Source organism: Nostoc sp. DedVER02 (assembly GCF_034530675.2).
GTDB lineage: Bacteria > Cyanobacteriota > Cyanobacteriia > Cyanobacteriales > Nostocaceae > Nostoc.
Genome location: NZ_JAVRCP020000013.1, coordinates 115343 through 171577, shown reverse-complemented (window position 1 = coordinate 171577; position 56235 = coordinate 115343). Strand labels below are relative to the sequence as shown.

Here is a 56235-nt window from a genome sequence, read left to right as displayed (position 1 = left end):
TTGACGACGATGTTTGTATCTGTCCCCACAGGAATTAAGGTATTTGCTTGGGTGGCAACTATTTGGGGCGGTAAACTGCGGCTAAATACCGCTATGCTGTTTGCCTTGGGCGGATTAATCATGTTTGTCTTCGCCGGCATCACAGGCATCATGCTTTCCTCCGTGCCGGTTGATGTTCACGTTAACAATACCTACTTTGTGGTGGGACACTTCCATTACGTCCTCTACGGCACTGTGACGATGGGCTTATATGCTGCCATCTATCATTGGTTCCCCAAAATGACCGGGCGGATGTACTCTGAAAGCTGGGGTAAAATCCACTTCTGGTTAGCCTTCATCGGTACTAACCTCAACTTTTTACCCATGCACCCCTTGGGATTGCAAGGGATGTTACGCCGAGTTGCTTCCTACGCCCCAGAGTACACATTCTGGAATATCATCGCTAGCCTGGGCGGATTTCTCTTAGGAATGTCTACCTTACCTTTCATCTTCAACATGGTAATTTCTTGGATGCAAGGCGAGAAAGCACCCAATAATCCTTGGCGGGCAATTGGCCTAGAGTGGATGGTTTCTTCTCCACCTCCAGTAGAAAACTTTGAAGAGATTCCCATCATCATCTCTGAACCCTACGGTTACGGCAAATCAGAACCCTTGACAGCTAATCTTTCAGAATAACCCAGGCTATCCTACCGTATACACACAAATCTTTTAGGTTACTCCGTAACTTAGAGTAAGTTAATTTTTGCAAGTCGATGCAACAAACTTGCAGGTCGATGCAACAAACTTGCAAGTCGATGCAACAAACTTGCAGGTCGATGCAACAAACTTGCAGGTCGATGCAACAAACTTGCAGGTCAATGCAACAAACTTGCAGGTCAATGCAATAAAGGTAAAGTCAAAAGATTTGTGTGTACACCGTAGCACAACTAGCTACGTCTCCTTTGCGTTCTAAATTCAACCCTCAAGCTAAAAGCAAAACTCCACCAATGGACAGTTATATCAATTCAGATGAATTGCATCACAAAGGTGCAGAACATACCCACGACGAAGAAGGCAACAAGATGTTTGGCTTCATTGTCTTCCTTCTGTCTGAAAGTGTCATTTTCTTGAGTTTTTTCGCCGGATATGCCATCTACAAAACAACAACTCCTAACTGGCTACCGGCTGGTGTTTCGGGGCTAGAAGTAAAAGAACCGACAATCAACACGATAATTCTTGTCGCCAGTAGCTTTGTGATTTACTTAGCCGAACGCGCCCTGCAACGCCATGATTTAGTAAAATTTCGCCTGTTTCTCTTGACAACAATGGCGATGGGTACTTACTTTTTGGTTGGGCAAGCGATTGAATGGAACGGCCTCGATTTTGGCTTCACCACAGGGGTATTTGGCGGGACATTTTACTTGCTAACAGGTTTCCACGGTTTGCACGTTTTCACCGGTATTCTGTTGCAGTTGATTATTTTGGTACGTTCTTTCATTCCTGGCAACTACGACACAGGCCACTTTGGTGTGAATGCAACCTCACTGTTTTGGCACTTCGTCGATGTTATCTGGATTATTTTGTTTATCCTCATCTACGTTTGGCAGTAAATGAGAATGAGGGAGAAATTACTCCCTCAGCTTGTTTCTCTTTATACTAATTCAATTAATGATTGCAACACATTCTTGGGTAAAGACGCGATTAATGGCGGGGTAAAGACGCGATTCATCGCGTCTCTACAAATGGTCTATTTGTCGCATTCTTTTTTCAAATTGGTATTAGACTAAATAACTCGTATTTGGCACGATCGCAAAAAAGGCATACTCATACCAAGCAGTCCAAATAAAACTGCGAATCCATCGCTGACGTTTTTCGGGACTCAATTCATATTCAAACGCGCCACGAGATACATCAATGGAAGATAGGTGAGAGTTACAACCGCAGCCGTGTTGATAAGTAAAACCGTATTTAGAAGCAATACTTTGCACCTTCATCTGAATCGCAAACACCTTACCTGCATGGAGTATGGCATCCCAAGAACGTTTGTGTTCGATATCGCGGGGGTCAAATCTTAGGGCACGTTCTTCAAAAATATAATCGCGGTAAATTGGTGCTAGATGCACATGATAGAAGCTGGCAGGTAGTTCATAACCAAATTCGTTGAATAAATCTATGCCAATGTGAGCCACTTTTACTTCATCAGCGAACTCTGTCCCTTTTGACTCTAAATCACGAAGAATTTTTTCAAAGTTCGGATAGCTGTGTTTGAGAAAGTCTTGCCCAAAAAACTCTAGGGTTTCCCATGCTAGTTGTGCAAATAGCTGAGAGAATGAGGGTATTAAGTGAGCTAGTTGGGGGCGATCGCTAAATAAGTCAACGTCACCATGCTGTAATTTGTATAGGAACAATTGCGCCATCTCAACATAGCTTTGGGGATGGGAAAGTCCGACACTCGTGGTTCCTCTAGCAATCTCTTGCCATATCGAAGGTAGTTGAGAAACGTGTACCGCATTTTCTCCAGCAATGACTGCAACAGGAGGACATTCGAGAAGTTGCATCGACAATCTCCTTTAAGACTTCAATGTGTAATTTACCTTAAGCAACCCCTAAGTGTATCTTATGAACACAATTAAAAATGTTTTACAGACTGTCTTTTGACAAAATTGCAACTTTATCGAACAGAATTCAGGAGCCAGGAGTCAGAAAACAGACATGAATTCTGTATGACTGGGGGATGAATAATCGGAGTTTTTGCAGCACCAAATTTTCAATTTGGTGCTGCAACAATTCAGTCGGGGATTCAGACCCGCGACTGATTTATTCTGACTCCTGTTAGCGGTAGCTGGGCGTTTAGCCCATTCTGACTCCTGAATTCTTCTTCAATTTAAAATCGAAAATTATCTTAATTCATCTAGCGGTTCAGCCCAAATTTTAAGCACCAGCTATTTTCTTATATAGTTTCTCCCCTCTGACAATCTCTTCATAGTGCTGTTCATGAGAGGTAAACCTGATGGATTCTTGTTTTCCTAAACCCAAAATACCAAAGGTGCAGAGGCTATTATAAAATAGTTCATGTACCCGATTTTGAAGCACCTGATTGAAATATATCAAGACATTACGGCAAAGGATGACATTAAACTCATTAAAAGAACTGTCAGTTGCTAAATTATGCTGGGCAAATACAACATTTTCTCTTAGAGATGCTCGGAAAATAGCATTATCATAAGCTGCTGTATAATATTCTGAAAATGATTTTTTGCCGCCTGCTTTTAGGTAAAGATGAGTATACTCCTGCATCAGTTTCAGGGAAAAAATACCACTTTTAGCACTTTGTAATACCTTCTCATTCGTATCAGTTGCATATATCCGACAACGGTGATAAAGTCCTTCTTCTTGTAATAGAATTGCCAAAGAGTAGACTTCCTCACCAGTAGAACATCCAGCGTGCCAGATACGAATAAACGGATAGGTTTGCAAGAAGGGAACAACTTGATTTCTGAAGGTATTATAAAAGCTCGGATCGCGGAACATTGATGTTACATTCACCGTCAGAGCCAGCAAAAATCTGTCCAAATAAGCACGGTTGTGCAGTAACCGCTCTTGCAAGGCAGAAATATTAGCGAACCCCTCCAATTGCATGAAGCCTTGAATGCGGCGCTTGAGTGAGGAAAGAGCATAATCTCGGAAGTCATAACCATAATACTGATACACGCCTTCCAAGAGCAGATGTATTTCTATATCCTCCAGAGTAGGTTTGGGCAAAGTCATAGTACGAATTAGCATATATGCTGAACCAGCTATTTAACAGTGCTATCAATACAACGAGTTAAGTTGCTTAGAGTTAACCAAACAACTGTTTCCCAAAACGCCTTATGGAGCAGAAATTATTTACATTCTAATCTGCTAAGGTTTTTCTAACCCAAGTGCATCTTACGCTGAAAATAGCTTGATCGATCTATTAAATTTGATAACGGTGCTACTTATGGGTTTCAGTTTAACCTAATTGCTGTTACTCCTAAAATAGCGATCGCTATTATTGAAATCCCAGCTAGCCATCTAACCTGGGAACGCAAATTTTTAATCTCTTGGTAAGGATTTTCCGTCCCTGGTATAGGATATGGTTGAAGTTCTGCAACTTCGACAGCTATTTCTTGAGGTACATTTTGAATCCTTTCAAAAGTTACCTGGGTATGTAACCAATTAGTAATCAGTTGGGGACAGTTTTTCTTAAACCAATTTAAAGCCAAAGTTCTAAAAACTGGTTTAGACATTCGGGCAATTAATTTCATTACCCTATTTAAAGGCTTCACGCGAAGCTTTTGGTTGATAATATTGACTGAACCAACATCATAGAGACAATCCAGAATTAGTTTTACAGTGGCTTCTTCACTGTTAATCAGGTTTTGCAGCAAAATTAGAACGTCGTGCATCCGCTCTACTTCAATGCGCTTTTCTGCTAATGTTTCTGGAGTGTTTACTGAAGGATTTACGGTTGTATTTAAGGCGTTTTGTCTTACTATCGTCATATTGGTAACATAGCAGTCATGATAATCTCAGTACACCTATCTGCCGAGAGAAAGATTTTTTATCTAGAGAGAGAACGTAAAAGCCAAAATTTGTTTGTGAGAGATATCACTATATAGTCTCTGGAAAAAAGCTATTTGTCTAGCTCTTATGAATCTTTTATCGACTTATTTTTAGAACAAACCACAGATACAAGGCAGCGCGGTCTTGGGGGTTTCCCCCATGAGCGACTGCCGCGCAGAGAACGCAGAGCAAGAGAAGGGAAAAGAAGAGAATCTCAGTCTAAAATTGGAATATTTATCAAGCTTGCTATGACATTATCATGACCAGCGAAAAAATAACGGTGCAAGCCAAGATTAAAGAATACATTAGTAATGATGTTCAATTAGAATGGTTAATTGATAGTATAAATCAGCAAGCTTTCGTTTATCGTCTGGATGGTTCAATTACTCAATATCCAGCTACAGCAATATTAAGTGGTAAAAATGTTGTGCCTGGTTTCACATTTTTTTTAACAAGACTATTGTGAGGAAAACTTATACTAATTAAATCTAAAGATGCGCTAACCAAAAAGTCGCTTTAAAACTACTATAAATTATGCAATTCTACTTTTAGACAGATAATATTTAAATTTATATTCCATCGCCAGACAGATAAAATTATAATGTTAATTTATTAAATTAATTCCAGGTTATGCTATTTAGCTATTTATAGGAGTTAGTTTAATAATGCCAGACAATTCTGGATTAGGAGAGCAGGCGCTGAATAAAGCCGCAGAAATAGGATTATCTAGCCAGTTAGATGAAGTTGAAAATTTAGATGTCGATATCAAAACAGACCCGCTTAAGCTAGTTCAGGGACAGGTGGATTCAGTCAGCGTTGAAGGCGAAGGTTTAGTGATCCAAAAAGACCTCCGCATGGAAGAATTAAAAATGCAAATGACTGATGTTGCTATAAATCCTTTGAGTGTGGCTTTTGGCAAAATTGAACTTACTCAACCTACTGAAGCTAATGCCCAGGTTATATTAACCGAAGCTGATATTAATCGCGCCTTCAACTCAGAATATGTGCGATCGCAATTGCAAAGTCAAAAAATCCACGTTAACGGGCAACTGACGGCTATTGAGCCACAAAATGTAGACTTTCGACTACCTGGCGATGGGAAAATAGCAATAAATGCCAGCATAAAATTAGTAGAAACAGGTGAAAATCACCAAGTTGCCTTTTCCGCAGTCCCCCAGATTAGCCCTAATGGAAAAACTGTTTCTCTAGAAAATGTTGAGTATGGTCAAAGTGAAGAAATCTCGCCAGAGTTGACAAAAGCTTTGGTAGATGAAACTAGCGAGATTTTGAATTTGAGTAACTTTGATATACAGGGAATGAATCTGCAAGTTAAGCAACTAAGAGCAGAAGTAGGCAAACTAACACTACAAGCTGAAGCTTATATTCAACAAATTCCTGCTGCTTAAAAACTAATTAATTGAGGATATAAAATAATGGAAAGTACAGAAACAACGCAAACAAGTTCAACACCTTTTCCAAATATTCCCCCAGTTATTGAAAGTAACGACAGTGAGTATCGGGATACTGGCGTACCTAGCACAGTTGCGATCGCAGGACATCCCCTACATCCCCTGAGTGTGATCTTCCCCATCGCTTTTTTAGCCGCCGCCTTGGGAAGTGACATCGGCTACTGGTTGACTCGTGACTTCTTTTGGGCTAGGGCTTCGCTATGGTTAATCGGACTCGGATTAGCTGGAGGTTTACTCGCAGCTGCGATCGGTCTGAGTGACTTTTTGAAAATTGAACGAGTTCGCAAGCGCACCGCCGGTTGGGTGCATTTGATCCTTAACGTTTCTATCCTAGTTTTATCACTCATCAACTTCCTTCTACGTTGGGGCGACGCTGAATCCCGAATAGTACCTTGGGGACTGTTAATCTCGCTCGTTGTTGGTACACTAACCAGCGCTTCCGGCTGGTTCGGTGCTGAACTCTCATATCGCCACAAAATCGGCGTAGTGGGCGCTGGTAGTAGAAGATATCCATAACAGGACTAACGCAAACAATAGCCGATAAATAAAGATTTTTAGGTAGGGGTAATTCATGAATTGCCCCTACATTGTGTAGTTTTGTATAAGTATTTTTAATAAAATATAAATTTACGAATTCTTAAAAAAGAGTAGTGCAAAGGCTAAGATTATTCGTTATTCTTTAGCCTTGACAAAATGCTTCAACATCGTAATCAAACACTATTTATTATTATTTCTATACTCATCGTTGTACCGATGGGTCTTTTGTCTAAGTTTTACAGTGGGCTTGCCCATCAATGGTTTAATGACTACGGTGGAGATATACTTTACGAAATATTTTGGTGTCTGTTTGCATTTTGCTTTTTCAGAAGTCGAACGGCAATAATTCAAATTCCTATATGGGTTTTTGTCATCACCTGTATACTAGAATTCTTGCAACTTTGGCATCCACCACTACTAAATGAGATCCGCGCTACTTTGATAGGTAAATTATTACTTGGTACTACCTTTGTCTGGTGGGATTTTCCTCATTATTTATTGGGTTGTGTTTTAGGGTGGTTATGGCTGCGACAATTACAGAAAATAGGTAATGCAAAAAAAAGTCAAGGTTAAACCCAATTCAAAACAGCAAAAAATTGAAGAACAACCTGATGGCAGCTTGACTGTATATTTAAAATCGCCCCCAGTTGATGGTAAGGCTAATGAAGAGTTGATTAAACTCCTAGCCAAAAAATTTGATGTAACCAAATCTGATATCAGAATTAAGTCGGGTTTGTCATCTCGGCAAAAGCTGATAGAAATTGATATAGATATTTAGTTGTAGTAATATATTCTGGAAAAATACCTCATTCTAAAACACCCTTTAGCAGAGTCAATAAACAAAAGATACATTAACTTATAAAATCGACTTTTTATGAAGAAAATTTAGGCTCAAAACCTCGCCACTTGTGGGCGAAAGAATCCTTGTATCCCAAGGTAGGTAGAAATTCTACCCGCAAGTGGCTGTATTTAATTTTGAATTTTGTTAGCGCAGCGTAAAGCCTACGGCATGGCTTCTCTGCGAGACGCTACGCGAACGCTTAGAGCGAGTCCGCGTTCGCGCAGCGTCTCGTAGAGAGCGTCATTTTGAATTTTTAATTGATTCATGCTTGTGTAATACTGATATATCCTGGTTGAGCTTTAACTTTTTCTATCCAAGCTTGGATAGCAGGAAATTGTGTTAAATCGAACCCACCTTCATCAGCTACATGAGTATAAGCAAATAAGGCAATATCAGCAATTGTGTAACGCTCTCCTACAAAAAAAGTATGAGAGGTTAAATGTTTTTCCATCAAGCTAAGTGCTGCATAACCTGGTTCGCGTTTTTCCTTAATAGCCTCACTATATTCTTCAGCTTTACCTAGAATAGAAATCCAAAATCTTGATGTAGCAATAAAAGGTTCATGGCTATACTGTTCAAAAAATAACCATTGCAGAACTTGCGATCGCAAAAAGCGGTCATAAGGTAAAAATTCTGTCCCTTCACTGAGATATACCAATATGGCATTTGATTCAGCCAAATATTTCCCTGGCTCAATTTCCAGAATAGGTATTTTTCCGTTAGGATTTTTACTTAAAAATTCTGGTGTTCGAGTCTCGCCTTTCAAAATATTAAGCTCTACCCTCTCAAAAGGCATACCTAGTTGTGTGAATAAAAGACGTATCTTATAACCATTACCGGAAGGTAAAAAATCGTACAAACGCAGTAGTTCCATGCTAAAATGCAGTTAACAATATGTTGATAAGTAAAGGTTCAAAATACAATATTTTACCAAAATATTTTCCCTAAACCGGATAATTTATTTTAAAATCGAGCTTTTGAGTACTAAAGAAAATTATCTGAAAAAATAAAAAAATTATTGATTTTTAAATTGAGATATTTAATTTAGTTAGTGGTTGGGAATAAAAGTATGTGTGGAAGATTTACTCTAAACCAGTCAGCAGAAGCTTTAGCTCAAGTTTTTCATGTCGAGCCATCTCTAGATTTAGCAGCCGAATTTAACATTGCACCTACGCAAATGGTGGCAACAGTGTTACAAAACCCCGAAAGCGAAAAGCGTGAATTTAAGCAGTTATATTGGGGATTAATTCCCTCATGGGCAAAAGATCCAGCAATGGGAGCAAAGCTGATTAACGCTAGGGCAGAAACTGTTGCCGAAAAACCTTCTTTTCGCTCGGCTTTTAAGCATCGACGCTGTTTGGTGTTAGCTGATGGCTTTTATGAGTGGCAACGCCAACAAGGTAAAAAGCAGCCGTTTTATTTTCGCCTTCAAGATGGGCAACCTTTCGCATTCGCCGGTTTGTGGGAAAAATGGCGATGCCTACGGCAACCCGTTCGCGCAGCGTCTCCGACAGGAGAAGCGGGAACGCCTGCTCCTGCTAACGAGGAAATAATCTCTTGTACAATTTTGACAACGGCAGCCAACGAATTACTTCAATTTATCCACGAGCGGATGCCAGTGATTCTAGAGCCAAAAGATTACGATTTGTGGCTAGATTCCCAAGTCCAAACACCCCAAACCCTCCAGCAGCTATTGCGTCCCTATCCAGCGCTAGCAATGACTTCATATCCAGTTAGCACCTTGGTAAACAACTCTCGGCACAATAGCCCACAGTGCATCATCCCACTCAGTGATGAGAATGCCCCCGCAAATCAGTTAAATTAACTATTGAGTGTGCCAGGGGATTGGAGAGATGAGAAAGCAGGGGAAGCAGGGAGCAGGGAGCAGGGAGCAGGGGTAAAATTCCTCTCCTCTGCACCCTGTGCCCCTCTGCCTCTTCCCAATGCCCCATGCCCCATGCCCCATACCCAGAGACAAATATGCCAAGAACACAAAAGAACGATAATTTTGTTGACAAATCCTTTACAGTGATGGCGGATATTATCTTGAAGATCCTGCCAACCAACAAAAAAGCTAAAGAAGCGTTTGTTTATTATCGAGATGGCATGTCAGCCCAAGCAGAAGGGGAATATGCTGAAGCATTGGAATATTATGAAGAAGCTCTAACACTAGAGGAAGATACCAGCGATCGCGGTTATATTCTCTACAATATGGGGCTAATCTATGCCAGCAACGGCGACCACAATAAAGCTTTAGAACTGTATCACCAGGCAATTGAGTTAAACCCACGTATGCCCCAAGCCTTGAACAACATTGCCGTGATTTATCACTACCAAGGCGAAAAGGAAAAAGAAGCTGGAGATAACGAAGCTGGCGAAGCACTGTTTGACCAAGCCGCAGACTATTGGATTCGAGCTATTCGCATGGCTCCCAATAACTACATCGAAGCCCAAAACTGGCTAAAAACTACCGGGCGATCGCAAATTGACGTATTCTTTTAGTCATTAGTCATTAGTTCTTTGTCATTTGCTAAGGACTAATGACCAATGACCAATGACCAATGACTAATAACAATTTATGATTGACCAAGAACAAGTTCATAAAGTAGCAAATCTTGCTCGTTTAGAATTGACTCCAGACGAAGAAGAACAATTTACTACCCAGTTGGGAAGTATTCTGGATTATATCCAACAGTTAGATGAACTTGATGTCAGTAATGTGCCCCCAACAACACGGGCAATTGATGTCAGCAACATCACACGAGAGGATCAATTGCAACCCTATCCTGACCGAGAAAGTATTCTTAACAGCGCGCCTGAACAAGAAGGCGAATTTTTTAAAGTTCCCAAAATTCTCAATAGCAATCAGTAAGTAACAAGACTGAAGGTGCGAGAAAACTATTGTAAACAGATTCAAGATTAGTTCAAAAATCACTATGAGTAAGTATTCGTATATGCCGAGTATCAAGTATCTATTCGTTTCAATCAGATAGATTGAGTTGCAATCAATCCAGAACTGAAAACATTTCCAGGATTGAGGTGTAAAACTTGGTTAAGTGGTGTAAATACAAATACTGTTGGTGGTTTTGATGAATTTGATTCTGTAGAGAATGCACAAAATTATATTGATAGCTTATTGATTCCATTTACAAATCAGGTAAATGGAAATCTTACTGTTAAGTTTTTTGATGGTAATGCAACTAAAGAAGCCAGTATAGGTATGAGTTCTCCTTTTTATGTGGCAGATTCTCCATTGCGTGGATTCATCGTACCTTTATTTAGTGGTTTTGGAAAATAATCCAGAGGTGGACTCGGTTTCTTGTGTTGCTATCACTAAGAGATTTCAACTTGTTGTTTTCTTGTTGACCAATACAATTTTATTATCATTACAATTGCTGCCACTCTTTCAGGACTTTTGACAAATACACTTTAAGTAAAAATTTGCGTAGCCTCTTGTAGAGAAGCGGCTACTCTAGAAGTTCTCCAACGAAGTACCCGCAGAATATTGCCCCTACGACAGATATAGATAGTTTTTCAAATCATACGTATTTAGCCTTTCATGTCAATGCGTAAGTACTAAAGTAATTAATACAAGCGGATATAACATTACCTTCGCCTAAAGCGCCCAACATTAAAGCACCATGAAAGCTCTCCTTACTCACACGGATGTAACCCCGTAAAGACAGCCGAAAAGGAGCCGTTGAATTATTAACTTGTGAGAAAAATCTTCGTGAGTTTTTACGGTTATAACAGAAGCCGACATTAGGATACACTGGCTTTTAAATACACTGGAAGTTCGCCAGCGACTTAGTTTTGTTGTTTCTGGTGACTTCCTGCCTGGTATACTATCGCTTTTTGCTATATGAAACTTACTCCAATCTATAGGAAGTCTACCTCAAGAAGGTTTCTTAGCACCAAAAAGGACTCCCACTGTTTTGAGGCTATAGCTTTAGAATATTTACAAGCTTTACTTACCAATTAGCTCTCCCTAGAAAAAGTACCGTTTTTGCTGTCTAAGCCAAGATTCTACTTGTTTCTATGCGGATTTGTATAGCTTAACAAATCAGCAGATTCATTAATATTAAGCCTGTTTTACTATTTAGTTTCTTACCCTGACCTATTAGACAGCTAGAGTGTTCATTTCAATTTGTTCAATAGCTTTTAGCCCTTATCGCTCCCATGCTGACCCATCACCGCAAGCCCGTGTGCTTATCACTTATTTCCACTGACCTACCAATCTGGTCTGTTGTCGAAACTGCCGCGACATTGTATCAAAAAGATACTGATAGATTCCATTTGCTGTTAACTGCACCGCCCCTAATTAGCTGCGAGGTAGAAAGTGTAGTCAGTCCAGAGGACAAGCTTCCTCAAAGTAAGAGTAAAGCTTACGCCCCTAGCAGTCCTAGAATTTTGTGGCTAGAGATTTCTCCTTATCGAGTCATCATGACTATGCAAGGTAATGGTCAAGTAAGTTACCGCCACTTTTGGGAGCAGGGCGTTTACGGCATTAGTCGCTATTGGTTGCCAACTGAGTCATTACGACCTAACGATCCTATTCGTTTACGAAATTTTACTAATAGCCTAACTCTTAACGGACATCCCTTGCCAGAAAATTTGCGCCTGGAATATGAATTGTGGGCAGAAAAAGTCCAATTAGGATGCTACATACTGAATTTGGAAATTAAGCACTGATATCAGGGATTGGGGACTGGGGACTGGGGATTGGGAAAGATGAGGAGTCATTCTTAACTCCTAACTCCTAACTCAGCACTCCCAATACCCCATCCCTTTCAACCAAAATAACTGGGCTGGTTTCCAGGTTTCCATTTAATATTGCAACCGACACTTGGCTTTTGCTCACTTGTAACAGGTTTATCCGCCAGCACTGCTTCAATGGCTGCGCGTAAATCTGCACCAGTTACGGGTTTACCATTACTGGGGCGGCTATCATCTAATTGTCCGCGATAAACAAGTTTGCGTTGATCGTCAAATACAAAAAAATCCGGTGTACAAGCTGCTGTATAAGCCTTTGCCGTTTCCTGGCTCTCGTCGTAGCATAAGGTAAAATTAAATCCTTGTTCTGTGGCAAATGCTTGTAACGATTCTGGTGCGTCATCTGGATAATTGTTTGCATCATTAGCACTGATGGCAACGATCGCTAAATCACTTGTAAAATAATCTTTGCCTAACTGCACTAATTCTTTTTGGATGTGCTTCACAAACGGGCAATGCCGACAAATAAACATTACCAACAGTGCTTTTTTATCCGCAAAGGTAGCAAGTGAAGTTGCCTTTCCAGATACCACTTCCGGTAGATCAAAATCTGGTGCTTTTGTGCCTAGAGGCAACATCGTTGAAGCAGTTAAAGCCATAATTTACCTAATAACTTTACGCTGATAACTAACGACTTTTACTCTAGCACTAAGTTTTCCATATAAATAAGAGACGGTAAATTTACCGTCTCTTATTTTTGTTGATAATTAAGTTTAAAAAATTAGTTTTTACAGACTTGCCAAAACACCAACTATACCGTGTCCTGTGAATACTTCTAATGCTATTAGAGAAACAAAGCCAATCATTGCCAAACGACCATTGAGCATTTCTGCATAAGGAGTGAAGCCAGTGCGATCGCCTTGCTCATCTATATAAACTTTTGGCTCGATCGCAAAGTTGTTCAGTTTGCCTTGTTCGTCAATTATAGCAGTGCTTGTACGCATGGATTTTTCCCTGTTTTCTCTTTATGTAAATAACTGTAACAAATTTATTAATATTTGTAAAGTATATTAATCTGCTCAAGTAGAAGTCCAAGGCAGAGATATGATAATGGATTGAGTTCAAATCTCTGTCTAACCAACAGGCTCCACGCCTTGTCTGTAAGCACTTTCAGTAACAAATTCGTTTCCCAAAAACTAATGCATCGATTCCGAGTAGAAGTTATTGCCAAAACGCCAAACCCGCAGCAGGTGATTTACGCCGCGATGCACCAAGACTATACCGATGGGTTCGTATTTGATGAGCGCGACTCTTGGCCCTCAGAGTCACAAAGCGGCGAAGTTATTGTTAAGCGACTTTTAGCAGGTGAGAGGGGACACTATGGGCCTTTAGAGCATCCGCAGATTGTTTTCAACTGTGGCTACTTTCCGCACAATGTCATGCAGCAAGCCCGTACCCATCGTGTAGGAGTATCATTTGATGTACAATCTTTTAGATACACAGGCAACCAATTTATTGATGTAGTAGAAGGTAAGAAAGACATAGAAGATGTTTTTTACCTCCGTCCCGTTGGTTATTACACTGATAGACAAGGCAAAAAGTACTACTATTCATCAGAGCAACGAGCAGTAGATTTGCAGTGGTGTTTAGAAGCAGCTAAACGATATAAAGCTGATTTTGAGGCTGGAATGTCTGAAGAACATGCAAGAGGTAAAGTGCCTTTTGATTATCGTCAGCATTTTGTAGTTAGTTTCAATTTAAGGTCTTTCTTGCATTTTTGTGACCTGAGAAATAAGAAAGATGCTCAACTTGAAATTCAAAAGTTGTGTGAAATGATGTGGCCTCACTTTGAAGATTGGGCACCTGCGATCGCACAATGGTACGAAAAGCAGCGTCTAGGTAAGGCAAGATTAGCACCATAATCATATTTTGGCGCAATTAATTAATTCATACTGAATTCTGACCGGAGGCGGAGCGTCTCCGGCTCCGCTTCTGAGTTCTGAATTCTTCTTATAAAAAATTAGTAAAATGTTTTCATGCGTCGAGACTCAATATTTTACAAACTCTTTCAACAGTCTCCAACTTTGCTATTTGAACTGTTGACAAATCCTCCAACTAATGCAGATAGTTATCGTTTTGATTCAGTCGCTGTTAAAGAACCGAAATTTGAAATTGATGGGGTATTTCTACCACCTGAAAGCGATGGTGCTGGAGTTGTATATTTTTGCGAGGTACAGTTCCAGAAAGATGAACAGCTTTATGAAAGAGTATGGGCTGAATCTTCGTTATATTTCTACCGCAACCGTACCAGATTTAGCGACTGGCAAGCAGTAATAATTTACCCGTCGCGCAGTATTGAACAAAGTGATATTCATCCTCATCGCTCATTACTAAACGGTGAACAAATACATCGGGTGTATTTAGATGAATTAGGGGATATTCGTCAATTACCTATATGGGTAGCGCTGATGGTATTAACTACAGTGGATGAAGAACAAGCACCAGAAGAAGCAAGGTATTTGTTAACAAGAACCGCTCAAGAAGTGCTATTACCATCAAGTCGCGCCATAATTGAATTAATAACGACGATCATGGTGTATAGGTTTGAACAATTAACTCAAGCGGAGGTAGAGTCTATGCTAGGAATCACGCTTAAGGAAACGCGAGTTTACCGAGAAATTAAGGAAGAAGGACGCGAAGAGGGACGTGAGGAAGGACGTGAGGAAGCAACAGCTAATCTTATTCTCCGGCAATTGACTAAGAGATTTGGGGAACTTTCTGATGAAACACGCTCTTCAATTTCTGGTTTACCTTTGCCTGTTTTGGAAAATTTAAGTGAAGCACTCTTAGATTTTACTAGTTTGGCTGATTTACAGGTTTGGCTAGAAGCGCGATGAAGGTTTAGACTGTCTCATTTAGACTTAAAATTTTAAGGAATGTCTGCAAGAGATATTTTCCATAATTTAGTTAGATTGGCTTTGCAAAAAGATGGCTGGACAATTACACACGATCCACTGTCTATTGATTTAGCAGATGGACAATTGCAAATTGATCTGGGTGCAGAACGGTTAATTGCTGCCCAAAAGCAAGACGAACAAATTGCTGTAGAAATCAAAAGTTTTGTTGCTCCCTCTGCAATTTCTGAGTTTCATACAGCTTTGGCACAATGTTTAAATTATCGAGTAGCACTAAAACTGAAGGAACCAGAAAGAATTCTCTATTTAGCAGTTCCACTAGCAACTTATGAAGATTTTTTCTCACGGCAATTGCCACAACTGAGTATTCACGAATATCACTTGAAACTGCTAGTATTTGACCCGGAAAATGAGGTAATTGTAAAATGGATAAACTAGCGAAGTATAGACAAATCATCCAGCAAGTTATGATAAGTCACGCTCAGATTAAACCTGCCTATGGTGAAATAGAACGACAAACTATCTTTGATATGCAGCAGGATCATTATCAAGTTGTGAATACGGGTTGGGAAAATCGCCGTCGAGTTTATGGCTGTTTAATTCATCTAGACATTCGAGATCATAAGATTTGGATTCAGTATGATGGGACTGAGGTTGGCGTGGCTAATGAATTAATAGAGTATGGTATTCCTAAGCAGGATATCGTGCTGGCTTATCAGCCTCCTTATATGCGGAAGCTGACAGAATTTGCGGTGGGATAAAGTGATTTATCATAGGGTTAGATTTAGAGCGATCGCAAAATAGCATTTAAAGCATCAAAACTTAGACTTTAGCCAAGGTAACAATTTCTAACTGATCTTGATATTTTCCCTGACGAGCTTCATAACTAATAGCGCAGGGTTCACCTTCTAAAAAGAGTAATTGCACCACGCCTTCGTTAGCGTAGATGCGACAGTCTGCACTAGAGGAATTAGAAAATTCTAAAGTTAAATGACCTCGCCATGCAGCCTCAGCAGGTGTCAAGTTTGCAATTATTCCACATCTTGCATAAGTAGATTTACCTATGCAAATTACAGTAATATTCTCAGGAACCTCCAGCTTTTCTAGAGCAACCCCAAGTCCATAAGAGTGTGCAGGTAAAATAAAGTAACTGCCACTGATATCTGTGTGCAATGCTGTTGGCTCTAAATTGTGGGGATTAAAGTTTTTGGGATCAACTACAGTTCCGGGAATGTGGCGAAAAATGCGGAACTCAGCCGAGGAAAGGCGTATATCGTACCCATAAGAAGACAAACCATAGCTAATGACAGGCACAAGCGCTACAGAATCGTCTTTTTGCACTTTTCGGATTAGGCTTGGCTCAAAGGGCGAAATCAAACCCTGTTGAGCCATTTCAGTAATCCAGATATCGTTCTTAATCACAAGTTCGTTGCTAATGTTAATTCAAACAGACTTGATATACTAGCACGAACTGAATATTTTGTTTAGGGTCGATAACTCCGGCGGATTTCTGTAATTTGATCTGCTACATCTAAGAGAGATTTCGGCATCTCTGGCCCTGTGAGAATTATATCGACGTGAGGAGGGCGTTTTGCCAAAAACGCTAAAACTTCTGTTTCAGGAATTAAACCAAAGTTAATCGCTAAACTTAACTCATCTAAGACTACGAGAGAATACTTACTCTCGCATACTACCTGCTGTGTATACTGCCATAGCTTTTGTAAAGCTTGGTTTTCCGTATCGTCTAAATGTGGTGTATCGATACAACGAGGCAAATCACAGCGAATCCAATCTAAATTTTGCCCTAATTGTATGGGTCGATCGTGTCCTTGACGAATGCCCCCTTTGAGGAACTGTACGATTAATACTGATGTTCCTTGTCCAGCTATTCTTAGTGATTGAGCGATAACGCTCGTAAAAAAATTACGATGGGAGCTAGTGAAAACTTGCACTAGCCCTTCAACTGGATATGCCAAGGTAATGCTTGAATTGATACTTTGAGTTTCTAGCTGGGCAACCATAAAGTTAAGTTCAAAAAGATACAATAATTAAGTTTTCTTGCTGTCAGTAATTAGCACAATTCTACTTGTATAATCAATCTGTTTTTCACAGTTGTGGTGGATTTAGCAAATTGCATTCTTAGTCAAACACTAGGTTTGTGTTGAAGTCAAGAGTTGTTTTGATTGTAATTGTCGTTTTTTCCCTGAAATAGCTTGTAAAAATTAAAACATAAAAGTTACAGTTCCAATTATTTAAAAAAGCTGTGTATAACGTCTGAAAATCCCTAAATGTTACATTTTCCGATTGTTTGGGCAAAACAGACTTAGCAAGTAATGAATTTGACAGCATGAGGAGTGAATTGTTGTGAGATTGGTGATTCTGGGAGGTTCAGGATCGGGGAAAAGCACTCAAGCACAAAGGCTTGGCAGATACTTTGATATTCCTCTGATTTCCACAGGTGAGATTTTACGGGAAGCAATATCTGGCGATCGCCCACTGCCGGAATTTCGATGGTCGGAAGCCGATCCCCGGACTTCTCTTTCGGTTTACGCTAGTCTGAGTGAACTAGGTTATCATGCCTGGCCCTATATGCAAAAAGGAGAGTTAGTTCCAGACGAAATGATTATTGATTTGATCCGAATTCGCCTCAGACAACCAGATATTAACTGCGATTGGGTCTTGGAGGGCTATCCTCGTACTGCCTTCCAAGCTGAAGAATTAGATTTTTTATTGGAGGATTTAGGACAAAAGCTAGATTGGGCAATTTATCTTCAAGTTCCAGAAGCAGTGATGGTTAGCCGATCCTTGGGGCGATCGCTACCAGATGACCAACCCGAAATCGTGCAGCGCCGTGTAGAAATATTCTACGATCGCACCATTCCCATCCTAGAATATTACGACCGTCGTCGCTGCCTATTGATCATCAACGGCGACCAATCACCAGATATGGTGCAGCAAAATATTTTGACTCTGCTTTCAATTCCTTAGAAGAATAAGGAGACGCGATAAATCGCGTCTGTACAAGAATTGGAAGAATTCTTTTCAATGCCCAATGCCCAATTCCCACTTACAACACTAAGGTAATCTTAAGGCAGTATTCTAGATAGAAATCTTGAGGTAATTCCAATGGCTTGGCAGCGTCCAGACGGCCGTCTTCCTTACGAACTACGTCCGATCAGCTTTTACCCCAATTTCACCCGTTTCGCCCCTGGTTCTGTTCTCGCAAGATGCGGTGATACTCAGGTGCTTTGTACTGTTAGCGTTAATAAGGGAGTCCCAAAGTTTCTCGAAGGAACTGGTAAAGGTTGGTTAACTGCTGAGTACCGAATGTTACCATCTGCTACCCAAAAACGCCAAGAAAGGGAATTATTGAAATTATCTGGACGGACGCAAGAAATTCAACGCTTAATTGGTCGTAGCTTACGCGCAGCAGTAGATTTTGAGGCACTGGGAGAACGCACGCTGACTGTAGATGCTGATGTTTTGCAAGCAGACGCTGGAACTCGGACAACTGCGATTACAGGCTCGTTTGTAGCGTTGGCTCATGCGATTTCTAAATTGTTGCAAGAGGGCGTGTTAGAGCGATCGCCTCTGTGTGGACAAGTAGCAGCAGTTTCCGTAGGATTACTGGAGGGAGAGCCATTTTTGGATTTGGATTATATCGAAGATGTGGCTGCAACAGTAGATTTTAATGTGGTGATGAATCAACATCTGGGCATCATTGAAGTCCAAGGAACTGCCGAAGAAGGTAGCTTTAGCCGTACTCAGTTGGATCAACTGCTAGATGTCGCCCAAAAAGGAATTCAGGAATTGTTAATCGCCCAACGCGAAGCGATCGCTGATTGGGAAACATTGTTTATGATTAATTAGTTTTATTAATTTTTAATAAGAATTAATAAATGTATCCTTTGTGGCGTTAATCAACAAAGTATCAAGTAACTGGGTGTAAATAAAAATGATCATTGGAGGAGTTAGTAGTTAGTATGACTGACTACTGACAACTTTCCTTTGAAAGTGATAATGAGCATCTACATTTTTTAGTCTACTTAATCCACGATGTTAAATGTTTCAAAAGTTAAAAAGGGGGATTGTAATAAGTTCGGTATGGTATTGCTGGAAGCCAGCAATATGATGAAGCCATGAACAAAACCGTTGAAGTTCTACCAGATCAGCCAGCGCTGGTTGCACGAGCGCTAGAATTAATTCTGTCCAAGTTAGAAACTGCCATTGAGCAGCGAGGGCAGTTTACCATCGCCTTATCTGGTGGCAGTACACCGAAACCGTTATACGAAGCGATCGCTACTCAAAAACTGCCTTGGGATAAAATTCATATATTTTGGGGCGATGAGCGTTACGTACCACCAGATCACCCCGATAGCAATGAACTGATGACACGTCGTGCATGGCTAGATCGTGTTGACATCCCAGCAGCTAACATTCGCCCCGTACCAACTTTAGAAGCAAATCCAGAACTCGCGGCTGCTAAGTATGAACAACATCTCAAAGAATTTTTTAATTCTTCTGGGGTCGAGTTTCCCGCGTTGGATGTAGTATTACTAGGAATGGGTGATGATGCACATACAGCATCTTTGTTTCCCCACACAGAGGCTCTCAAAGTACGCGATCGCCTGGTGACTGTAGGTAACAAAGACGGAAACCCCCGGATAAGTTTTACATACCCCTTCATCAACTCTGCTCTCAGTGTGATTTTTCTGGTTGCTGGTGCTAATAAAAGACCAGCTTTAGCGCAAGTTTTTGCACCTGTAGCCGATGACTTCACTTACCCATCGCGCTTAATTCGCCCCAAAGGTGAACTATGGTGGCTATTAGATGCAGCAGCAGGTTTAGAACTCCAATCTTAAAAAATTGGGAATTGGGAATTGGGAATGGGGAATTGGGCATTGGGAATTGAGTATAGTTATTCTCCCTGCCCCCAGCCCCCAGTCCCCAGTCCCCAGTCCCCAGTCCCCAGTCCAAAATTCATCGTTCCATCAACAGTAATTGCTAAAATCTAAAGCTAGGCCCGCCCTCTGCTTGCCAGTCTTATCTAATTTTATGATGATCTTGAACAAAGGCTAAATATCGATGATCGTCTGCCCTAATTGCAATCATCCCAACCCTGATGGCGCTGTCCAATGTGAAGCTTGCTATACACCGTTACCTGCGACTACTAACTGTCCTAGTTGTGGAGCAACTGTGCAAGCAGATGCAGCATTCTGCGGTCAGTGTGGCTATAATCTTCACTCCGCAGGAGTTCCACACGTTCATCCTGCTGTAGCTACAACAGTTACTCCCAATGCCCCTGTGGAAGTCCCGCCGTTAGTTCCACCCGATCCCCTGTTAGAACTTTTACAACCAGATGCTTTGGGAATGAACAGTTCTACTAACTCTCATCCTCCCACCTCATCTTTACCAGCAACAGAAGTAGCAGTTCCCCCAGAACCAGCTTTTGAAGCTCAACCTGTAGTCTCTGGGCAAAGTATTCCTACTCCACCGCCGTTGGAACCACCGCCACCCTCTGAAGTACCCGTAGTATCTGGACAAAGTATTCCTACTCCACCACCGTTAGAACCACCGCCGCCAGCAGCACCAGCACCAATTCCAACTGTTGCTAGAACGCAATTGCAGCAGGTGATAGCGCGGTTAATCCACGTTCAAACCGATCGCCTAATTGAATTACCGCAAAATCTCTCTGTGATTCATATCGGCAAGCCCAATGACCGAATTCCCCCAGATATAGACGTTTCAGGATTTCCCAATTCAGAAGTTGTCTCGCGGATTCATGCAGATATTCGGGTTGAGGGAGATGCTCACTATGTAGAAGATGTGGGAAGTTCTAATGGCACTTACATCAATAACTTGCCCCTTTTACCGGGTAATCGTCATCGATTGCGACCAGGCGATCGCATCAGTTTGGGTAAAGGAGACTTAATGACATTCTTGTTTCAACTTGCTTAACTGATTTTCTATTAATTGTGACATCAGTCTGTAGCGGTTGCCATTTAGATGCGGTATAAAATTATATCGCAAGTTTCAGGGGCACGGCGTGCCGTGCCCCTACGAGTGTACTTAATTTTGTTATAGATTGGAGAGAGGCACGCCGCTTCAAAAACTGACCAACAGACTGAGATGGTTGTTATGAAGAGCAAAAATCAAGCTATTTTCGCTTTAATTGTAAAAAACACTATTGTCTTTTTACCCTTACTGTTATCCGTTGGAATTGCTAGTGGACAATCTGCACTATCACCGTCCCCAGCACTAACACCTACTCCGGTTTTATCAAATCAGGAACGGGAAGAATTAGCGCGACTACGAGCAGAAAAGGGAATTCAACAGCAAGTCCAATCTGATTTTAAGAGCGCTTTTAGCCGCACAACAATCTTAGTTAATATCTGGCTAGTTATATTAAGTCTATTTCCAGTCACTATCATTGCTTTATTTTGGCTATTACGACGGGTGATAATCCGGGAAATTGTTGATAGAGCGATGCAACAATTACAGGGGATGGAAAAATTACAAAATCAACTAACTACTGTTAAAGAAGAAGCTGAAAATGTTATTCAAGAAGTTAAAAAAATAAATTCTGAATTAGAACGGGAAACCACTGCTTTACAGCAAAAAATTAAAGCCCAACAAGAAAGTGTATCTATCTTGACATCTGAGTTAGATTTAGTTAAAACGCAGGTATTAAATAGATTAGAAACTGAGCTTAAAAAATCTCAAGAGAATATAGCAAATTTAGAGTCTAATTTTGCTTCTGGAATATCTAAGTTAGAGTTTGATGCTCAACAGCAAAGAGATGTAGCACTAAAAAATATAGGATATTTAGAATCAATACTGGCAGAAGAATTGTCTAACTTAAAGTTAGGTATACAACAACAGCGAGAACTAACTATAGCTGACTTAGAAATATCAAAGTCTGAGTTCACATCTCAAATTTCTGGGTGGCAGGGTGAGGCTCAAAATCAAAAAGATATAGCTATTGAAAATTTAAAAAAATTGCAGTTAAAACTTGCTGACCAATTATTAAATTTACAGGTAGATGCTCAAAGACAAAAAGATATTACACTTGATAAATTAGGAGAATTAGATAATCAATTTAAATCTCAATTATCTGAATTGCAGACGGATGCTTATGAGCAAAAAAATAAAATTGTTGGGAGTTTATCAGCATTGCAGTCAGAGTTTGCAGAACAACTCTCTGAATTACAATTAGATGCTCAAAAGCGTAAAGAGTTAATCATTGAAAATCTAGAAAAATCTGGCTCTGAGTTTAGTTCGCAATTTTCAGAATTGCAATGGAATGCTCAACAACAAAAGATTTTGATTTTAGAGAAGTTAGAAAGACTAGAAAGTGAGTTTGTATCTCAACTTTCTGAATTACAATTAGATGCCCAAGAAAGAAAGGATCTGATTCTTCAAGAATTAACTGAAATCACACCTGAATCCATCCTAGAAGCGGTGAATCATGAAGAGGAAGAAATAGAGGAACCACAACAACCAGAATTCACTGCTGATGAGTATGTAGAACAGGGAGATGCGCTATTTTCTCAAAAACGCTATGAAGATGCGATCGCAGCTTACAACCAAGCGGTTAAAATTCAAGCTGATGAACCCGTTACTTGGTTAAAACGAGGTTTAACTCTCGGAAGGTTAAAACGCTACAAAGATGCGATCGCATCTTATGACCAAGCTATTAAACTTCAACCAGATTATCATCAAGCCTGGTGCGATCGCGGCGTTGCTTTGGGAAACTTAAAACAGCATCAGCAAGCTTTTGCTTCATTTGATAAAGCTACACAAATCAAGCCTGATGATGCAGTTGCTTGGTTGAATTGCGGTCTTTCCCTAGTAGCATTAGAACAATATGAAGAGGCAATAGTGTCTTTTGAGAAAGCGTTAGAATTCCAACCCAATTCTTCCAAAATCTGGGATAAACATGGTTATACCTTGGTAAGATTGGGACGCGATGATGAAGCGATCGCTAGTTTTGACAAAGCCTTAGAAATTAAGCCAGATTATGCCAGTGCTTATTATAACAAAGCAGCCTGTTACGCACTGCAAAGACAAGTTGAATTATCTCTGGCAACTCTACAACAAGCAATTGAACTTAATCCCAGGTATAAAGAAGACGCAGCAACTGACCTAGATTTTGATGATATTGCTGATGATGAGCGCTTTAAGCAGTTAGTTGCATAAAGAGTCATTTGTCATTGGTCATTTGTCATTCGTTATTGATTTTTCTCTTTACTACCCATGTCTGGCGGATTTTGTTCGCTAGACATAGCCTTGAGTTTAGATGTAAAAGACTCAGAGCGATCGCTTTTTTCTGGAGTAAATTGCCCGATAGGGGCATGAATAGCAGCAGGTGGGAGGAGTTTGGGCTGTCGTTGATGATGGCTTGATGATGGAGAAGGCAATGGAATTTCTTGTGAAGTTTGCCTTTGGCTGACAGCAGATAATCGCTGAAGGGTTGCCGAAGATGTTAACTTTCCGGTTAGGGGAGACTTCAAGACGGTTTTATTGTCTCTATCTTCCTGCTTCTCTTGTTCTTCAGTTAAAGATGTCTTTTGTTCAGAACTTTTCAGTTGGAGAGTAGCAGTATTGCTGTGTTGATAATAGCCGTTATGAATCTTCGCAGGTGGTAATTGAGGACTCGTGACTTTCTCTACGATGGGGTTTTTCTTGGGTAGCGGTAGGGCTGGTGCAGCAAATGAGGTTAAGCTTTGAGGAAATTTGCTACAAACCATCCGTTCAAATTCCATGTTGAAATGATATGTAGCCTGATCCCGGCGCTGCCAAAATACTAATATTTGCTGCACAGAAACCGCTTTATAACGACCTTGATATAGTGCCTCAATCACTGCCAGGTGTAGCCAATTCAGTGGGTATTGCGTTTGCCAACGCTCAACTAGCTCATTGGCACTATACCCACTGAGGTCAAAACTATAGTTAATTAATAAAGCGATCGCCAAATTAGCGGAAGTATCTGGAAGTGTTGTTAACATGGGGCTATTAGCTTTCGGCAATAGGTCTAAGATTTTTCACCCATCGCATATTAGCCTAACGTGCTTTTAACTACATGGTTTTTTTTCCAAGAGTCTCAAGCCGATAAGCAGTGTTTCCTATTTTACTTGTCAAGTTCTAGAATGCAACCCTACATAGACTGATTTAATCGCAGATGTTCGCCCAATGGCAACTAATGCTTGATAAACCATCGCTGCAACTTCGGCGCGTGTTGCCAAACGTAAAGGTGCAAGTAGTTTGGGATCTGGGTAATTAACGATGATTTTTTGTTGTGTAGCAGTGGCTACGGCTTTTCGGGCGTAGTCGGGAATGGTATGACGATCGCTATATAATTCTAAAACATCGCTATTAGCTGGCGGTAATCCCAATCCATTTACTAGAGAAACAATCACCTGTAGCCGTTGGACATATCGTTCGGGGCGAAAAGTTCGATCGCTAAATCCGCCAACAAAGCCGCCGCTAGCCGCGATTTGGATAGCGTTATAAGCCCAAAAATCGTTGGGTACGTCTGTAAAATCAGGTGCTGAGATTTTCGGAAATGGGTTAAAAGCGATCGCTACCAGAGATGCATATTGGGCGCGAGACATGGGCTTATCTGGTTGAAAAGAGGCAGGGGGCAGGGAGCAGGGGGCAGGGAGAATTCTTTCCCCCTGCCCCCCGCTCCCCTTGTCTCCCAGTCCCCAGTTCCCAGTCCCCAGTCCCCCTTCATAGCTACCATCAGCAAAACAATGAGTTAAATTCATACTCACTAATGCCTGGATAAATGGTTCTGCCCAATGTGCATCTAGTTGAACAGGTGCGGAGAGTTTTTGAGATAAGGATTCAATCGGAGCCTCAGATAAACTAGTGTTAACTGCTACTTCTTCGGCTGGGATCAATTCACAGGAACCTTTGACTAGAAGAGGATTTAACTCATTACCTACGCAAATTAGCTTTTTTTTAGTAGCATTATATAAATCAAATTCACTATTATCACGAAAAATATTATTAGCAGAATCTTGGGTATTACCTAAATCAGGAATTGCATTGCCATTAACTAATAGACCACCTTGAGTACTTCGAGCAATGAGATTTTGACGCAGTATCGGTTGGGCATTGCGAGAAAGTGCGATCGCGGTGCGATTTTCTGATAATTTGTTATTTGCGATCGTAGGTTTGGCAAAATCACTAAGTGCTATCCCTAAAGGGTTTCTTTCAAATAAATTCCGCAGTACTTCTCCCTGGCTATGACCTGCCATCACTAAGCCGCTAGCAGTATTTTGTACAAATATGTTATCTAAAATTGCGGGTTTGGCAGTACCAGTGGTGAACACACCTTCCCGCCCACAGTCCCTCAAAGTATTGTTAGCTAAAGTGGGTGCAGCCGATTCAATCCAGATGCCAGTACCTTTAGTTGAGGGATTGGTGACAGTTACACCTAAAAGGCTGGCATCATCTAGCAAAAGCAGTGCAATATTTTGTATACCAAAGCTGGGACTTTGATACTCGCCACTCCCAGAAATTACAATCCCTGCACCTTTGTTCGCTTCCTTACCCACCACTATTGCCTCTTTAGGGATAATCAGTGGGAACACCTCACCAGTAGCAGCACTGTAAGTCCCCGACTCAAGATGAATTATCGTCGGGATTTTGGTTACTTTTAAGGCACGGGTGAGGCTTTTAAACGGACTCAACCGTGAACCAGTATTGTTATCATTCCCTGTCATAGGGTTGATATAGAGTGTGACAACGACAGTAGAGTTCACCATTGATAGTTGAGAGTCAATTGTTTTAATTATGACAATCATAAATAACACTACTTGTAGCAAACTTTTTCAAAGTAATATCACTGCGTATAAAAAATATATCCACCTGACTTTTTCTGATAAGCAGATGTGTGTACACACAAGTTATAGACTTTCATGCAACATTCCAAGTTTTCATCTCAATGGCATTGTCAGTTAAAACAATGGCATTGTTAGTCAAAACAATAGCATCGTCAACCAAAACAATATCATTGCCAGTCGAAACAATGGCATTGTCAGTCGAAACAATGGCATTGTCAGTCGAAACAATATCATTGCCAGTTGAAACAATGGCATTGTCAGTCGAAACAATGGCATTGTTAGCCAAAACAATGCCATTGCTACTCTAATGTAAACTTTAGCGCCTGCGGGGAGGAGATTAAAAAGTGAGGTTATCCGCGTTTAATAAGTAATTAAGCAAACACATAGCGTATTTTAACTTAGTGAAGCACACAAGCTAAGTATCAAAGGCAAGTATCAAAGGCAAGTATAAAGCCTGTTTGACTTCTGACTTTTGACTCCTTAACTCTGAATTCTGCTGTCACATGAAGCTCAAGTTTCGAGTTTCGATCTCGACGTTCCGAGTTAGCCGATGCAATATTTTGGTTAATGTTGTATTGAGTTGGCAGCGCAGAACCCATGAAACTAGATTAAACTATTCTCATCCAGGATTGTTCCTTCTATATTCGCTCCTTCCAAATTTGCACCGTTCAAATTTGTCTGATTCAAATCTGCTTGAGTAAGATTTGCCTGAGATAAGTCGGCTACCGTTAAGTCTGCACCACTCAAATCGGCTCCATCTAAATTCGCTGCTATCAAATTTGCTTCCTGTAAATCTGCTTCACTCAAGTTAGTGTCAATCAATTTAGCAACCGTCAAATCAGCTTGGCTTAAATTAGCTCCTTCCATTGCGGCTCCATCCAAGATAGCTCCATCCAAAATAGCTCCGCTTAAGTTGCTCCCACTGAGGTTGGCATTGCTCAAATCTGCTCCATTTAAGTCAGCCTCTATCAAACTGGCTTGTGCTAAATTAGCATGACTCAGATTAGCTCCATCTAAAATTGCTCTATCTAAAATTACGCCACTGAGATTGGCTTCCCTTAAGTTTGCCTCGCTTAAGTTGACCCCAGTAAAGTCTCTGACACCTGCGGCATAGTTTTTCAGAAGTTGATCTGCTTTCATATCTGTCGCTGTGCTAAGGAACCTTTAATTTAGCCTATCCAACATTACCCAGGCAGGCAGTAAATACCCAGTACGCGCCACTGAGGATTTTAATATCAAATCACCTTAATTTAGATTAGTCATCTTCACCTCCTGGCGCTACTATCTAGAGTTGTGACTTGTTTTCATACCTGGGAGGGATGTTGAAGTATTTAAAATTTAGGTGCTGGTGTAAAGCGATTGTCAAAGTATTAGTCATTTGCAAATAACAAATAACAAATGACAAATGACAAATGACTAAGTTTCTCCACCAACCACTACATCTTGAATTCGCAGACTAGGGCCACCACAACCTACTGATAAACCATTTTGTCCTCCTTTACCACAACCGCCAGATTCATCCCAGTAAAAATCATCACCAATTGCCTCAATATCCGCTAAGGTTTGGAATACATTTCCCGAAAGCGTTACATCTCGCACAGGTTCAGCAATTTTGCCGTTCCTAATCATCCACGCTTCCCCAGCACTAAAGGTAAACATTTCCCCATTGGTCATTCCACCCAACCAATTGCGGGCATAAACTCCTTCTTTAATATCAGTGAATAAGTCTGCAACTGGCGTTTTACCTCGTTCAATCCAGGTATTTGTCATCCGCACGATGGGGTTAAAATGGTAATTGAGACATCGAGCGTTACCAGTAGGTGCTTCCTCTAATTTGCCAGCAGTTTCACGAGAATGTAAACGTCCAACTAAAACTCCATCTTTAATTAGTTGAGTAGTTGTAGCAGGCGTACCTTCATCGTCATAAAAATAGCTACCGCGATGTCCCTCTGGAGCCGCACCATCAAAAATTTGCAGTTCTTCTGGGCCAAATCGCCGTCCGATGGTCATAACTTCTAAGAGATCGGGGTTTTCGTAAGCCATATCGGCCTCAGAAAGATGTCCGAAGGCTTCGTGGACAAATAAACCCGTGAGAATTGGATCGATAACTACGGTGTAAGTATTACCTTTGACAGATGGCAGAGATAAAGCTGCGATCGCTCTTTGAGCCGCACCTTTTACTTGTCCATCCAAATCAGTTAAATCTTCGTAAGCTTTGCGAGAACCGGTAGTTTCCCGTCCAGTTTGTACGGTTTCACCATTTCTCGCGGTGGCGGCAAAGCGCATTTCCATATCTACCCAAGATTGCTCGATTAAAGCGCCTTCTGAGGTAGCGATGATTACTTTTTGGGCACTGTCGCCGTAACGCACCGAAGTAGTGGTAATTTGGGGATCAACGCTTTTGAGCAATTCAGTATAGCGATCGCACAATTGTTTTTTCTGCGAGAGTGGAACTTTCCGAGGGTCAGTTCCTTTTAGAGGGAGAATGCATACAGCTTGCACTGGGTCAATGGGTGCAAGTAAAGTTTCTTCATCACCAACCATCCGCGCCGCCGCGATCGCTTCTTCAATCCGATCCTCAATTTTCCCCAAGTGGTTAAAACAGCTTAACCCCCATCCACCTTTATAACAAGCGCGAATATGTCCACCAATGGAGATGCCAACACTTAGGGTTTCTACCTTGTCGCCACGCAACAAGATATCAGTCCCCTCTGCTTCTTCAAGGCGAATCATCAGATAATCTACACGCTTTGAGTAGCGAGCGATGAGGTCAGAAAGTAAATTTTGTGCGTCAGCAAGTATAGTCGGCATTTCCAGGTAGTTACAATGACTAACTGCATTTATTTTGCAATTATTTAGTCAATTTCTGCTACCCAATATTAAAGTTATCCATGAAGGCCACAGAGACAAGGGGAAATTATTTAACAAGTTTCTTCCCCAATTCCCAATGCCCCATACCCCATGCCCCGATTACAAATTCTCTGCAACTCTTTTGAGGCGACGGAGTTGGGCTTGCATATCTTCTTTTGTCCAAGATGCGGCGAAGGTGTTGAAACCCCAACTGACTAAGGGGTTAGGAATATCGAACTCAAAACGGTTCAGTAGGAGCGTTCCCTTTTCTGTGGGTTGACATTCCCAGCGATCGCGTCCTTGAAAAAATCCCTGAAATTCCCAAACTACCAAACCCGGTTGTCGCTCTACAACTACGCTATTCAAGGTGGGTTTCAGTAGAGGAATTTGAATGATAAAACGACTTTCACTGCCTACATTAGTACTCCAAGCTTCACCCACCGGTTCGCAACGGAGGGCAGGGTTGAGCCAACGGTGCATAAGAGCTAAATCGCTAATACAGCGCTCTACCACCGTAGCCGTAGCATTAATTTGAATCGATTGCTCCAAAACTTGAGACATTCTACATCTTTGGCGCTGTTGCTGCCATTAGAGTAACGCAAAATTAAGCGAAATAGGGAGATGAGGGGGTAGGGGGGCAGGGGGCAGGGGGGCAGGGGGACAAGGGGGAATTATTGAATAAGTCTCTCCCAAGTCTCCCTTGTCTCTTCTTCATGCCCAATTCCCAATTCCCCATTCCCCAATGCCCAATTCCCAATTCCCAATACCAGTAGATTAAATCAAAATATGTATGTGTTTACTGGTAAATTGATAGGCAAAACACTTACTCAGTGTTTGCGGCGAATACTTAAGCTTAATTCCCAAAAACCATGAACACGACTTGGCAAGGAATAACCCAGGTGATAGGAGTTGCTTTACCCATGAAGGTGCAATTTTTGGCACAATCGCCCAGCTTGCAACCGATACAACCAGCAGTGAATCAAGGAATTGCTGATGTGCAAGGTATTGTTCAACAGATAATTCTGTTTACGCCCCGTCTGTTGGGGGCAGTAGCAATTTTGTTAGTAGGTTGGCTAATTGCAGCGATCGCAGCAGCAGTGACGCAAGGAATTCTCAAGCGCACAAATATAGATAACCGGATTGCCGCAGGGGTAACTGGTCGTCAAGATGTTCCCCAAGTAGAGAAATTAATCTCCAGCTTAGTTTTTTGGAGCATTATCCTATTGACGGCGGTAGCTGTTTTACAGACGCTGGATCTGGAAGTAGCCTCTCGACCCCTCAATAATTTTCTCAATCAACTTATTGGCTTTTTGCCAAATTTAGTTGGTGCGGGAATTCTTTTAGGAACCGCCTGGTTTTTGGCAACCATTGTGAAGATTATCACTGTGCGCTCATTGCAGGCATTTAATCTGGATGAGCGTTTGAATCCAGAACCAGAAGACACCGTACCCAGCCTAAATCAGTTGTCTTTAAGTGAGACGATTGGCAATGCTCTGTATTGGTTTATCTTTTTACTGTTTCTCGCTCCAGTTTTAGATACTCTCGGACTAAGACAGGCTCTACAACCAGTACAAGCTCTAATTACACAAGTTCTGCTAGTTCTGCCAAACATTTTAGCGGCGGCGCTAATTGCTGTAGTTGGATGGTTTATAGCTAATGTGGTGCGGCGAATTGTAACGAACTTGTTGGCCACAACTGGGATCGACCATGTAGGTAGTCGTTTAGGATTATCTACGGCTGCGGGGGTGCAACCTTTATCGAGTATTCTTGGCACAATTGTCTATGTTTTGATTTTGATTCCTGTGGCGATCGCAGCGCTCAATGCTTTGCGAATTGATGCGATATCAGTCCCTGCGATCGCCATGCTGCAACAAATTCTTAACGCCCTACCTGCCATCTTTACAGCCGTGGCAATTTTAATTGTTGCCTATTTCGTCGGGCGGTTTATCGCCGATTTAGTTACAAGTATCCTCACCAATTTAGGGTTTAATAACATTTTCACTATTTTGGGTCTGACAACACCTACTAGACGCATCGAAATTTCAACTGAACCAACAACTGCCCGTATTCCCAGCCGCACTCCATCGGAAATTGCAGGTATTGTTGCCTTAGTGGGTATCATGCTATTTGCAACGGTGGCGGCGGTGAATATCCTGAATATTCCTGCCTTGACAGCATTAGTGTCTGGGATTGTAATCGTATTCGGGCGGATTTTGGCGGGATTGGTAATATTTGCCATAGGCTTATTCTTGGCAAATCTGGCTTTTAACATCATTACCAGTTCCGGCGATCGTCAGGCAGAGATTTTGGGACAAGTAGCGCGGATTGCCATTATTGCTTTAGTCTCTGCAATGGCACTGCAACAGATTGGAGTTGCCAGTGATATTGTGAATTTAGCCTTTGGACTTTTACTCGGTGCGATCGCAGTTGCTATTGCCCTAGCCTTTGGTCTTGGAGGGCGTGATATTGCCCGCGAGCAAGTTCAAGAATGGCTAAACTCTTTCAAAGGTAGAAACTAAAAGTTGATGAAGGCGCAATTTCTTCTGTATATAGCAATCCTAAATCATTCGTGAGAATTTGAAATTGTTGCTACCCTTCTTAGTCCCCCCGATGTCTTGGGGGGACGGCATTAGCTGGGGGAGAATTTTTTACAATTTATTTAGGATTCTTAAATATATGGCAGAATATGACAATCTTTGTAAAATACTCGCAGAAAAATATCCCCATGATTTTATCCGGTGGTTATTAAATCAAGAACCACGAACAATTGAAATATTAAAAACCGAATTGAGCATAGAACCTATACGTGCTGATTCGGTGACATTTCTGCAAACAGAAAATCGGATTTTACACCTAGAATTCCAAACCACAATTAAATCTCCAAAGCCAATTTCTCTGCGGATGCTAGATTACTATGTCCGATTGACAAGGAAATATCAAGTTCCGGTTACGCAGGTAGTAATTTTCTTGCAAGAGACAAGTAATGAAATCGCTTTTACCGAAGAATATGTTAGCGAAGTCACAACCCACCGTTATCGAGTTATCAGAATGTGGGAACAAGATTCAGCACTATTTCTTAACAATCTGGCGTTATTACCTTTAGCACCGTTAACGCAAACAGATTCAGCCCAAGTACTACTATCGCAGGTTGCCAAAAAAATTGCTAAAATTACAGATATTGAGACAAGACAAAATACTGCTGCTTACACTGAGATTTTAGCAGGGTTGAAGTTTGAGAAAGATTTTATTCATCAATTATTGCGGGAAGATATTATGCAAGAATCAGTGATTTATCAGGATATTTTGCAGAAGGGAGAAGAAAGAGGAGAGCAAAAAGAAGCTTTTCGCTTTTTAAAGCGTCAGTTAAATCGGCGATTTGGAGAAATAGATTCATCAATATTTGAGAGAATTCAAGTCTTATCTACTGAACAATTGGAACAATTAGGAGAAGAATTTTTAGATTTTTCAAACGTATCTGATTTAGTCGCTTGGCTTGAGCAAAATACAAGCATTTAAAATTTAAAATAAGTTTATACATCACTTTCTGAGTTTTACCTTCTGGAGTAATTCATCTTTAATCCGATTGAGAATTGAAGTTTCATCGAGGTTTGTCAAAATGCGATTAATTACTGCTTTCGGCCCATCAGGCCCCCAAGTCGCGCCGTTGGCTAAATAAACTTTGGTAACTTGTCCAATACCGTAAGAAGAAACACCAGCTACTCCCCCTTGCGTAAGTGCCACCGATATATAAGGGCCAAGGGCAATACCTGCTGTAGCTGTTGCAGAGATACCAAGTAAAGTTTTCAATCCACTCAAACCCAAATTTGCTAACAATTCACTAGCACCAATTCCGCCCATACTCAGGGCGATTTTTTGTAGCAGTTGTACGGCCCCGGCTTCAGTCATAGAGAAGCCATAGAGCTTAGATAAACCCAAAATCAGAGCAATATCAATAACCACACTACTCAGAATATCTACCACAGTTACAGGATTAAGTGCGATCGCTAATGCCTTAGTCATTACAGCCTTCCAAATCAACTGATTAGCATTCTGTTCCCGAATCATCAATTTTCGCTCGATTAACTGCTCATTCACAACGTCGGCATAAAGCATGGTATTAAGAGCAACTAAGGCTTTACCCTCACGGTGCAGAATCTCCAATATTTTCAGCTTCAGTTCGTCGATTTGGGCATTCCCTGTACGCAGTTGTATGCCCCTAGTACCATCAGGGCGACGAATCGCCGTCTTCACCAATGGCGATGCCGCAGCCATGACAATTTCTAAAGGTGTGAGTAATTCCCGCACCCTTTCATCCCGAATTTTGTGATAAATTGCCATCCGGTCTGCTTCTGGATACTGGTCTACTTTGTTAAACACCAAAATTATCGGTTTACCTGCTTCCCGCAATTGAGAAAGAGCGGCGTATTCTAGCTTTGTCATATCGCCAGAGATTACAAACAGAATCAAATCTGCTTGTTTCGCAATCTGTTCAGCTAATGCTGCACGGGTTGCACCATCTACTTCATCTAACCCAGGAGTGTCGATTAATTCCACCTGCGATTGACCTACACCGGGGAGAGTAACCCGCAAAGCCCGTTCAGTTTCTCCAATCGCTTCCTCGCTAATACTCCAATTAACTGTTTGTGCAGTCCGGGTGACACCGTGCAGCGGCCCAGTTTCAAATACTGTTTGTCCCACCAAAGAATTGAGTAGCGAAGACTTACCACGCCCTACCATGCCAAAAGCTGCAATCTGCACCACCATGCGGTCTAACTTCCCCAGCATGGTTTCCAAATCAGCAATTTCCGTTTCCAATCCGGTTTTTTCTTGGGGGGTGAGGTCGAGATTGGCTACCAAGTTTCGTAGCGCTGTTTGTGCTTGTTTATAGTTCAGTTCCGTCTGAATATCTTCAAAACTGAAAATAGCACTATCCAGTTCTTCCTCCCAACTAGGAGAATTTGCTTCAGTGTTAGCAGAATCGCTTTGATGAGGTTCAGGCACGGGTAATGGCGAAGTCATATCAATTTGAGATTTGGGATTTATTTGATTAGCCCCGTCTCTTATCCTAGTTATTTTTAGCAGGGGTTTGTGGCTCAAAGGAGAATAATCCTTATCAGTGGGGAGTGCTGAGTGCTGTTAGCGGTAGCGGGGCGTTTAGCCCGTGCTGAGTGAGGAGTGGGAAGTAAGAAGGAATAGACCAATGACCAATGACTAATGACTAATGACTAACAAAAAGTCATAAACTGAAAAATGCATCTAAATAGCACGTTAGAATCTTGACTAAATTACCTGTGCGGAAAATCGTTATTGCCGGCAACTGGAAAATGTTCAAAACCCAGGCAGAAACCCAGGAGTTTTTACAAGGATTTCTGCCCCACTTAGAGGAAACCCCCCAAGGGCGAGAAGTGATATTGTGCCCTCCATTCACTAATTTGAGTGTTTTGTCCAAAACTTTGCACGGTAGCCTCATCCAACTGGGGGCACAAAATATCCATTGGGAAGAATTTGGAGCCTATACAGGTGAGATTTCTGGCCCAATGCTGACAGAAAGTGGTGTGCGCTTTGTGATTGTCGGTCATAGCGAACGACGACAATATTTTGGTGAAACGGATGCAACCGTTAATCTGCGCCTCCGAACTGCTCAAAGGTTTGGTTTGACCCCTATTCTCTGTGTTGGTGAAACCAAACAACAACGAGATGCAGGAGAAACTGAATCGCTGATTGCTCTCCAACTCGATAAAGGTTTAGTAGATATCGATCAGAATAATTTGGTGATTGCTTATGAACCGATTTGGGCAATTGGCACTGGTGACACTTGTGAAGCAGTGGAAGCTAATCGAATAATTGACTTAATTCGGAGCCAGTTGAGTAATCCAAATGTATCAATTCAATATGGTGGCTCAGTTAAGCCAAATAATATTGATGAAATCATGGCTCAACCAGAAATCGATGGCGTTTTAGTGGGAGGAGCAAGTTTGGAACCTGAAAGTTTCGCTCGGATTGTGAATTTTCACTTAGTGTAATATGATTTCTTTTCGTTCCCATGCTCTGCATGGGAATGCCTAATGTAGATAAGAAGAATTCAGAACTCAGCAGTCAGAATGGGCTAAACCTTAGCTAATCGCTAACAGAATTGAATTTTGTACGACTGGGTAATGAATATTGCTTAAAAACATTGCTTTTTGTGGGCGAAAGAAAATTAAAATATTTTTCAAGAGTTGATACTCCATCCTTTCACGGGTGGAGTATTCTGAATTCTGACTCCTGAATTCTGACTCCTGAATTCTGACTCCTGAATTCTGACTCCTGAATTCTGACTCCTGAATTCTGACTCCTGAATTCTGACTCCTGTTTTATGCCAAGCAATTTGATAATTCGAGAACGCTGTTTTGAATGGGGACAGCGAACTTATTTAATGGGCATTTTGAATGTAACGCCTGATAGCTTTAGCGATGGGGGTGAGTTTAACACCACCTCTGCCGCTTTAATACAGGCGCAAGCACTAGTAGCGGCTGGTGCTGACATTATCGATGTGGGCGGTCAATCAACGCGGCCAGGGGCAAAGCAAATCACTCTGGCTGAGGAACTTGACCGGGTGTTATCGGTATTACAGGTACTAAGACCGAAAATTTCAATTCCGATTTCTGTAGATACAACCCGTGCGGCTGTAGCCAGGGCATCTGTAGAAGTTGGAGCGGATATTATTAATGATATTTCTGGCGGCACTTTTGACTCGGAAATGTTGCCGACACTGGCAGAGTTAAGTGTGCCGATTATTTTAATGCACATCCGTGGAACACCACAGACGATGCAACAACAGACTGATTATCAAGATTTACTCGGAGAAATTTATAGTTTTTTGGCTCGGCAAATTGAGGCAGCAACTACTGCGGGCATTGACCGGGAAAAAATTATCATCGATCCTGGTATTGGTTTTGCTAAGAACTATGAGCAAAATTTAGAAATTTTTCGTGGTTTGCGATCGCTAACAACACTCAACTGTCCTATCTTGGTAGGAGCATCCCGTAAAAGTTTCATTGGTCGGATTTTAAATCAACCAGATCCCAAAGCACGAGTTTGGGGAACCGCAGCAGCTTGTTGTGCTGCTATTTTTAATGGTGCTGATATCCTCCGAGTTCACGATGTTCAAGAAATGCACGATGTTTCACTAGTAGCCGATGCTCTATTCAGACAACCTATACAGCATGATTGCTAGATATTATCGTTCTTCGTTTTTTTTGCCATTACCTTCTTGAGTTACTGACTCGGCTATCAACTCCTGAAACATTTCACTTGAGTTAGCTGGGTCAACAAAAACAATTTTGGCATTACTGCTTTCACCAAGTTTTTGGCTAGCATCTACGTAATCTTGAGCCACAAGATACCGCAAAATGTCCCTACTATCTGGATTGGAACGGAGAGCTTGAGAAATGATTTGTACCGAAGCCATAGTTCCTTCTGCTTTTTTAATAGCAGCTTCTTTTTCCCCTTCTGCTTCGGTAATCAGCGCCCGTTTTTTAATTACGGCGGCTTGCTCTTCTTCCCTAGACTTCCGTACACTCTCAGGTAGGGTAATTCTCTGAAGGTCTAACCGGAGAATCTCAACTCCCCAATCTGCGGTTATATTATTTAACTCGAATAAGAGGGCTGAGTGCATCTCTAGTCTAGAGACATTGGTTTGCTCTAGGGTATTCTGAGCAATGATTTCCCGGAGTGTTGTTGTAGCCACCTGCGTCAGCGCCCCTTGCAGATCCTCAATAGCATAAAAGCTTTTCTCAATATCTTTAATACGCCAGTACACAATAGCGTCAACTTCCACAGAAATATTATCTTGGGTGATCACATTCTGAGGTTTGATGTCTAAAATTTGCTCTCGTGTAGTATCTTCCATCACAATCTGATCTACCAAGGGAACAATAAAGTTCAGCCCTGGCTTAAGTTTCCGATGATACCGCCCTAAGCGTTCCACGAGGGCTTCATTTCCTTGATTAATCAGTTTTGCAGAACCTAATGCATAACCTATAAGGGCTAAAACTATAGCAATAATTGGCTCCATGTATGCTCCTATTCAGCTTTGGGAGAATTTAGTGTCAAAGATATGCTACTAGCTTGTCATATCTTTAGAGTTTAATGTTTTGAGTCTGTAATTTTATGAACGCTAGCAGCGATGTCAAGTCACTTTGCGTCTTGTACATATTTTGTAAGCAAAACTATTTTGCAGAATGCGATCGCTATTAAAGCACCTCGATCGCACCCTGGCAAGGACTACTTCATGTAATCAATGTTACTTATACTTACATCTTCAGACAGGCTGCATTGACATTCAGTATATTCCCATAACTTTAATTAAGTTAAGGTAAAATTTAAAAAGTGGGTCAAATAAAATATAAAATCTCACCCTCAATCCCTTTCCTTACTAAGGAGAGGGATTGAGGGTGAGTCTTGATCTTATATTTAATTACGCCTACCTACTTAGTAATTTAAAAATTCCACTACAAATCGGGTTAAAATTGGCTTCAACCATTAAAAATGTAAAAATATTATGGGCAGATTGTTAATCAAACTTATAGGTTTAATTCTAATTTTCACAGGATTATACTTTTTTGGTCAAAACATTATATTTGTTAGCGGTTACTATTCATATTTTTAACGTAGCTTACCTGCTACAGCCTCAGTTTTGGCAACTATGGCGGGTATATTTGCATTAGTTTTTTTTCGTAGAGAAACTGGGAACTTGGGATGGGTTTTTCTAGGCATTGGCATAGTACTAGTTTTCTTAAGTGGTGGAGTTATTTTAAAGCCAACTAGCTTATGGAATTTCATAATTGCTTTTACAGCCTTGGCATCTGGATATAAATTAATAAATGAGGGTAGAATCAACTTTTAATATCTGTAAACATGGTCGATTTTTTTCATATTTGCTATAGTAATCCTATTTAATTAATAAAGTTTAAAAGCCAAATTACCTCCATTTCTTGAGAAATGGAGGTAATTTGGCTTTAAGAATAAATTAGGGTTGCTATAGTAGCTAAAATTACATTTATCGTCGGTTCGTATGACAGCCAAGAAAATTTGATATTACCATCTTTAAATCTGCTTGAGTATTGCTGAGAGCGCATTAGAGCGCTTAAAATAACTTTTAGCTAAGTACCGATTTAACCAGCTATAAGCAGGCATAAGCTGTATCAACTAGATGAATAGCCTCTTAATGATGACTTTAGCTCAGGGGGTTTTACTAAAGTTGAGACTCCTATTAAAATGGAAACTATTGATTATGAGGAATAGGCAAGAATGACCCAAGTGATTCTTGGAGAGAACGAAGCAATAGACTCGGCTTTGCGTCGGTTTAAACGTCAGGTTTCCAAAGCTGGGATATTAGCAGATGTGAAATATCATCGGCACTTTGAAACACCCATTGAAAAACGCAAACGTAAGGCAGTGGCAGCTAGACGCAAAAGAACTTTTAAATGAACCTATGAGCTTTGAAGGATGGCTTCTTTTGTCTTAGCATCACTAAAGAGAGAATAGCGATCGCGCACGCTCTGTTTCTTTAAGGATGTGTAGCGTAACACCGTCAGCCATTATTCTTAACTTACAAAAATTAAAAAAACTATGCCGCACCTCAATTAGGGTGTAGAGCGCGTTCAAGGCTTTATTGAGGTTGAATGGAGCAAGCTAAAATCGTTGTCCATCAACCAAAATAAGTGCCTTTACCAAACTTACCCCTAAGACTCAGAATTATTAATGGTGCGGCTATTACAAACATTCATCGCCTTTTCTACTCCCTGCTTGAGGCTTAATTCAATACACTCAACCACGAACTGAAGTACAAGAGACATCTGCTGATTTTCGGCAGAGGAAAATCGCCCCAAAACGTGGGAGACAGTATCAGAATCATCGTTATTAGCTGCACCTTTTGGTTTACCAATACCAATTCGCAAACGGGGAAAATTTTGGGTACTCAGATGTGCGATCGCACTTTTCATGCCGTTATGTCCCCCAGCGGAACCAGATAAACGCAGCCGAGTTTTTCCCAAGGGCAAGTCCATATCGTCATAAATTATCAGCACTGATTCAGGCGGCAATTTATACCAACTTGTCACCGCTTGAATTGACTGTCCTGATCGATTCATATAAGTTAACGGCTTTAGCAAGCGAATCTTACCTCCACCTGGGGCTATTCCCTCGCCATACTCACCCTGAAACTTGCGGTTTTCTGCCAAGGAAATGCGCCAAGAACGGCAGAGAGCTTCCACAGCAGCAAAGCCGATATTATGGCGTGTTTGGTCGTACTTGCTTTCTGGATTCCCCAACCCGACAATTAGCTGGGGAATCACCAAAGCTGGTTGCTTAACAGCTTCTGTCATTTTACCTACAGTCAATTGATATGCATCACTCTCCTAGTACAATGTCTAAGCTAGTTTTGAGGGTTTGTAGTAAGCACTTCAGTGCTTAAAATCCATCCAGGACTAAAGTCCTGACTACGAACTTGTTCACCCTTGGTAACTAATGAGACAAACTACTAGCTAGGTTGAGAAGAACTAGTGGTATCCTGCTCCGATTTAGCAGGGTAGATTTGCTTCGGTTCCAATTCAGCAGTAGTTTTAACAGCTTCTTCTAACTGTTCTGCTTCTTTTTGAAACTCGCTTTGAAACTCCTTAGAAGCTTCTTGAAAACTACGAATTGTTTTGCCCACACTCCGACCAATTTCTGGCAGTTTCTTTGGGCCAAAAATTAACAGCGCTACTACCATAATTACAGCCATTTCCGGCAGACCAATACCAAATATATTCATTTTTGTCTCCTGTAAACTATAAAACCACTACAGAAACCCACATATTATAAGAATACTCAATGGTTAGTGTGGACTGAGCATTGACAAAAAAACCCGGAAGAACCGGGTGTAACTTAACTTGTTATCCAAACTTGATAGCGGTGTATCTGTTAACGTCCTAAACTCCGCCAATCGACATTTACATCCTGAACCAACAATGTTCTATTGTAAAGTTGCAGAATAATCAACAAGAACACGAAAAATAGCCCAATAAAAACAGCCATTACAGGGGTAGTACCCCAACCTGGAGCTACTTTTCCATACTCAGAGTTAAGTGGTTTCAGGATATCTCCTAACCTAGTCCTTTGTGCCATAGTTCACCTAATATTACTTGCCAAAGCTTTTTTTAATCTTCTGTAATATTCTATAAGAATAGCACTCATCATCTATCTCTCAATTATGGAACCCGCAATAGTTCTTAGCATTTCTATGGCCGCCGTGGTAATTGCCATTACCGGACTGTCTATTTATACCTCCTTTGGCCCTCCTAGCAAGCAATTGAACGATCCGTTTGACGATCACGAAGATTAAAAATTGGTCATTGGTCAGTGGTTGTGGAAAACCAGTACTGGCCACTGACACAGCAATAGTGGCTTACTCCAGTCTGAGATTAATCGCTGGGATTACCTTGAAACTAGCGATTTTCCAAGGCTGGATTGTTAAGATTTGTTGCTGAGATGAGAATTCAGCAGTAGACGAACGCTCTAACAAATCTACTCTATCTCGTATGTTCAACCCTAAATTAGTTTGCAAAGATAACTCGGCTGTTTCTCCGTGGCATTCATAACATCGCAGAATTAATTGCTGTGGGTCGTCCTCGGATGGCTTTAACGCCATCAAAATTAAATTTTCAGCTGATAAATCTAGGAAACTCATCCCCAATCGAGCTTTACCAGCAGAGAGGGGAGGATTTTCAGGTGGGTTCTCATTAATAGGATTCAATATCACTTGCAACGGTATATTCAATTCATAGCCACGCCGTACCGTATGGGCTGATTGCCAGCTACCAGCATGAGGATAGAAGGTATATGTGAACTCGTGAAAACCTTTATCAGCTTTTGAGTCTGGCCAATTGGGACTGCGTAGGAGTGTCAAGCGGAGTTGATTTGGTTTGCTGTCGTAGCCATATTTACAATCATTCAACAAGCTAACACCGTAATTACCCTCTTGTGTTTCTGTTGTCAAATCAGCCCAACGCAAAGCAGGGACTTCCCATTTTGCTTGTTCTGCGGGGGTTTGCGGTTTAGTAGAACGGCGAATCGCACTACAGGGAATTTCATAAGTAGCAAAATCTGCTTCGATATGAAGAGGAAAAGCAGCTTTCACTAATACATGATTTTCTTGCCAATTGACAGTAGTAGCTATCTTCAGCAGAGGTGAACCAGCTTGCAGAATATAGTCTTGGCAAAATTCCGATTCACCTAACTGGCGCACCACGCGCACACGACTTTGCACTGGCCCTTGTTCTAACCACTGAATAGATTGAAGATTTGTTGAGGGTAAGGGATGTTGGGCATAGTTAGGATCTATATTCCAAGCATCCCAATATTGACCGCTATCTTTAAAAGCTTGTAGTTGATTCCCTGCACCACTTAAAAGTTCTCGTTGATAAGTTTTATCAAAAATGCTTGATAAATCTCCAGTATCAGGATCGATGACAACTTGCAATAATTCATTTTCTAAAATCCAGTCTGGGAGGAGTGAGGAAGATGACGGGGATGAAGGGGATGAAGAAGATGAGGGGGAAAGCCAAAATATGCGGTAGCCTACGGGTGGAATTTCGGTAGCGAGAAATAGTAAGGTTGATGGTTCAGATAGTTGGGAGACAAGCTGCTTGCCAGAAGTATCGTAAATCTGCCATTCTTCTGGTGTGGGTAAGGATATAGAGACTACCTCAGAACGTTGCCAATTGAGAGAGTTGAAAACAAAAATAGGTAAACTATCTGGTTTTGGTGGTTCCGATCGGGTAATGTGAGATGCGATCGCAAAAAGTGATTCTTGTAATATCTTCGTTCCGATTTGTTCCACTTGCTGCCACTGGGGTAACGCATCTGTGTAAACTTGGGTAATTGAAGAACCAGGTAAGATATCGTGAAACTGTTGAAATAATACTTGCTTCCAAGCTGCTTCGATTTCTGCTTTGGGATATGTCACACCACAGCTTACGGTCGCTAAGGTAGCAAATAATTCAGCTTCATACAATAAATTTTCACAACGACGATTCCAGCGTTTTTGATCTGCGTGGGTAGTGTAGCAACCGCGATGAAATTCTAAGTATAGTTCGTCATTCCAAGTAGGGAAGGAAGAAGAGGATGAGGGAGAATCATTATTACTGACAGACGCGATGAATCGCGTCTCTACGATTTGCTGTAAATACTTTTCAGTCGTTGTGAATTCTAAATCTGGGAAAAAAGGCGACTTTTGCCAGCGTTGTGCGGTTTCTAACATATCACGGGTGGGGCCGCCGCCGTGGTCGCCAACACCGGGAAGCCAGAGAGATTGTGATAAACCAGTTTGGGATTGCCATTCAAGAGCGTAGGATGCCATTTTAACTGGGTCTATAGCTTCACCGATGGGTGCAGACATCAAACTAAATACTTCGCTACCATCAGGCGATCGCCACCAAAAAGCCCCATAATCAAATTTAGTAGTATCATTCCACCGCAACTTCTGGGTGACAAAATACTCAATTCCGGCATTAGCGAAAAACTGCGGTAAAGTTGCACAGAAACCAAAAGAATCTGGAACCCATACTATAGTCGAAAGCTTACCAAACTTTTCCTGAATATAGCGTTGACCATACAATAGCTGACGGACTATTGATTCACCTGCAATTATGTTGAGTTCCGGTTCCACCCACATTCCGCCAACAACTTCCCAACGTCCAGCAGCTACCTGTGCTTGAATCGCCTGAAATAAATCCGGGCGATGTTCCTCAATCCAAGCATAAAGTGCGGGAGTCGAATGGCAAAAAATTAACTCAGGAAAATCTTCTTGCAACTTCAGAACCGACTCAAAAGTGTTTTGCGCCGCATTCCAAGTTTCACTCACAGGCCATAGCCATGCTAAATCTAAGTGAGCATGACCCAATAAGAAAATTTTAGATTTTAGATCCCCCTGCAAAAGAGGGGCTAAGATGTCGGATTGAATTAAGTTTTGGCGTAGCGACAAAAACGATCCTACCAACTCTCCCTTCTCTGCGCCCTCTGCGCCTCTGCGGTTCGTAAACTCCCCCACCATCTTTGCCAAAACATCCAACCTCTCCGGCGCAAACTTTTCCAAATAAAGTTGCATCACAGCTAATTCATCAGCCACAAAACCCGGATCGGGATTATTATCAACAGTAGACTCATAAACTAGGAGCGATCGCACTAAAGCACCATCACAATGTCCCGGACTCTCTAACCGCAAAGCCACAACAAACTCTTCTCCTGGCGTTACCCCCTGACTGATAAGCACTCTAGGCGAACAATCAAATAAATCACCCTCCAGCACTAACTCCCCATTCACATAAATCTCGGCAGAATCTGCCCACCAAACCAGCGCCAGCCGCAAAGATAACCCAGCTAAAGGATAACCCTGTAAATCTTGGGGCACTACCAATCTTTGCACTAGCCATAACACTTTTTTCCCACCTGTCCAAGCGATATGTTCTTTAGCATTCAACTGAACAGGTTGCCAATGAGACAAATCATCAGCCACAACATCAGTAATAATCAGGTCAGATTCTTGGTATAGCCAACTAGACTGAACATTAACTTGACAAAAAGAGCGTAGTTGCTCAATTGCTTGTGAGATGATTTTGGTATGAGATTGAGAGACAGTCGGGGTCATATATTCGCTAAGATGAGGTGTTGGTTGTTTTTATTGTTTGGCGCGAGTCTCACAACTTAACAAGACTTGAACTAAAAAATTACTACTATGTCTTCTGGTTCCTCTGGTCGTTATCAAAGCAGACTATTTAACTTTGTCCATCGGCAATCTCGGCGGGTGACACAACAGTGGGAACACACCTTCCGGCATTTGCAAGTTGCCACTAAGTGGGGTGTGGAGGTACTACTTTACCCAGTGTATCTACTGTTTCAGTCATCTGAATCATCTGGGAAAACGCTACAGACCAAAGAACCACAAACTAGACTAAAGTTACAACCAAATGATACCGATTTCCAGTCCGAAATTCCAAATGCTGACATTCCTATTCAAAAAGTACTAGAAGCAGCCAATTACCTGTTATCAGATGAAACCGTCTCGACTCCTGAAAAGACATCTAAATCTTTCAATGCTTTGGCTTTATTGGGAGTTTTTCGACCGAAATTTGTTGATAAGACCTCGAAAGATAACGTTAGTCTTACTAAGTATTCAAGTATTACAGAAAATAAAGCCGTAATTCTCAACCCTTTGCAACTAGAAAACACTCTTAAACAAGATTTTCCAATAGTTCAGGGAATAGCCACAAATTTAATAAATCGGAATTTAGTACTTGTTAGTATCGACAATGAAATTCTAGATATTTTGACACCCCAGCAACAGGTAAAATTAGAAGATAGAATTATTAACGAAGTTGCTAATTACTGGCAGCATTGGCAGTTGGTTATATCTAAAAAAGAAACGGAGCTATTACCACAAATTGACCGTTTATTAGCAAAACTCACTGATGGAAATACAACCAAAGTTCCAGCTTTAGCTGAGGGAATATCAAAGGATTTGCTTAATACAGAGAGATTATTAGTATTTTTAGATATAGCCGTTGCCAAGTTAGAGTCAAATGCTTTAATACCTGTGCAAGAACGTAGCCAAGAAATTGTTAAAATTGCCCAAACTCAGTTAAATATATTTCTTTATGGCAAAGATCAATTAGCTGCTAGGGGAGAAATTGCAACTACTACTGATGGCTTGGAAACTCAGACATTGAATATTCAAGCATTGATTGAGGCGGCACTTAATTACTTTTTTGGTGTTGGTAATAAAAGAACACTTGAGCCAACAACTAATGATGAGCAATTGCCAAGTAAACTATTGTCATCACGCTTTAGAAAAGCCTTGTCAAAAAGCTCTGTGATGGATAACCAGGATTTAGGTATTGATCCTTGGCTAACATGGAATGATTTATTTGGGGATACCGAAACCGTTGCTGACAAATCAGTGAGAGGTTCTCAAGTTCAAAATTCTGCTTTAGCTGCAAGTTTATCAGTAAGACATTTTCCCCAAAAGAATTTAACTGTAAAACAACCTAAAATCGGATCTGGTTTGGTGCAAAGGAAACAAACAGTTAGTAATCTTGCCTCAAGCCAAAAAACATCTAGAAAAATTGCTTCTGCGAAACAAACTCAAACCCGCATTTCTCAAACTACAAGCAGTAGCCGTAAAGGGGAAATTTTGCAACAGCAGTTTCCTCAAAGTAGTCAAGTTGAAGCACAGCCAGACTGGATAGAAACTAAAGCAACTTCAACAGGTTATGAGAAACATCCCTTAGAACAAATTCTGGAATGGGTTGATTATGTTATGCTCTGGCTAGAAGAAAGATTTGTAAGAATTTTTCAGTCGTTACGGCAACTATGGCAGGGGAAATAATTCGTATATTAAGACAGTTACATTTAATCTGAGTTTACAGGTTTACATCTGTAACCTAATTTTGGAAAATTGGTACAATCTGCAAGATATTTTTTAATAAACTATTATAATATTCACAATTATTCAGAAATCAGAATAATTAAAGCCTCTTTGCGAGAAGCTTACCTTGGCGTGAGCGCTCAGTTGAATGTTTTAGAATATCGGCTACGCTCAGTGTGAAAGAATCAGGATAAAATTTGATGAATCATAATGATAACTAAAACTATTTCAAATAAATGTCCTGTTTGTGGTAATGAAGGAATTTATATTCGTTCATTATCTAGAAACAATATTATCAGCGAATTAGAAGATTATTTTGCTGAAAAGCCTCCAGAAAAAATTGAAATAATAGACTATGAGATACAGCAATGTAAAAATTGCTCACTTGAATATTCTCTACCTTTAGAAGCAGGCAGCCAGTCATTTTACCAATGGGTTACTACTAGAGTAGGCTATTATCCAGAGTCTAGATGGGAATGGTTGCCTGTAATTGAGCAAATAAATCAGCGAAAAAAGCAAGATTCGATTTCTATCTTAGATGTGGGCTGTGGAGGAGGTAATTTTCTTGAAATTGCCAAAAAACTTTCAAATACTCGTATAGTTGGTTTGGATACAACTCTAGAATCTGTTGAAAAATGTCAGGCTAGAGGATTTGAAGTTTACTGTGAAACAATTGAGAGTTTTCACAAGAAATTTTCTCATGAAAGGTTTAACTATATATTGTCTTTTCATTGCCTAGAGCATATTAGTCAACCAAAGCAATTTATTGCATCAATGTTTTCTGTTCTTAAACCGATGGGTAGTATATTTATCAGCACTCCTTATTCACCTATGTCAGTTGAGTCAGACTGGTTTGATATATTAAATCACCCACCACATCATCTGCTACGCTGGAATAAAAAATCTTACGAAGAACTAGCACATCAATTGGGTTGTGAAATAAAATTTTACATGCCACCTGCAAACTCTGTGATAGCAAGAACAATAAACAATTTTAGTTTATCTAAATTTGGAAAAAATCAAACAGTATCTAAGTGGAAGTTATTTCAAGAAATTATAAAAAACCCTACTTTATTTGTGAAAATATTCTTTGCTCAATTAAGGCGCGATCGCGTTAATAGAAGTGTTGCCGCAGATATTGTATTAGTAGAATTAAAGTTATCTTCAAAAATCAAATAGAATTTCTCTTCTTTGTTCTGAAAATACGTAAAAAATTAACCAGATGATTGACCATAGCGATCACCTCACTTCTCGTAAAGAAGGCAGATTTCAAGGTGTTGGAGGAGTTGACCTGTATTACCAAAGCTGGCATCCAGAGAGTAAAGTAAGGGCAATATTAACCATTGTGCATGGACTGGGAGGGCACAGCGATCGCTACAGTAATGTAATTGAGCATTTGATACCCAAGCAATATGCCGTCTATGCCTTAGACTTGCGCGGTCATGGACGCTCACCGGGTCAGCAAGGCTATATCAATGCTTGGAGTGAGTTTAGGGAAGATTTGGGAGCCTTTTTACAGTTAATTCAGACTCAGAATCCTGGATGCCCAATTTTTCTTTTGGGTCATAGTTTAGGCGGGGTGATTGTCTTAGATTATATTCTGCGCTATCCCCAACAAGCGTCAGTTTTGCAAGGTGTGATCGCTCTTGCGCCAACTTTGGGGAAAGTTGGGATTTCACCGATTCGGGTACTTTTAGGAAAAATGCTCTCACGGGTGTGGCCGCGTTTTACACTGAATACAGGCATTGATATCAGTGCTGGTTCACGAGATCCGCAGGTTTTAGCTGCGATCGCTCAAGATAGACTGCGACATACCCTTGGTACTGCCCGTCTAGCTACAGAATTTTTTGCAACAGTTGATTGGATTAATGCTAAAGCAGGTGATTGGCAATTACCGTTGTTGATTCTCCACGGTAGTGCAGACAGAGTGGCTTTACCTGCGGGAAGCGACAACTTTTATCAACGGGTAAAGTATACAGATAAGCTGAGAATTGAGTATCCAGAAGCCTATCACGAAATTCAGCGTGACCTCAATTATCGAGAGGTAATGACTGATTTGGAAGATTGGTTGGAGCGACATCTACCACCTGAAACAGCGCAGTTAGGAAGGGGAAGTGGTGAGTTAGAGTTTCCTAGTTTTTAGGTTTTAGTATCGCATCCATTTCTATCAAATAGGCGATCGCATATTAAGCAGAGTCAGTTATTTACATCATCTGAAAAATATGTTGCTGAGGATAGAGAGTTTTTGCTAACCAAGATAGGTTCTCCCTGAATTCCTCCACGAGTAAGAGTACAAATTTTATAAAAGTTTTCACACTCAAAGATTGCCATAACTAGCTCTTTCCCGGTTTGGTAAGAGGATGGTAAAGCTTTCCCCACCTCGCATTCCATATCAATTTCGCGATCGCGCCACTGTAACTTCCAAATGCGCTTTTCGGTTATTGGTGCTTTGACAGACCGAGCGATCGCACTATACACCTGCTCTGCTTTGATATCATCCTTGGCTGCTGGCACAAAAAACTTCATAGGCTTTGGTTAATTTCACTAGCATCAGCGTAACGCAGTTACCAAGGTAATCTGCTTCCATCCCATGAGAAAAACTGTCCACTATCACCTTCTTGAAGCTGTTCTATGACAGCCAATAATTGGGTAACAGTGCGTTCCACTGTGAATAATTTTTCCGCAGGTACATTTTCTTGGAAAGGACGGGAAAGGCGCGTATCAGTTGTACCAGGATGCAATGTCACTATTAATGCTTTAGGACAACTTCTTTTATACTCAATTGCCGCAGTTCGCATCAACATATTGAGTGCTGCTTTAGAAGCGCGATAACCATACCATCCACCAAGTTTGTTATCGCCAATACTGCCCAATTTAGCAGAAATACTAGCGAATACACTGCGTTCTCCATGACGAAACAAAGGTAATAGATGTTTAGCCAGTAAAACAGCACCAATACTATTTATTTGAAAGTAGCGGAGCAAATTTTCTGAATTGATCTGTCTTAAGCTTTTTTCTGGCTGTAAAGTATCTTCATGCAACAGTCCTACACAGTTGACTAGCAAATGCAGTTTGTCAACTTGAGTACGTATTTTTTGAACAGCTTCAACAATCTGCAATTCCTCAGCAATATCCATCTCCAGACAAATTAATCGCTCAGAATGTTCGCCTGCAAGAGCTATTAAATCGGAGGCTGATTCCGGTTGACGAGAAGTTGCATAAACTTTGGCTATTCTGTCATCTTCTAGTAATTTTTTTACAAAACCCAAACCAATACCTTGGTTAGCTCCCACAATCAATACATTCACAGGATTAATTTCATCGATAAAAGACATATTAATTTAGGCCACTGGTGGAGATATTTCATATTCGTAGCGAGAGACGAAATAAGGGCCAACTTGTCTGTCGCTGTGATGACGGAAACCAAAGTTTTCATATAGTGCTTTCAAGCGCGGACGCGATGCTTCGCAATCTAGACGTAAATAACGTTTACCAAATGTTTGTGCGCGTTCAACAGCCCAAGTCAGGAGTGCCGAAGAGACTTTACCACCAGAGTATTGTCGCCGAATAGCAAGACGATGTACAAATGCTGACTCTTCCTGAGAAATGTCTGGCCAGAAAAGTAAATCCTCAAGCTGAAACTTGATTGTACCAGCTGGTTCACCTGCCCATTCAGCAATAAAAAACAAGCCGTTAGCAACATCTTCCGAGATACTTTCTAGCGATAGCTCGCTATCACCCCACAGAGGTATACCACGCTTTTGGAGCCACAAAGCTGCTTCTAACAATACATCCGAGACTATCACCGTATCTTGTATGGTTGCTTGGCGAATTGAGATGTGCATTCAAGTATTAATTTTAGGTTAGTTAAACAATGGGTTAAAATATTAGGTTTTGCTTCACTTCAGCCAACTTATGCAAATTAGCAAAACTAGAATATTTGTGGTTTATTTACCGATACAGAACTTACTAAAAATTTTATCCAAAACCGATTCTGTTATTTCCTCACCAGTAATTTCTCCTAGTGCTTGAATCGCACCCCGTAAGTCAATTGTCCAAAAATCAAGTGGGAGTTGTTGGGCAATTGTTGCTTGTACTTGTTCCAAGGAAATTTTAGCTTGAGTTAAAGCTGCTGATTGCCTTTGGTTAATTGCTAAATCCATATCAGCAACTTGGACTTTTCCGGCGTTAACTATATCTAAAATTGCTGTTTCTAAAGCATCAATACCTTGATTTTGGGCTGCGACTGTGAAAATTTTAGATTTTAAATTTGGTATTTGAGATTGAAGACTTTTTCTTTCGCTTTCTTCTACTAAATCGATTTTGTTAATAACTAAAATTAATGGACGGTGTTGCACTTGTTCGTAAATTTCTTGCTCGCCTTCCGTCCAACCTGCTGAAGCGTCGATGGTCAACAGCACTAAATCAGCTGCATTGGCAGCACAACGCGATCGCTCTACGCCAATTTTTTCCACTTGGTCTGTTGTTTCCCGAATCCCGGCTGTATCTAGCACTTGTACGGGAATTCCCCCGACAACTAACTGCGATTCCACCACATCGCGGGTTGTACCGGGTAAGTCTGTGACGATCGCGCGATCGCTCTGGCTCCAAGCGTTCAATAAGCTCGACTTACCAACGTTTGGCCGCCCCACAATTGCCACTTTTAAACCTGTGCGTAACAACTCACCTTTGTCTCTGGTTGCCAATAACTTGGTTATTTCATCGGCAATTTTCTCGATTTCTGATATTATTGCTTTATCATCCAACGGTGGTAAGTCTTCCTCAAAATCGATTCGTGCTTCGATTTCTGCCAAAATATCTAAACAGTTAGCGCGTAACTGCCGGATCGGATAAGCTAATTTTCCCTGTAAACCAGCTAAGGCAGTTTGGGCAGCTTGAGGCGATTTAGCTCCCACCAAATCAGCAATACCTTCGGCTTGAGTTAAATCCAATCGCCCATTTAAAAAGGCGCGGAGAGTAAATTCTCCGGGTTGAGCTAGTCTAGCACCATTTTCTAAACACAATTGTAATACCTGCTGCACAGCCATAATTCCCCCGTGGCAATGGAATTCTACTACATCTTCACGGGTGTAAGAACGGGGTGCTTTCATGATCAGCAATAGGGCTTCATCTACCAGTTGTCGCGTTTGGGGATGACGAATGTAACCGTAGAGAATTTGGTGACTTTCCCAAACTTGTCGCCCTGGTGTGTGAAAAAGACTTTGGGCTAGAGCCATTGCTTCAGAACCAGACACCCGCACAATACCCACACTACCCTGTTGGGGGACAACAGCAGTAGCGATCGCAGCGATGGTTCCAGTAGTAGCAAAAACTTCTGACATGAGCGCCCTTCATAAGAGAGACGCGGTTAATCGCGTCTGTACAGCTTAGGAGTAAAAATTATAACTCATAAGTCATAACTTTCTAAATGGTAAGTATTTAGACTAATAGGATAGCAACTGGCAAGGTAAAATTTATCTAGAGGTTAATGCCTGATAGTAAAGAGTTAGGGGTGAATATTAGAACTCCTGTACAGACGCGATTAATCGTGTCTCTGCTCATAACTTTTAGAGAGAGGAATTTACTGTGGAGCAAAAAATTAACTGTGCTGTAGCCTGTGTTAACGGGTGTGTTTTAGGGGATAAATGCCCCAACGTCGAGTTTAGAGAAGCGGCGGCAAAATTTATTGAAGATACTCCCTTAGACAAAATGTTGGAATTGGCACAAGAACGTCTGCGAAAAAAAATGACGGAACCGCCAAAATGGGTTTTTCCTGAAGATCCATAGTATTTGTTTTAACAGGCACAAAGCAAGACAGCGAGGAGCTTAAATAGTATCTGGATCTATATCTAATTCTCGCAGTTTTGCCGCCAAGCGATCGCTACGTTGCTTTTCGTATTCAGCACGTTGTTTCTCTTGTTGTGCGACTTCTTGTGGTGTCGAAATTAATTCACCATCAGAAGTAAAAAAGCGCAACTTTTCTTGATAAACACCTAAATATAAACCTAGCTGTTGACTCCACAACCAGCCTTGCGAATTTGGTTCTAACGGTTCATATTCCCCATCAAGTAAATGGAAACCTGAAAATTCTAACGTTTCTGGGTCAAACCAGAAGTAATCTGGTGTACGAAAAATATCTTGGTAAATTTGTTTTTTTAGTCCTTTATCAGTATCGCTTGTGCTATCTGAAAGAATTTCTATAATTAAATTAGGATATTTACCATCTTCTTCCCAGACAACCCAACTTTTACGTGGTTTGCGTTCAGTTCCCAATACTACAAAAAAATCTGGCCCCCGGAAGTTCTCTGATTTACGCTGGCGTGGACTGTAGTAAATTGTGAGATTACCCGATGCATAAAAGTCGTTGCGATTTTGCCACAACCACTCTAAGCATTGAATTAGCAAAGTCATTTGTAGCCGATGTAAGTCAGTTTCCAAAGGCGGTTCGTCACTATATAAATCCCCTGGCGGAAATATAACATCTTCTGAGGTTTCTAAATCTTGGGCTACAGACATGGCAGCAAGTGTCTAAGTACTTTAAGTTTAGCGTAGCAGTGTAGACGGATTGTTGTTGGTGAAAAAATATAATCGTTTGTTGCTAAAGGAGATATTCAAACCTTGCATATAAAAAAGTATTAATAAACGTTTAGCCTACTCTTGATTTATTAAAATTTGGGCGGCAAGATAGATTCTTATCCATTCGCCTAAAACTTGATGGGTTTTAAGTTTTAACTGTTGGGCTATTACTTCTATTGAGTTACCTGCTTTTCGCAAGTCTAGAATCTGCCGACCTAAAGGAGTTAATTTTTCATCAAGTTGCTGCCATTGGCTTTGGGTTAACCCCACGTCTTGATTACCTTCTAATACAAGCTTTACACTACCTGTCTCAATTCTTTGTAGTGTCAAAGATGTATCTCCAGAAATTTGACGCAAATGGGCAATAATAGCTTCTGCTAATGGTTTATTAACTTCATCAATAGTGGCGCTTAATACTAATATATATTTAACTGGTTATAAATTATTTTTTACCTGTTTTTTTTCGTAAAGAACTGGGGTTAAATGTTCTGGAATACCTTGTATTTGAATCTCTACACAACCAAACTGATAGGCTTTATCAATTGAGCGGTTTGCGGCAAGTGCTTTGTAAAATCCAACAGCAAATGCGATCGCAGCCTTATCCCCTATTGGTTGCTTCATACCAATAATGAAATTGATATGTTGAGAAATTGCTTTTGCCTGAGTTTCTGAATAACAAGCATTCAAGACTACACAGTTGACTTGTTCATCTACAAGTGAAAACAATGCGGCTAAAGCATCGGGTAGACAGGCTGAATTTTTCCTAACTCATCCTCAAAACAAAGCTCACCAGTATTTGTACCATGACCAGAAAAATGTACAATATGAGGCTCAAAATCCAGCAGTGCCTGACTGATATCGCCTGGACGGACTGACATTCGTTGTTCTAGTAAAAAGTTCTCTCGGTATTTCCCTAGTTGTAATCTTTCCTGAATATCTCGCAACTCTTGCCCCAAGCGTAGCCGGGAACCATCACTAGGATCGGATGCTAAAAATAATATTTTTATTGGGCGATCGCTGTTCATGTAGAGGCGTAGCGCGTAAGTCTAATTAGTCTAATTGTTTCTAATATAGCTTTCAAAGGTGGGTGGAGGCGCAGCAGATTTTTGTCAGAGGTCACAAGCACAATCAACCTTTCTATAACCTAAATATCTAACCCAACAACCATTAAATCAGGCGGATGTTCAACATTAAACTGGTAATATATCTCCCTTTTTTCCTGTGCTGGAAGAGTTAACTGCCATTCTAAAATTCCCATTTCACCCAGTTGAATTTGTGGATTACTACGGCTGAGGCGTACTTTAATTTGCTCATTGCGGCTAACTGGCAATTGTTCAGTTACTTTCAGATTTACTTCTTTGTCGAGTAAGTTCGTAATTATCAACCGATAATTATAAGTAATTCGGCGCTGGTTGCTAATTAATCTTTTATCTACCAGGCGTTCAACTAAATCGCGCTCAATTTTTAAACCTTCATCAATTCCTAAATTCAGTTTAAATTCTTGCCCTGGTGCAATATTCTCTAATTGAGTTGTTCCAATAAAAACATTGTTGCGGAAAATATTCGCTTTTCCTGGTAACAAAGTCGTACCGTTGGGATTATTTTTGACATTTGCTTGTAAATAAGCAAAACTTACCAAACGCGGCATTGCCACATAATCAAAGTTACAAGGATAATCATCATTAAAAATTGTCGTTTTATGAGGTGCGCCATCACTAGGAATATTACCGCCACCATTCAATTTAAAGGTAACTACACTCCCTTCTTTGGATACTTCTGCTGTAACAGGTTCTGCTTGAATTAAAATATCATCTGAAACTTCGTCTTCTTCTTGCCAATCTGTTCTGGCAGCAGCACTAGGTGGTTCTGCTATGCTAGGCAGCAGTGGTGGCTGTGCAGCAAATCGTCGTTGTCGTAACATTTGTGGACGTGGCGCATCAATATACCAGGGTTCAAGTTTAGGTGGAAGAGTACCTAATCCTGGTTTAGCGGTAGAAAGGGTAAGATTTACACCAATCCAATCTTCACCACTGCTTTGAGTGATTTCTGCAAGGTAGCCCAGATGCACAATATCGCTGGTAGTGCTAAAACGCAAGTCATAAAGCGGAGTCCAACTGGCGCGATTTACTATGTAAGACACCTCTAATTCAAATTCGCCTTCACCAGCAACTTCAACTCCTACAACTATGCTCAAACTCTCTTTAGGATGGGGCGTTTGGATTTTTTGCAATGAGGCGCGGAGTACTTGTAGTTCTTTGTCTAATTCGTGCTGTTGGGTTTTGCACTCTCCAGATGCGATCGCATATTCACCATACTGGCTTCCGAGAAAGTTCAAAAAATCTAAAGTTTCGCTCAGGCTAAGATTTTTCCGAGACAAACTTTGGGCAAAGGGTTCTTCGGTTTTTTCACGTAACCCGGCGATAAAACTAGATTGTAATGCTAAAGCATCGACTTGAGCTTGGAGATGGCGTTTTTCTGCTTCTAACTGCTCAATTTGCCTTGTCAAATGTGCGACTCGCTCCGCTACAGGTTCAGTGGTGTAAATGCGATCGCTACTCACTCCCATCAAACGCACTTCTACTGTACCTGCACCACTCACCCTGACAGACTCCGTTTCTAGAGTCTCTGGCACTGGTGTGATTACTAATTCCTGTTCAATTCCTGTTAAATTAACTACACCCCTTCGTGTAACCAATGCTCTGTCACCATACACCGTAACAGCTACAATCTCGCTTTGTACTGTTTTGCGCCAAGATGGTATTTCCGGGTTAACCATTGCCAGTTTTCCCCCATTTTTAATTGATTCTGCTGGTTAATTGTCAATGGTTCCCGTCTAAGAGTCAACCCCTTTGGGTAATTCGTAATTCGTAATTACGAATTATTTGATCCATTAAGTGGTTCAAGCATATTAGAAGTAGTATCAACGTTTTGATCTACAAAATTTCTTGCAGCAGCCAAGAGATAGTCATAATAGGCACGAGCGACGATAGATAACTGCTTCCCTGCGGGGTAAACCATGTACCAATTTCGCTGAATGGGAAAGTGTTGGACATCTAAAATGCTAAAATCGGAGACATCTGATACTAAAGTATGACGAGATAAAACCGAAATTCCTAAACCACCTGCGATCGCTTGTTTAATTGCTTCGTTACTTCCCAATTCTAGCTTGACTTTTACTGTCACCCCTTGTTCTTCAAATAGACTTTGGACGGCGCGACGAGTTCCTGATCCTGGTTCTCGCATAATAAAAGGTTGGTTAGACAGGCGTTGGATCGGGATATTTTTTTCCTTGGTTAACGGATGATTAACCGGTGCAAAGACGATTAAAGGGTTTTCTAAAAATGGTTCACAAGTCACATCCATACTGTCTGGAACTTGACTCATAATATACAAGTCGTCCAGATTCTGACTCATCCGTTCCAAAATTTGCTCGTGATTCGTTACTTGCAAAGAGATATCAATCCCTGGATAAAGTTCGCAAAACGGCCCTAACAAGCGTGGGATAAAATATTTTGCTGTTGTAATCACTGCCAAGCGTAATTGTCCCTGTTTTAGCCCTTTTAAATCTGCCACCTTCATTTCATACTGGGCTATATTTTCAAAAATCTGCCGACAAGTGGCAAATAATTCTCGTCCTGCCTCGGTGAGATACAACCGCTTTCCCACTTGCTCAAATAATGGCAACCCTACCGATTTTGTAAGTTGCTTAATCTGCATAGAAACGGTAGGTTGGGTGAGAAACAATTCCTCAGCAGCCCGCGTAAAGCTACTGTGCCGTGCCGCAGCCTCGAAAACCTTTAACTGGTGCAGCGTCGCTTGTTTCAAATGTGGTTCTCCTCTATATAGCTATCCATCGATATAAAACTAGTATTACTGAAACAGTTGCAAATGCTATAGCGATACCAATAGAAATTTACGAGTTCTATTATAGATAAAACTCTATTACTTCTATTAAAATAAAGGTATTTTATTTATGGATTTAAGAAGCTATTATCAAAACAACAAGAAAAGCGTAAGATCCCTTTCACTTCTTCCTGATGAATGATGATTTTCCCAAATTTATCTATCATCATTCATCATTCCATAATTCTTCTACAACTTCTGCAATTTTTGTAGGTAGCTTAGTTAAATCCGGTAGTCTTAGCACTTCTATTTCGGCAACTTGTTCTTTAATGTTCACTGGCAAGTTTAAAGGCTGCTGTGTTTCTATCCAGCAACTTGCTAATGGTAAGGTTTGCTCCATTTCGTCTAGGGGTCGGGGAATTACCATCACTGCATTTAATTCTCCAATGCGTTCTGCTTCAAACATTCCCGCTTCCACTGCTACCGCCACATTTGCTACCGAACCACGAATAATGGCTGTACACAAACCCCCACCAATTTTTTCGTAGGCTGCTAAATGAACATCAGCAGCTTTGAGCATGGCATCACACGCGCCTACCATCGCTGGAAATCCTCGCGTTTCTACCAA

At 41.0% G+C, this 56235-nt stretch carries 61 protein-coding genes and 2 pseudogenes (2 of these 63 only partly in view); 32 read left to right on the top strand and 31 right to left on the bottom strand.

Features of this window, described 5'->3' with window-relative positions; all coding sequences use genetic code 11:
* Nucleotides 1-675 carry the end of a cytochrome c oxidase subunit I gene (ctaD, locus tag RMZ41_RS15645; RefSeq protein WP_322642126.1) on the top strand. 987 nt of this gene lie to the left of the window's left edge, so only the last 675 of its 1662 coding nucleotides appear in the window; the start codon falls outside the window, past its left edge; the stop codon is at nt 673-675.
* Between the two features lie 311 nt (nt 676-986).
* Nucleotides 987-1589 (top strand): heme-copper oxidase subunit III, encoded by a 603-nt coding sequence (locus RMZ41_RS15640; protein ID WP_322642261.1) that lies wholly within the window; start codon nt 987-989, stop codon nt 1587-1589.
* A gap of 168 nt (nt 1590-1757) precedes the next feature.
* Here RMZ41_RS15640 and RMZ41_RS15635 read toward each other — a convergent pair whose 3' ends face one another.
* The 3 genes from RMZ41_RS15635 to RMZ41_RS15625 all read right to left on the bottom strand — a co-directional run bounded on the left by RMZ41_RS15635 (nt 1758) and on the right by RMZ41_RS15625 (nt 4505).
* Complete coding sequence (locus RMZ41_RS15635; protein ID WP_322642127.1) at nt 1758-2537, bottom strand: hypothetical protein; 780 nt, start codon at nt 2535-2537, stop codon at nt 1758-1760.
* 373 nt (nt 2538-2910) lie between these two features.
* Nucleotides 2911-3747 carry a protein-glutamate O-methyltransferase CheR gene (locus tag RMZ41_RS15630; protein WP_322642262.1) on the bottom strand — a complete coding sequence of 279 codons (837 nt, stop codon included), beginning with the start codon at nt 3745-3747 and terminating at the stop codon, nt 2911-2913.
* 221 nt (nt 3748-3968) lie between these two features.
* A complete protein-coding gene (locus RMZ41_RS15625) occupies nt 3969-4505 on the bottom strand; it encodes a hypothetical protein (protein WP_322642128.1) in 537 nt (178 codons plus the stop codon).
* A gap of 320 nt (nt 4506-4825) precedes the next feature.
* Here RMZ41_RS15625 and RMZ41_RS15620 point away from each other — a divergent pair, with 320 nt between their 5' ends.
* The 5 genes from RMZ41_RS15620 to RMZ41_RS15600 all read left to right on the top strand — a co-directional run bounded on the left by RMZ41_RS15620 (nt 4826) and on the right by RMZ41_RS15600 (nt 7350).
* Nucleotides 4826-5032 carry a Uma2 family endonuclease gene (locus tag RMZ41_RS15620; protein WP_322642129.1) on the top strand — a complete coding sequence of 69 codons (207 nt, stop codon included), beginning with the start codon at nt 4826-4828 and terminating at the stop codon, nt 5030-5032.
* A 199-nt stretch (nt 5033-5231) separates the two neighbouring features.
* On the top strand, nt 5232-5972 hold the full coding sequence (locus tag RMZ41_RS15615) for a DUF2993 domain-containing protein (RefSeq protein WP_322642130.1): 741 nt from the start codon (nt 5232-5234) through the stop codon (nt 5970-5972).
* 27 nt (nt 5973-5999) lie between these two features.
* The gene (locus RMZ41_RS15610) at nt 6000-6551 is read left to right on the top strand and encodes a DUF2231 domain-containing protein (protein WP_322642131.1); all 552 of its coding nucleotides are present in this window, start codon (nt 6000-6002) and stop codon (nt 6549-6551) included.
* A 177-nt stretch (nt 6552-6728) separates the two neighbouring features.
* Entirely contained in the window at nt 6729-7145 is a 417-nt protein-coding gene (locus RMZ41_RS15605; RefSeq protein WP_322642132.1) for a DUF2809 domain-containing protein, read from the top strand.
* Nucleotides 7123-7350, top strand: coding sequence for a DUF167 domain-containing protein (locus RMZ41_RS15600; protein ID WP_322642133.1), 228 nt, complete (start codon nt 7123-7125; stop codon nt 7348-7350). Before RMZ41_RS15605 ends, RMZ41_RS15600 begins: the two co-directional genes overlap by 23 nt.
* Before the next feature lie 325 nt (nt 7351-7675).
* On the opposite strand, the gene RMZ41_RS15595 is transcribed toward RMZ41_RS15600, so the two are convergent.
* Entirely contained in the window at nt 7676-8287 is a 612-nt protein-coding gene (locus RMZ41_RS15595; protein WP_322642134.1) for a glutathione S-transferase family protein, read from the bottom strand.
* 195 nt (nt 8288-8482) lie between these two features.
* On the opposite strand from RMZ41_RS15595, the gene RMZ41_RS15590 reads away from it, so the two are divergent.
* The 5 genes from RMZ41_RS15590 to RMZ41_RS15570 all read left to right on the top strand — a co-directional run bounded on the left by RMZ41_RS15590 (nt 8483) and on the right by RMZ41_RS15570 (nt 12105).
* A complete protein-coding gene (locus RMZ41_RS15590) occupies nt 8483-9238 on the top strand; it encodes an SOS response-associated peptidase (protein WP_322642135.1) in 756 nt (251 codons plus the stop codon).
* Between the two features lie 155 nt (nt 9239-9393).
* Complete coding sequence (locus RMZ41_RS15585) at nt 9394-9915, top strand: photosystem I assembly protein Ycf3 (RefSeq protein ID WP_322642136.1); 522 nt, start codon at nt 9394-9396, stop codon at nt 9913-9915.
* Between the two features lie 76 nt (nt 9916-9991).
* The gene (gene gatC, locus RMZ41_RS15580) at nt 9992-10285 is read left to right on the top strand and encodes an Asp-tRNA(Asn)/Glu-tRNA(Gln) amidotransferase subunit GatC (protein WP_322642137.1); all 294 of its coding nucleotides are present in this window, start codon (nt 9992-9994) and stop codon (nt 10283-10285) included.
* A gap of 162 nt (nt 10286-10447) precedes the next feature.
* Nucleotides 10448-10711 carry a hypothetical protein gene (locus RMZ41_RS15575; RefSeq protein ID WP_322642138.1) on the top strand — a complete coding sequence of 88 codons (264 nt, stop codon included), beginning with the start codon at nt 10448-10450 and terminating at the stop codon, nt 10709-10711.
* Between the two features lie 881 nt (nt 10712-11592).
* Nucleotides 11593-12105, top strand: a complete 513-nt coding sequence (locus RMZ41_RS15570; RefSeq protein ID WP_322642139.1) for a hypothetical protein — start codon at nt 11593-11595, stop codon at nt 12103-12105.
* A 98-nt stretch (nt 12106-12203) separates the two neighbouring features.
* Here the strand turns inward: RMZ41_RS15570 and RMZ41_RS15565 are convergent, their stop codons facing one another.
* Entirely contained in the window at nt 12204-12785 is a 582-nt protein-coding gene (locus RMZ41_RS15565) for a thioredoxin family protein (RefSeq protein ID WP_322642140.1), read from the bottom strand.
* A gap of 129 nt (nt 12786-12914) precedes the next feature.
* A complete protein-coding gene (locus tag RMZ41_RS15560) occupies nt 12915-13130 on the bottom strand; it encodes a chlorophyll a/b-binding protein (RefSeq protein WP_322642141.1) in 216 nt (71 codons plus the stop codon).
* Nucleotides 13131-13325: 195 nt separating this feature from the next.
* Here RMZ41_RS15560 and thyX point away from each other — a divergent pair, with 195 nt between their 5' ends.
* The 4 genes from thyX to RMZ41_RS15540 all read left to right on the top strand — a co-directional run bounded on the left by thyX (nt 13326) and on the right by RMZ41_RS15540 (nt 15802).
* Nucleotides 13326-14048, top strand: a complete 723-nt coding sequence (thyX, locus tag RMZ41_RS15555) for an FAD-dependent thymidylate synthase (RefSeq protein WP_322642142.1) — start codon at nt 13326-13328, stop codon at nt 14046-14048.
* A 114-nt stretch (nt 14049-14162) separates the two neighbouring features.
* Nucleotides 14163-15023 carry an Rpn family recombination-promoting nuclease/putative transposase gene (locus tag RMZ41_RS15550; RefSeq protein ID WP_322642143.1) on the top strand — a complete coding sequence of 287 codons (861 nt, stop codon included), beginning with the start codon at nt 14163-14165 and terminating at the stop codon, nt 15021-15023.
* Between the two features lie 39 nt (nt 15024-15062).
* Nucleotides 15063-15479 (top strand): XisH family protein, encoded by a 417-nt coding sequence (locus RMZ41_RS15545; RefSeq protein ID WP_322642144.1) that lies wholly within the window; start codon nt 15063-15065, stop codon nt 15477-15479.
* Complete coding sequence (locus tag RMZ41_RS15540; RefSeq protein WP_322642145.1) at nt 15467-15802, top strand: XisI protein; 336 nt, start codon at nt 15467-15469, stop codon at nt 15800-15802. Before RMZ41_RS15545 ends, RMZ41_RS15540 begins: the two co-directional genes overlap by 13 nt.
* A gap of 61 nt (nt 15803-15863) precedes the next feature.
* On the opposite strand, the gene dcd is transcribed toward RMZ41_RS15540, so the two are convergent.
* Together dcd and RMZ41_RS15530 are read right to left on the bottom strand one after the other, a co-directional pair.
* The gene (gene dcd, locus RMZ41_RS15535) at nt 15864-16433 is read right to left on the bottom strand and encodes a dCTP deaminase (protein ID WP_322642263.1); all 570 of its coding nucleotides are present in this window, start codon (nt 16431-16433) and stop codon (nt 15864-15866) included.
* Nucleotides 16434-16525: 92 nt separating this feature from the next.
* On the bottom strand, nt 16526-17062 hold the full coding sequence (locus tag RMZ41_RS15530) for a P-loop NTPase family protein (RefSeq protein ID WP_322642146.1): 537 nt from the start codon (nt 17060-17062) through the stop codon (nt 16526-16528).
* Nucleotides 17063-17405: 343 nt separating this feature from the next.
* Here RMZ41_RS15530 and RMZ41_RS15525 point away from each other — a divergent pair, with 343 nt between their 5' ends.
* From RMZ41_RS15525 to RMZ41_RS15505, 5 genes are all read left to right on the top strand, one after another.
* Nucleotides 17406-18029 carry an adenylate kinase family protein gene (locus RMZ41_RS15525; RefSeq protein WP_322642147.1) on the top strand — a complete coding sequence of 208 codons (624 nt, stop codon included), beginning with the start codon at nt 17406-17408 and terminating at the stop codon, nt 18027-18029.
* Between the two features lie 138 nt (nt 18030-18167).
* Entirely contained in the window at nt 18168-18911 is a 744-nt protein-coding gene (gene rph, locus RMZ41_RS15520) for a ribonuclease PH (RefSeq protein WP_322642148.1), read from the top strand.
* A 269-nt stretch (nt 18912-19180) separates the two neighbouring features.
* Nucleotides 19181-19903 carry a 6-phosphogluconolactonase gene (gene pgl, locus RMZ41_RS15515; RefSeq protein ID WP_322642149.1) on the top strand — a complete coding sequence of 241 codons (723 nt, stop codon included), beginning with the start codon at nt 19181-19183 and terminating at the stop codon, nt 19901-19903.
* A 223-nt stretch (nt 19904-20126) separates the two neighbouring features.
* Nucleotides 20127-20999 carry an FHA domain-containing protein gene (locus RMZ41_RS15510; RefSeq protein WP_322642150.1) on the top strand — a complete coding sequence of 291 codons (873 nt, stop codon included), beginning with the start codon at nt 20127-20129 and terminating at the stop codon, nt 20997-20999.
* A 180-nt stretch (nt 21000-21179) separates the two neighbouring features.
* The gene (locus RMZ41_RS15505; protein WP_322642151.1) at nt 21180-23240 is read left to right on the top strand and encodes a tetratricopeptide repeat protein; all 2061 of its coding nucleotides are present in this window, start codon (nt 21180-21182) and stop codon (nt 23238-23240) included.
* Nucleotides 23241-23272: 32 nt separating this feature from the next.
* Here RMZ41_RS15505 and RMZ41_RS15500 read toward each other — a convergent pair whose 3' ends face one another.
* From RMZ41_RS15500 to RMZ41_RS15475, 6 genes are all read right to left on the bottom strand, one after another.
* Nucleotides 23273-24049, bottom strand: a complete 777-nt coding sequence (locus RMZ41_RS15500) for a hypothetical protein (RefSeq protein WP_322642152.1) — start codon at nt 24047-24049, stop codon at nt 23273-23275.
* Between the two features lie 129 nt (nt 24050-24178).
* Entirely contained in the window at nt 24179-25816 is a 1638-nt protein-coding gene (locus RMZ41_RS15495) for a DUF1565 domain-containing protein (protein WP_322734452.1), read from the bottom strand.
* Between the two features lie 151 nt (nt 25817-25967).
* Nucleotides 25968-26180, bottom strand: coding sequence for a hypothetical protein (locus RMZ41_RS15490; RefSeq protein WP_322642153.1), 213 nt, complete (start codon nt 26178-26180; stop codon nt 25968-25970).
* A 317-nt stretch (nt 26181-26497) separates the two neighbouring features.
* A complete protein-coding gene (locus RMZ41_RS15485) occupies nt 26498-27034 on the bottom strand; it encodes a pentapeptide repeat-containing protein (protein WP_322642154.1) in 537 nt (178 codons plus the stop codon).
* Between the two features lie 276 nt (nt 27035-27310).
* Nucleotides 27311-28705 (bottom strand): TldD/PmbA family protein, encoded by a 1395-nt coding sequence (locus RMZ41_RS15480; protein WP_322642155.1) that lies wholly within the window; start codon nt 28703-28705, stop codon nt 27311-27313.
* A 159-nt stretch (nt 28706-28864) separates the two neighbouring features.
* Complete coding sequence (locus tag RMZ41_RS15475; protein ID WP_322642156.1) at nt 28865-29305, bottom strand: SRPBCC family protein; 441 nt, start codon at nt 29303-29305, stop codon at nt 28865-28867.
* Between the two features lie 308 nt (nt 29306-29613).
* Between RMZ41_RS15475 and RMZ41_RS15470 the strand changes: the two genes are divergently transcribed.
* Nucleotides 29614-31263 carry a mechanosensitive ion channel gene (locus RMZ41_RS15470; protein WP_322642157.1) on the top strand — a complete coding sequence of 550 codons (1650 nt, stop codon included), beginning with the start codon at nt 29614-29616 and terminating at the stop codon, nt 31261-31263.
* 157 nt (nt 31264-31420) lie between these two features.
* Entirely contained in the window at nt 31421-32260 is an 840-nt protein-coding gene (locus RMZ41_RS15465) for a DUF4351 domain-containing protein (RefSeq protein ID WP_322642158.1), read from the top strand.
* A 21-nt stretch (nt 32261-32281) separates the two neighbouring features.
* Here RMZ41_RS15465 and RMZ41_RS15460 read toward each other — a convergent pair whose 3' ends face one another.
* A complete protein-coding gene (locus RMZ41_RS15460) occupies nt 32282-33763 on the bottom strand; it encodes a GTP-binding protein (protein ID WP_322642159.1) in 1482 nt (493 codons plus the stop codon).
* Nucleotides 33764-34035: 272 nt separating this feature from the next.
* Here RMZ41_RS15460 and tpiA point away from each other — a divergent pair, with 272 nt between their 5' ends.
* Together tpiA and folP are read left to right on the top strand one after the other, a co-directional pair.
* Complete coding sequence (gene tpiA, locus RMZ41_RS15455; RefSeq protein ID WP_322642265.1) at nt 34036-34767, top strand: triose-phosphate isomerase; 732 nt, start codon at nt 34036-34038, stop codon at nt 34765-34767.
* Between the two features lie 332 nt (nt 34768-35099).
* Entirely contained in the window at nt 35100-35960 is an 861-nt protein-coding gene (gene folP, locus RMZ41_RS15450; RefSeq protein ID WP_322642160.1) for a dihydropteroate synthase, read from the top strand.
* Nucleotides 35961-35963: 3 nt separating this feature from the next.
* Here the strand turns inward: folP and RMZ41_RS15445 are convergent, their stop codons facing one another.
* Nucleotides 35964-36800: an SPFH domain-containing protein gene (locus RMZ41_RS15445; protein ID WP_322642161.1), complete on the bottom strand. Its 837-nt coding sequence runs from the start codon at nt 36798-36800 to the stop codon at nt 35964-35966.
* Nucleotides 36801-37286: 486 nt separating this feature from the next.
* Between RMZ41_RS15445 and RMZ41_RS15440 the strand changes: the two are divergent.
* Nucleotides 37287-37631, top strand: a pseudogene (locus RMZ41_RS15440) (hypothetical protein).
* Between the two features lie 404 nt (nt 37632-38035).
* Nucleotides 38036-38215: a 30S ribosomal protein S21 gene (rpsU, locus tag RMZ41_RS15435; RefSeq protein WP_012410658.1), complete on the top strand. Its 180-nt coding sequence runs from the start codon at nt 38036-38038 to the stop codon at nt 38213-38215.
* Between the two features lie 254 nt (nt 38216-38469).
* Here the strand turns inward: rpsU and pth are convergent, their stop codons facing one another.
* From pth to psbH, 3 genes are all read right to left on the bottom strand, one after another.
* Nucleotides 38470-39111 (bottom strand): aminoacyl-tRNA hydrolase, encoded by a 642-nt coding sequence (gene pth / locus RMZ41_RS15430; protein ID WP_322642162.1) that lies wholly within the window; start codon nt 39109-39111, stop codon nt 38470-38472.
* 155 nt (nt 39112-39266) lie between these two features.
* Entirely contained in the window at nt 39267-39539 is a 273-nt protein-coding gene (locus RMZ41_RS15425) for a TatA/E family twin arginine-targeting protein translocase (RefSeq protein WP_322642163.1), read from the bottom strand.
* 149 nt (nt 39540-39688) lie between these two features.
* Complete coding sequence (psbH, locus tag RMZ41_RS15420) at nt 39689-39892, bottom strand: photosystem II reaction center phosphoprotein PsbH (RefSeq protein WP_322642164.1); 204 nt, start codon at nt 39890-39892, stop codon at nt 39689-39691.
* A gap of 85 nt (nt 39893-39977) precedes the next feature.
* Here psbH and psbN point away from each other — a divergent pair, with 85 nt between their 5' ends.
* The gene (gene psbN / locus RMZ41_RS15415; protein ID WP_322642165.1) at nt 39978-40109 is read left to right on the top strand and encodes a photosystem II reaction center protein PsbN; all 132 of its coding nucleotides are present in this window, start codon (nt 39978-39980) and stop codon (nt 40107-40109) included.
* Nucleotides 40110-40172: 63 nt separating this feature from the next.
* Here the strand turns inward: psbN and RMZ41_RS15410 are convergent, their stop codons facing one another.
* Complete coding sequence (locus tag RMZ41_RS15410) at nt 40173-43412, bottom strand: alpha-mannosidase (RefSeq protein WP_322642166.1); 3240 nt, start codon at nt 43410-43412, stop codon at nt 40173-40175.
* 87 nt (nt 43413-43499) lie between these two features.
* Here RMZ41_RS15410 and RMZ41_RS15405 point away from each other — a divergent pair, with 87 nt between their 5' ends.
* The 3 genes from RMZ41_RS15405 (at nt 43500) to RMZ41_RS15395 (ending at nt 47331) form a co-directional block, all read left to right on the top strand.
* Entirely contained in the window at nt 43500-45149 is a 1650-nt protein-coding gene (locus RMZ41_RS15405) for a hypothetical protein (RefSeq protein WP_322642167.1), read from the top strand.
* A 249-nt stretch (nt 45150-45398) separates the two neighbouring features.
* Complete coding sequence (locus tag RMZ41_RS15400; RefSeq protein ID WP_322642168.1) at nt 45399-46367, top strand: class I SAM-dependent methyltransferase; 969 nt, start codon at nt 45399-45401, stop codon at nt 46365-46367.
* Between the two features lie 43 nt (nt 46368-46410).
* Nucleotides 46411-47331: an alpha/beta hydrolase gene (locus RMZ41_RS15395; RefSeq protein ID WP_322642169.1), complete on the top strand. Its 921-nt coding sequence runs from the start codon at nt 46411-46413 to the stop codon at nt 47329-47331.
* 53 nt (nt 47332-47384) lie between these two features.
* On the opposite strand, the gene RMZ41_RS15390 is transcribed toward RMZ41_RS15395, so the two are convergent.
* From RMZ41_RS15390 to mnmE, 4 genes are all read right to left on the bottom strand, one after another.
* Nucleotides 47385-47702, bottom strand: a complete 318-nt coding sequence (locus tag RMZ41_RS15390) for a hypothetical protein (RefSeq protein ID WP_322734449.1) — start codon at nt 47700-47702, stop codon at nt 47385-47387.
* A gap of 50 nt (nt 47703-47752) precedes the next feature.
* On the bottom strand, nt 47753-48523 hold the full coding sequence (locus RMZ41_RS15385; RefSeq protein ID WP_322642171.1) for an SDR family NAD(P)-dependent oxidoreductase: 771 nt from the start codon (nt 48521-48523) through the stop codon (nt 47753-47755).
* A 6-nt stretch (nt 48524-48529) separates the two neighbouring features.
* The gene (locus RMZ41_RS15380) at nt 48530-49033 is read right to left on the bottom strand and encodes a GNAT family N-acetyltransferase (RefSeq protein ID WP_322642172.1); all 504 of its coding nucleotides are present in this window, start codon (nt 49031-49033) and stop codon (nt 48530-48532) included.
* A 102-nt stretch (nt 49034-49135) separates the two neighbouring features.
* Entirely contained in the window at nt 49136-50530 is a 1395-nt protein-coding gene (gene mnmE / locus RMZ41_RS15375) for a tRNA uridine-5-carboxymethylaminomethyl(34) synthesis GTPase MnmE (protein ID WP_322642173.1), read from the bottom strand.
* A gap of 244 nt (nt 50531-50774) precedes the next feature.
* Between mnmE and RMZ41_RS15370 the strand changes: the two genes are divergently transcribed.
* Nucleotides 50775-50975: a hypothetical protein gene (locus tag RMZ41_RS15370; protein ID WP_322642174.1), complete on the top strand. Its 201-nt coding sequence runs from the start codon at nt 50775-50777 to the stop codon at nt 50973-50975.
* 39 nt (nt 50976-51014) lie between these two features.
* On the opposite strand, the gene RMZ41_RS15365 is transcribed toward RMZ41_RS15370, so the two are convergent.
* The 7 genes and pseudogenes from RMZ41_RS15365 to RMZ41_RS15335 form a co-directional block, all read right to left on the bottom strand.
* Complete coding sequence (locus RMZ41_RS15365; protein ID WP_322642175.1) at nt 51015-51704, bottom strand: Uma2 family endonuclease; 690 nt, start codon at nt 51702-51704, stop codon at nt 51015-51017.
* 135 nt (nt 51705-51839) lie between these two features.
* Nucleotides 51840-52037, bottom strand: a pseudogene (locus RMZ41_RS15360) (hypothetical protein); the annotation flags it as partial.
* 162 nt (nt 52038-52199) lie between these two features.
* The gene (locus tag RMZ41_RS15355) at nt 52200-52490 is read right to left on the bottom strand and encodes a hypothetical protein (protein ID WP_322642176.1); all 291 of its coding nucleotides are present in this window, start codon (nt 52488-52490) and stop codon (nt 52200-52202) included.
* Between the two features lie 5 nt (nt 52491-52495).
* Complete coding sequence (locus RMZ41_RS15350; protein ID WP_322642177.1) at nt 52496-52789, bottom strand: hypothetical protein; 294 nt, start codon at nt 52787-52789, stop codon at nt 52496-52498.
* Nucleotides 52790-52908: 119 nt separating this feature from the next.
* A complete protein-coding gene (locus RMZ41_RS15345) occupies nt 52909-54540 on the bottom strand; it encodes a mucoidy inhibitor MuiA family protein (RefSeq protein ID WP_322642178.1) in 1632 nt (543 codons plus the stop codon).
* 95 nt (nt 54541-54635) lie between these two features.
* Nucleotides 54636-55589: a LysR family transcriptional regulator gene (locus tag RMZ41_RS15340; RefSeq protein WP_322642179.1), complete on the bottom strand. Its 954-nt coding sequence runs from the start codon at nt 55587-55589 to the stop codon at nt 54636-54638.
* Between the two features lie 244 nt (nt 55590-55833).
* Nucleotides 55834-56235: the 3' portion of a BMC domain-containing protein gene (locus RMZ41_RS15335; RefSeq protein ID WP_322642180.1), read on the bottom strand. 396 nt of this gene lie beyond the right edge of the window; only the last 402 of its 798 coding nucleotides appear in the window; the start codon falls outside the window, past its right edge; it ends in the stop codon at nt 55834-55836.

Bases quoted from the DNA above. Each gene is read 5' to 3' on its own strand.
- RMZ41_RS15640 (WP_322642261.1), top strand. From the start codon at position 987: ATGGACAGTTATATCAATTCAGATGAATTGCATCACAAAGGTGCAGAA.
- RMZ41_RS15635 (WP_322642127.1), bottom strand. From the start codon at position 2,537: ATGCAACTTCTCGAATGTCCTCCTGTTGCAGTCATTGCTGGAGAAAAT.
- RMZ41_RS15630 (WP_322642262.1), bottom strand. From the start codon at position 3,747: ATGACTTTGCCCAAACCTACTCTGGAGGATATAGAAATACATCTGCTC.
- RMZ41_RS15625 (WP_322642128.1), bottom strand. From the start codon at position 4,505: ATGACGATAGTAAGACAAAACGCCTTAAATACAACCGTAAATCCTTCA.
- RMZ41_RS15620 (WP_322642129.1), top strand. From the start codon at position 4,826: ATGACCAGCGAAAAAATAACGGTGCAAGCCAAGATTAAAGAATACATT.
- RMZ41_RS15615 (WP_322642130.1), top strand. From the start codon at position 5,232: ATGCCAGACAATTCTGGATTAGGAGAGCAGGCGCTGAATAAAGCCGCA.
- RMZ41_RS15610 (WP_322642131.1), top strand. From the start codon at position 6,000: ATGGAAAGTACAGAAACAACGCAAACAAGTTCAACACCTTTTCCAAAT.
- RMZ41_RS15605 (WP_322642132.1), top strand. From the start codon at position 6,729: ATGCTTCAACATCGTAATCAAACACTATTTATTATTATTTCTATACTC.
- RMZ41_RS15600 (WP_322642133.1), top strand. From the start codon at position 7,123: ATGCAAAAAAAAGTCAAGGTTAAACCCAATTCAAAACAGCAAAAAATT.
- RMZ41_RS15595 (WP_322642134.1), bottom strand. From the start codon at position 8,287: ATGGAACTACTGCGTTTGTACGATTTTTTACCTTCCGGTAATGGTTAT.
- RMZ41_RS15590 (WP_322642135.1), top strand. From the start codon at position 8,483: ATGTGTGGAAGATTTACTCTAAACCAGTCAGCAGAAGCTTTAGCTCAA.
- RMZ41_RS15585 (WP_322642136.1), top strand. From the start codon at position 9,394: ATGCCAAGAACACAAAAGAACGATAATTTTGTTGACAAATCCTTTACA.
- gatC (WP_322642137.1), top strand. From the start codon at position 9,992: ATGATTGACCAAGAACAAGTTCATAAAGTAGCAAATCTTGCTCGTTTA.
- RMZ41_RS15570 (WP_322642139.1), top strand. From the start codon at position 11,593: ATGCTGACCCATCACCGCAAGCCCGTGTGCTTATCACTTATTTCCACT.
- RMZ41_RS15565 (WP_322642140.1), bottom strand. From the start codon at position 12,785: ATGGCTTTAACTGCTTCAACGATGTTGCCTCTAGGCACAAAAGCACCA.
- RMZ41_RS15560 (WP_322642141.1), bottom strand. From the start codon at position 13,130: ATGCGTACAAGCACTGCTATAATTGACGAACAAGGCAAACTGAACAAC.
- thyX (WP_322642142.1), top strand. From the start codon at position 13,326: ATGCATCGATTCCGAGTAGAAGTTATTGCCAAAACGCCAAACCCGCAG.
- RMZ41_RS15550 (WP_322642143.1), top strand. From the start codon at position 14,163: ATGCGTCGAGACTCAATATTTTACAAACTCTTTCAACAGTCTCCAACT.
- RMZ41_RS15545 (WP_322642144.1), top strand. From the start codon at position 15,063: ATGTCTGCAAGAGATATTTTCCATAATTTAGTTAGATTGGCTTTGCAA.
- RMZ41_RS15540 (WP_322642145.1), top strand. From the start codon at position 15,467: ATGGATAAACTAGCGAAGTATAGACAAATCATCCAGCAAGTTATGATA.
- dcd (WP_322642263.1), bottom strand. From the start codon at position 16,433: ATGGCTCAACAGGGTTTGATTTCGCCCTTTGAGCCAAGCCTAATCCGA.
- RMZ41_RS15530 (WP_322642146.1), bottom strand. From the start codon at position 17,062: ATGGTTGCCCAGCTAGAAACTCAAAGTATCAATTCAAGCATTACCTTG.
- rph (WP_322642148.1), top strand. From the start codon at position 18,168: ATGGCTTGGCAGCGTCCAGACGGCCGTCTTCCTTACGAACTACGTCCG.
- pgl (WP_322642149.1), top strand. From the start codon at position 19,181: ATGAACAAAACCGTTGAAGTTCTACCAGATCAGCCAGCGCTGGTTGCA.
- RMZ41_RS15510 (WP_322642150.1), top strand. From the start codon at position 20,127: ATGATCGTCTGCCCTAATTGCAATCATCCCAACCCTGATGGCGCTGTC.
- RMZ41_RS15505 (WP_322642151.1), top strand. From the start codon at position 21,180: ATGAAGAGCAAAAATCAAGCTATTTTCGCTTTAATTGTAAAAAACACT.
- RMZ41_RS15500 (WP_322642152.1), bottom strand. From the start codon at position 24,049: ATGTTAACAACACTTCCAGATACTTCCGCTAATTTGGCGATCGCTTTA.
- RMZ41_RS15495 (WP_322734452.1), bottom strand. From the start codon at position 25,816: ATGGTGAACTCTACTGTCGTTGTCACACTCTATATCAACCCTATGACA.
- RMZ41_RS15485 (WP_322642154.1), bottom strand. From the start codon at position 27,034: ATGAAAGCAGATCAACTTCTGAAAAACTATGCCGCAGGTGTCAGAGAC.
- RMZ41_RS15480 (WP_322642155.1), bottom strand. From the start codon at position 28,705: ATGCCGACTATACTTGCTGACGCACAAAATTTACTTTCTGACCTCATC.
- RMZ41_RS15475 (WP_322642156.1), bottom strand. From the start codon at position 29,305: ATGTCTCAAGTTTTGGAGCAATCGATTCAAATTAATGCTACGGCTACG.
- RMZ41_RS15470 (WP_322642157.1), top strand. From the start codon at position 29,614: ATGAACACGACTTGGCAAGGAATAACCCAGGTGATAGGAGTTGCTTTA.
- RMZ41_RS15465 (WP_322642158.1), top strand. From the start codon at position 31,421: ATGGCAGAATATGACAATCTTTGTAAAATACTCGCAGAAAAATATCCC.
- RMZ41_RS15460 (WP_322642159.1), bottom strand. From the start codon at position 33,763: ATGACTTCGCCATTACCCGTGCCTGAACCTCATCAAAGCGATTCTGCT.
- folP (WP_322642160.1), top strand. From the start codon at position 35,100: ATGCCAAGCAATTTGATAATTCGAGAACGCTGTTTTGAATGGGGACAG.
- RMZ41_RS15445 (WP_322642161.1), bottom strand. From the start codon at position 36,800: ATGGAGCCAATTATTGCTATAGTTTTAGCCCTTATAGGTTATGCATTA.
- rpsU (WP_012410658.1), top strand. From the start codon at position 38,036: ATGACCCAAGTGATTCTTGGAGAGAACGAAGCAATAGACTCGGCTTTG.
- pth (WP_322642162.1), bottom strand. From the start codon at position 39,111: ATGACAGAAGCTGTTAAGCAACCAGCTTTGGTGATTCCCCAGCTAATT.
- RMZ41_RS15425 (WP_322642163.1), bottom strand. From the start codon at position 39,539: ATGAATATATTTGGTATTGGTCTGCCGGAAATGGCTGTAATTATGGTA.
- psbH (WP_322642164.1), bottom strand. From the start codon at position 39,892: ATGGCACAAAGGACTAGGTTAGGAGATATCCTGAAACCACTTAACTCT.
- psbN (WP_322642165.1), top strand. From the start codon at position 39,978: ATGGAACCCGCAATAGTTCTTAGCATTTCTATGGCCGCCGTGGTAATT.
- RMZ41_RS15410 (WP_322642166.1), bottom strand. From the start codon at position 43,412: ATGACCCCGACTGTCTCTCAATCTCATACCAAAATCATCTCACAAGCA.
- RMZ41_RS15405 (WP_322642167.1), top strand. From the start codon at position 43,500: ATGTCTTCTGGTTCCTCTGGTCGTTATCAAAGCAGACTATTTAACTTT.
- RMZ41_RS15400 (WP_322642168.1), top strand. From the start codon at position 45,399: ATGATAACTAAAACTATTTCAAATAAATGTCCTGTTTGTGGTAATGAA.
- RMZ41_RS15395 (WP_322642169.1), top strand. From the start codon at position 46,411: ATGATTGACCATAGCGATCACCTCACTTCTCGTAAAGAAGGCAGATTT.
- RMZ41_RS15385 (WP_322642171.1), bottom strand. From the start codon at position 48,523: ATGTCTTTTATCGATGAAATTAATCCTGTGAATGTATTGATTGTGGGA.
- RMZ41_RS15380 (WP_322642172.1), bottom strand. From the start codon at position 49,033: ATGCACATCTCAATTCGCCAAGCAACCATACAAGATACGGTGATAGTC.
- mnmE (WP_322642173.1), bottom strand. From the start codon at position 50,530: ATGTCAGAAGTTTTTGCTACTACTGGAACCATCGCTGCGATCGCTACT.
- RMZ41_RS15365 (WP_322642175.1), bottom strand. From the start codon at position 51,704: ATGTCTGTAGCCCAAGATTTAGAAACCTCAGAAGATGTTATATTTCCG.
- RMZ41_RS15350 (WP_322642177.1), bottom strand. From the start codon at position 52,789: ATGAACAGCGATCGCCCAATAAAAATATTATTTTTAGCATCCGATCCT.
- RMZ41_RS15345 (WP_322642178.1), bottom strand. From the start codon at position 54,540: ATGGTTAACCCGGAAATACCATCTTGGCGCAAAACAGTACAAAGCGAG.